Source organism: Amycolatopsis mongoliensis (genome assembly GCF_030285665.1).
GTDB classification, from domain to species: Bacteria; Actinomycetota; Actinomycetes; order Mycobacteriales; family Pseudonocardiaceae; genus Amycolatopsis; species Amycolatopsis mongoliensis.
Genome location: NZ_CP127295.1, coordinates 508608 through 563077 on the forward strand (window position 1 = coordinate 508608; position 54470 = coordinate 563077).

58 protein-coding genes (2 of these 58 cut by a window edge) are annotated in these 54470 nt (G+C 71.1%); 30 read left to right on the forward strand and 28 right to left on the reverse strand.

Annotated elements, in window-relative coordinates; all coding sequences use genetic code 11:
- Together QRX60_RS02400 and QRX60_RS02405 are read right to left on the reverse strand one after the other, a co-directional pair.
- Window positions 1-157 carry the 5' end (the start) of an electron transfer flavoprotein subunit alpha/FixB family protein gene (locus QRX60_RS02400; protein ID WP_285999155.1) on the reverse strand. It extends 806 nt beyond the left edge of the window, so the window shows 157 of its 963 coding nt (coding positions 1-157); its start codon is at window positions 155-157; its stop codon lies off the left edge, out of view.
- 28 nt (window positions 158-185) lie between these two features.
- Window positions 186-971, reverse strand: coding sequence for an electron transfer flavoprotein subunit beta/FixA family protein (locus QRX60_RS02405; RefSeq protein WP_285999156.1), 786 nt, complete (start codon window positions 969-971; stop codon window positions 186-188).
- Window positions 972-1213: 242 nt separating this feature from the next.
- Between QRX60_RS02405 and QRX60_RS02410 the strand changes: the two genes are divergently transcribed.
- Entirely contained in the window at window positions 1214-2059 is an 846-nt protein-coding gene (locus tag QRX60_RS02410) for a DegV family protein (protein ID WP_285999157.1), read from the forward strand.
- Here the strand turns inward: QRX60_RS02410 and QRX60_RS02415 are convergent.
- Window positions 2037-2462, reverse strand: coding sequence for a hypothetical protein (locus QRX60_RS02415; RefSeq protein ID WP_285999158.1), 426 nt, complete (start codon window positions 2460-2462; stop codon window positions 2037-2039). The genes QRX60_RS02410 and QRX60_RS02415 overlap by 23 nt on opposite strands.
- A gap of 53 nt (window positions 2463-2515) precedes the next feature.
- Between QRX60_RS02415 and QRX60_RS02420 the strand changes: the two genes are divergently transcribed.
- From QRX60_RS02420 to QRX60_RS02430, 3 genes are read left to right on the forward strand one after another with little or no spacing between them, the layout of a single operon-like run.
- A complete protein-coding gene (locus QRX60_RS02420) occupies window positions 2516-3289 on the forward strand; it encodes a class I SAM-dependent methyltransferase (RefSeq protein ID WP_285999159.1) in 774 nt (257 codons plus the stop codon).
- Window positions 3286-4791 (forward strand): glycoside hydrolase family 57 protein, encoded by a 1506-nt coding sequence (locus QRX60_RS02425; RefSeq protein ID WP_285999160.1) that lies wholly within the window; start codon window positions 3286-3288, stop codon window positions 4789-4791. Before QRX60_RS02420 ends, QRX60_RS02425 begins: the two co-directional genes overlap by 4 nt.
- Before the next feature lie 9 nt (window positions 4792-4800).
- Window positions 4801-5289 (forward strand): glutathione peroxidase, encoded by a 489-nt coding sequence (locus tag QRX60_RS02430; RefSeq protein WP_285999161.1) that lies wholly within the window; start codon window positions 4801-4803, stop codon window positions 5287-5289.
- A 42-nt stretch (window positions 5290-5331) separates the two neighbouring features.
- On the opposite strand, the gene QRX60_RS02435 is transcribed toward QRX60_RS02430, so the two are convergent.
- Window positions 5332-6561, reverse strand: a complete 1230-nt coding sequence (locus tag QRX60_RS02435; RefSeq protein WP_285999162.1) for a YbiU family protein — start codon at window positions 6559-6561, stop codon at window positions 5332-5334.
- A 137-nt stretch (window positions 6562-6698) separates the two neighbouring features.
- Here QRX60_RS02435 and QRX60_RS02440 point away from each other — a divergent pair, with 137 nt between their 5' ends.
- Window positions 6699-7766 (forward strand): ROK family transcriptional regulator, encoded by a 1068-nt coding sequence (locus QRX60_RS02440; RefSeq protein ID WP_285999163.1) that lies wholly within the window; start codon window positions 6699-6701, stop codon window positions 7764-7766.
- Between the two features lie 62 nt (window positions 7767-7828).
- Here QRX60_RS02440 and QRX60_RS02445 read toward each other — a convergent pair whose 3' ends face one another.
- Complete coding sequence (locus QRX60_RS02445) at window positions 7829-9592, reverse strand: glycoside hydrolase family 2 protein (protein WP_285999164.1); 1764 nt, start codon at window positions 9590-9592, stop codon at window positions 7829-7831.
- Between the two features lie 125 nt (window positions 9593-9717).
- Between QRX60_RS02445 and QRX60_RS02450 the strand changes: the two genes are divergently transcribed.
- Window positions 9718-10995: a glycosyltransferase family 4 protein gene (locus QRX60_RS02450; protein ID WP_285999165.1), complete on the forward strand. Its 1278-nt coding sequence runs from the start codon at window positions 9718-9720 to the stop codon at window positions 10993-10995.
- Between the two features lie 121 nt (window positions 10996-11116).
- Here the strand turns inward: QRX60_RS02450 and QRX60_RS02455 are convergent, their stop codons facing one another.
- The 3 genes from QRX60_RS02455 to QRX60_RS02465 all read right to left on the reverse strand — a co-directional run bounded on the left by QRX60_RS02455 (window position 11117) and on the right by QRX60_RS02465 (window position 12659).
- Window positions 11117-11245, reverse strand: coding sequence for a hypothetical protein (locus QRX60_RS02455; RefSeq protein ID WP_285999166.1), 129 nt, complete (start codon window positions 11243-11245; stop codon window positions 11117-11119).
- Window positions 11246-11364: 119 nt separating this feature from the next.
- Window positions 11365-12144 (reverse strand): class I SAM-dependent methyltransferase, encoded by a 780-nt coding sequence (locus QRX60_RS02460; RefSeq protein ID WP_285999167.1) that lies wholly within the window; start codon window positions 12142-12144, stop codon window positions 11365-11367.
- A 56-nt stretch (window positions 12145-12200) separates the two neighbouring features.
- A complete protein-coding gene (locus tag QRX60_RS02465) occupies window positions 12201-12659 on the reverse strand; it encodes a nuclear transport factor 2 family protein (RefSeq protein WP_285999168.1) in 459 nt (152 codons plus the stop codon).
- A 90-nt stretch (window positions 12660-12749) separates the two neighbouring features.
- On the opposite strand from QRX60_RS02465, the gene QRX60_RS02470 reads away from it, so the two are divergent.
- Window positions 12750-13283: a TetR/AcrR family transcriptional regulator gene (locus QRX60_RS02470; RefSeq protein WP_285999169.1), complete on the forward strand. Its 534-nt coding sequence runs from the start codon at window positions 12750-12752 to the stop codon at window positions 13281-13283.
- On the opposite strand, the gene QRX60_RS02475 is transcribed toward QRX60_RS02470, so the two are convergent.
- Together QRX60_RS02475 and QRX60_RS02480 are read right to left on the reverse strand one after the other, a co-directional pair.
- The gene (locus tag QRX60_RS02475) at window positions 13274-14152 is read right to left on the reverse strand and encodes a hypothetical protein (RefSeq protein WP_285999170.1); all 879 of its coding nucleotides are present in this window, start codon (window positions 14150-14152) and stop codon (window positions 13274-13276) included. The two genes, QRX60_RS02470 and QRX60_RS02475, sit on opposite strands and share 10 nt — an antisense overlap.
- A gap of 10 nt (window positions 14153-14162) precedes the next feature.
- On the reverse strand, window positions 14163-14654 hold the full coding sequence (locus QRX60_RS02480; RefSeq protein WP_285999171.1) for a SigE family RNA polymerase sigma factor: 492 nt from the start codon (window positions 14652-14654) through the stop codon (window positions 14163-14165).
- Between the two features lie 141 nt (window positions 14655-14795).
- Here QRX60_RS02480 and QRX60_RS02485 point away from each other — a divergent pair, with 141 nt between their 5' ends.
- A complete protein-coding gene (locus tag QRX60_RS02485; protein ID WP_285999172.1) occupies window positions 14796-18404 on the forward strand; it encodes a S8 family peptidase in 3609 nt (1202 codons plus the stop codon).
- A 121-nt stretch (window positions 18405-18525) separates the two neighbouring features.
- Here QRX60_RS02485 and aceB read toward each other — a convergent pair whose 3' ends face one another.
- Both aceB and aceA read right to left on the reverse strand, forming a co-directional pair.
- On the reverse strand, window positions 18526-20133 hold the full coding sequence (aceB, locus tag QRX60_RS02490) for a malate synthase A (protein ID WP_285999173.1): 1608 nt from the start codon (window positions 20131-20133) through the stop codon (window positions 18526-18528).
- 91 nt (window positions 20134-20224) lie between these two features.
- Window positions 20225-21505, reverse strand: coding sequence for an isocitrate lyase (aceA, locus tag QRX60_RS02495; RefSeq protein ID WP_285999174.1), 1281 nt, complete (start codon window positions 21503-21505; stop codon window positions 20225-20227).
- Between the two features lie 228 nt (window positions 21506-21733).
- Between aceA and QRX60_RS02500 the strand changes: the two genes are divergently transcribed.
- On the forward strand, window positions 21734-23158 hold the full coding sequence (locus tag QRX60_RS02500) for a short-chain fatty acyl-CoA regulator family protein (RefSeq protein WP_285999175.1): 1425 nt from the start codon (window positions 21734-21736) through the stop codon (window positions 23156-23158).
- Here the strand turns inward: QRX60_RS02500 and QRX60_RS02505 are convergent, their stop codons facing one another.
- A complete protein-coding gene (locus QRX60_RS02505; protein ID WP_285999176.1) occupies window positions 23159-24142 on the reverse strand; it encodes a hypothetical protein in 984 nt (327 codons plus the stop codon).
- Entirely contained in the window at window positions 24139-24630 is a 492-nt protein-coding gene (locus QRX60_RS02510; protein ID WP_285999177.1) for a SigE family RNA polymerase sigma factor, read from the reverse strand. Before QRX60_RS02510 ends, QRX60_RS02505 begins: the two co-directional genes overlap by 4 nt.
- 88 nt (window positions 24631-24718) lie before the next feature.
- On the opposite strand from QRX60_RS02510, the gene ilvA reads away from it, so the two are divergent.
- Together ilvA and QRX60_RS02520 are read left to right on the forward strand one after the other, a co-directional pair.
- Entirely contained in the window at window positions 24719-25975 is a 1257-nt protein-coding gene (gene ilvA, locus QRX60_RS02515; RefSeq protein ID WP_285999178.1) for a threonine ammonia-lyase IlvA, read from the forward strand.
- Window positions 25976-25995: 20 nt separating this feature from the next.
- Window positions 25996-26562 carry an NADAR family protein gene (locus QRX60_RS02520; protein WP_285999179.1) on the forward strand — a complete coding sequence of 189 codons (567 nt, stop codon included), beginning with the start codon at window positions 25996-25998 and terminating at the stop codon, window positions 26560-26562.
- 1 nt (window position 26563) lies between these two features.
- Here QRX60_RS02520 and QRX60_RS02525 read toward each other — a convergent pair whose 3' ends face one another.
- Together QRX60_RS02525 and QRX60_RS02530 are read right to left on the reverse strand one after the other, a co-directional pair.
- Window positions 26564-27967 (reverse strand): alpha/beta fold hydrolase, encoded by a 1404-nt coding sequence (locus QRX60_RS02525; RefSeq protein ID WP_285999180.1) that lies wholly within the window; start codon window positions 27965-27967, stop codon window positions 26564-26566.
- A gap of 375 nt (window positions 27968-28342) precedes the next feature.
- Window positions 28343-29074 carry a FadR/GntR family transcriptional regulator gene (locus QRX60_RS02530; RefSeq protein WP_285999181.1) on the reverse strand — a complete coding sequence of 244 codons (732 nt, stop codon included), beginning with the start codon at window positions 29072-29074 and terminating at the stop codon, window positions 28343-28345.
- A 75-nt stretch (window positions 29075-29149) separates the two neighbouring features.
- On the opposite strand from QRX60_RS02530, the gene QRX60_RS02535 reads away from it, so the two are divergent.
- Entirely contained in the window at window positions 29150-30025 is an 876-nt protein-coding gene (locus QRX60_RS02535) for a carbon-nitrogen hydrolase family protein (RefSeq protein ID WP_285999182.1), read from the forward strand.
- The gene (locus QRX60_RS02540) at window positions 30022-31350 is read left to right on the forward strand and encodes an APC family permease (protein WP_285999183.1); all 1329 of its coding nucleotides are present in this window, start codon (window positions 30022-30024) and stop codon (window positions 31348-31350) included. Before QRX60_RS02535 ends, QRX60_RS02540 begins: the two co-directional genes overlap by 4 nt.
- A 1-nt stretch (window position 31351) precedes the next feature.
- On the opposite strand, the gene QRX60_RS02545 is transcribed toward QRX60_RS02540, so the two are convergent.
- Both QRX60_RS02545 and QRX60_RS02550 read right to left on the reverse strand, forming a co-directional pair.
- Window positions 31352-31729, reverse strand: a complete 378-nt coding sequence (locus tag QRX60_RS02545) for a DUF6234 family protein (RefSeq protein ID WP_285999184.1) — start codon at window positions 31727-31729, stop codon at window positions 31352-31354.
- A 43-nt stretch (window positions 31730-31772) separates the two neighbouring features.
- Complete coding sequence (locus QRX60_RS02550) at window positions 31773-32528, reverse strand: acyltransferase (protein WP_285999185.1); 756 nt, start codon at window positions 32526-32528, stop codon at window positions 31773-31775.
- Between the two features lie 52 nt (window positions 32529-32580).
- On the opposite strand from QRX60_RS02550, the gene QRX60_RS02555 reads away from it, so the two are divergent.
- The 4 genes from QRX60_RS02555 (at window position 32581) to QRX60_RS02570 (ending at window position 35727) form a co-directional block, all read left to right on the forward strand.
- Window positions 32581-33543, forward strand: a complete 963-nt coding sequence (locus QRX60_RS02555; RefSeq protein ID WP_286003477.1) for a nucleoside hydrolase — start codon at window positions 32581-32583, stop codon at window positions 33541-33543.
- An 86-nt stretch (window positions 33544-33629) separates the two neighbouring features.
- Window positions 33630-34703, forward strand: coding sequence for a C40 family peptidase (locus tag QRX60_RS02560; protein ID WP_286003478.1), 1074 nt, complete (start codon window positions 33630-33632; stop codon window positions 34701-34703).
- 37 nt (window positions 34704-34740) lie between these two features.
- Window positions 34741-35142 (forward strand): YciI family protein, encoded by a 402-nt coding sequence (locus QRX60_RS02565; RefSeq protein ID WP_285999186.1) that lies wholly within the window; start codon window positions 34741-34743, stop codon window positions 35140-35142.
- An 87-nt stretch (window positions 35143-35229) separates the two neighbouring features.
- Window positions 35230-35727, forward strand: coding sequence for a pyridoxamine 5'-phosphate oxidase family protein (locus tag QRX60_RS02570; protein ID WP_285999187.1), 498 nt, complete (start codon window positions 35230-35232; stop codon window positions 35725-35727).
- Between the two features lie 18 nt (window positions 35728-35745).
- On the opposite strand, the gene QRX60_RS02575 is transcribed toward QRX60_RS02570, so the two are convergent.
- Window positions 35746-36954 carry an IS110 family RNA-guided transposase gene (locus tag QRX60_RS02575; RefSeq protein ID WP_285995415.1) on the reverse strand — a complete coding sequence of 403 codons (1209 nt, stop codon included), beginning with the start codon at window positions 36952-36954 and terminating at the stop codon, window positions 35746-35748.
- 229 nt (window positions 36955-37183) lie between these two features.
- Between QRX60_RS02575 and QRX60_RS02580 the strand changes: the two genes are divergently transcribed.
- On the forward strand, window positions 37184-37633 hold the full coding sequence (locus QRX60_RS02580) for a VOC family protein (RefSeq protein WP_285999188.1): 450 nt from the start codon (window positions 37184-37186) through the stop codon (window positions 37631-37633).
- A 3-nt stretch (window positions 37634-37636) separates the two neighbouring features.
- Window positions 37637-38782 (forward strand): RNA polymerase sigma factor, encoded by a 1146-nt coding sequence (locus QRX60_RS02585; RefSeq protein ID WP_285999189.1) that lies wholly within the window; start codon window positions 37637-37639, stop codon window positions 38780-38782.
- Window positions 38783-38962: 180 nt separating this feature from the next.
- Here QRX60_RS02585 and QRX60_RS02590 read toward each other — a convergent pair whose 3' ends face one another.
- Complete coding sequence (locus QRX60_RS02590) at window positions 38963-39784, reverse strand: MBL fold metallo-hydrolase (protein WP_285999190.1); 822 nt, start codon at window positions 39782-39784, stop codon at window positions 38963-38965.
- Window positions 39785-39854: 70 nt separating this feature from the next.
- Between QRX60_RS02590 and QRX60_RS02595 the strand changes: the two genes are divergently transcribed.
- Entirely contained in the window at window positions 39855-40388 is a 534-nt protein-coding gene (locus QRX60_RS02595; protein ID WP_285999191.1) for a hypothetical protein, read from the forward strand.
- Here QRX60_RS02595 and QRX60_RS02600 read toward each other — a convergent pair whose 3' ends face one another.
- The gene (locus QRX60_RS02600) at window positions 40389-40757 is read right to left on the reverse strand and encodes a VOC family protein (RefSeq protein WP_285999192.1); all 369 of its coding nucleotides are present in this window, start codon (window positions 40755-40757) and stop codon (window positions 40389-40391) included.
- Between the two features lie 60 nt (window positions 40758-40817).
- Between QRX60_RS02600 and QRX60_RS02605 the strand changes: the two genes are divergently transcribed.
- Window positions 40818-41447 carry a winged helix-turn-helix transcriptional regulator gene (locus QRX60_RS02605; protein ID WP_285999193.1) on the forward strand — a complete coding sequence of 210 codons (630 nt, stop codon included), beginning with the start codon at window positions 40818-40820 and terminating at the stop codon, window positions 41445-41447.
- 1 nt (window position 41448) lies between these two features.
- On the opposite strand, the gene QRX60_RS02610 is transcribed toward QRX60_RS02605, so the two are convergent.
- Complete coding sequence (locus QRX60_RS02610; protein WP_285999194.1) at window positions 41449-42297, reverse strand: NAD(P)H-binding protein; 849 nt, start codon at window positions 42295-42297, stop codon at window positions 41449-41451.
- Window positions 42298-42375: 78 nt separating this feature from the next.
- On the opposite strand from QRX60_RS02610, the gene QRX60_RS02615 reads away from it, so the two are divergent.
- Window positions 42376-43167 (forward strand): helix-turn-helix transcriptional regulator, encoded by a 792-nt coding sequence (locus QRX60_RS02615; RefSeq protein WP_285999195.1) that lies wholly within the window; start codon window positions 42376-42378, stop codon window positions 43165-43167.
- Here QRX60_RS02615 and QRX60_RS02620 read toward each other — a convergent pair.
- The gene (locus tag QRX60_RS02620) at window positions 43157-44308 is read right to left on the reverse strand and encodes an MFS transporter (protein WP_285999196.1); all 1152 of its coding nucleotides are present in this window, start codon (window positions 44306-44308) and stop codon (window positions 43157-43159) included. The two genes, QRX60_RS02615 and QRX60_RS02620, sit on opposite strands and share 11 nt — an antisense overlap.
- Before the next feature lie 23 nt (window positions 44309-44331).
- Here QRX60_RS02620 and QRX60_RS02625 point away from each other — a divergent pair, with 23 nt between their 5' ends.
- The 4 genes from QRX60_RS02625 (at window position 44332) to QRX60_RS02640 (ending at window position 47231) form a co-directional block, all read left to right on the forward strand.
- Complete coding sequence (locus tag QRX60_RS02625; protein ID WP_285999197.1) at window positions 44332-44727, forward strand: MmcQ/YjbR family DNA-binding protein; 396 nt, start codon at window positions 44332-44334, stop codon at window positions 44725-44727.
- 65 nt (window positions 44728-44792) lie between these two features.
- Window positions 44793-45188, forward strand: coding sequence for a YciI family protein (locus QRX60_RS02630; protein ID WP_285999198.1), 396 nt, complete (start codon window positions 44793-44795; stop codon window positions 45186-45188).
- Window positions 45188-46420 carry an RNA polymerase sigma factor gene (locus tag QRX60_RS02635; protein WP_285999199.1) on the forward strand — a complete coding sequence of 411 codons (1233 nt, stop codon included), beginning with the start codon at window positions 45188-45190 and terminating at the stop codon, window positions 46418-46420. The genes QRX60_RS02630 and QRX60_RS02635 overlap by 1 nt, the downstream gene beginning before the upstream one ends.
- A gap of 40 nt (window positions 46421-46460) precedes the next feature.
- Complete coding sequence (locus tag QRX60_RS02640; protein ID WP_285999200.1) at window positions 46461-47231, forward strand: maleylpyruvate isomerase family mycothiol-dependent enzyme; 771 nt, start codon at window positions 46461-46463, stop codon at window positions 47229-47231.
- Window positions 47232-47238: 7 nt separating this feature from the next.
- On the opposite strand, the gene QRX60_RS02645 is transcribed toward QRX60_RS02640, so the two are convergent.
- A complete protein-coding gene (locus QRX60_RS02645; RefSeq protein ID WP_285999201.1) occupies window positions 47239-47532 on the reverse strand; it encodes an antibiotic biosynthesis monooxygenase family protein in 294 nt (97 codons plus the stop codon).
- Between the two features lie 27 nt (window positions 47533-47559).
- On the opposite strand from QRX60_RS02645, the gene QRX60_RS02650 reads away from it, so the two are divergent.
- From QRX60_RS02650 to QRX60_RS02660, 3 genes are read left to right on the forward strand one after another with little or no spacing between them, the layout of a single operon-like run.
- Window positions 47560-47988, forward strand: a complete 429-nt coding sequence (locus QRX60_RS02650; RefSeq protein WP_285999202.1) for a MarR family winged helix-turn-helix transcriptional regulator — start codon at window positions 47560-47562, stop codon at window positions 47986-47988.
- Window positions 47989-48029: 41 nt separating this feature from the next.
- Window positions 48030-48605, forward strand: coding sequence for a PadR family transcriptional regulator (locus QRX60_RS02655; protein ID WP_285999203.1), 576 nt, complete (start codon window positions 48030-48032; stop codon window positions 48603-48605).
- Window positions 48606-48615: 10 nt separating this feature from the next.
- Window positions 48616-50094 carry an FAD-dependent monooxygenase gene (locus QRX60_RS02660; RefSeq protein WP_285999204.1) on the forward strand — a complete coding sequence of 493 codons (1479 nt, stop codon included), beginning with the start codon at window positions 48616-48618 and terminating at the stop codon, window positions 50092-50094.
- Between the two features lie 67 nt (window positions 50095-50161).
- Here the strand turns inward: QRX60_RS02660 and QRX60_RS02665 are convergent, their stop codons facing one another.
- Window positions 50162-50680, reverse strand: a complete 519-nt coding sequence (locus tag QRX60_RS02665) for a GNAT family N-acetyltransferase (protein ID WP_285999205.1) — start codon at window positions 50678-50680, stop codon at window positions 50162-50164.
- A 155-nt stretch (window positions 50681-50835) separates the two neighbouring features.
- Here QRX60_RS02665 and QRX60_RS02670 point away from each other — a divergent pair, with 155 nt between their 5' ends.
- Window positions 50836-51627 (forward strand): chitinase, encoded by a 792-nt coding sequence (locus tag QRX60_RS02670; RefSeq protein WP_285999206.1) that lies wholly within the window; start codon window positions 50836-50838, stop codon window positions 51625-51627.
- A gap of 76 nt (window positions 51628-51703) precedes the next feature.
- Here QRX60_RS02670 and QRX60_RS02675 read toward each other — a convergent pair whose 3' ends face one another.
- The 3 genes in view from QRX60_RS02675 to QRX60_RS02685 are tightly spaced (at most 45 nt apart) and all read right to left on the reverse strand, a layout consistent with a single transcriptional unit that may run on beyond the window.
- Window positions 51704-52969: a tyrosine-type recombinase/integrase gene (locus QRX60_RS02675; protein ID WP_285999207.1), complete on the reverse strand. Its 1266-nt coding sequence runs from the start codon at window positions 52967-52969 to the stop codon at window positions 51704-51706.
- 45 nt (window positions 52970-53014) lie between these two features.
- A complete protein-coding gene (locus tag QRX60_RS02680; protein WP_285999208.1) occupies window positions 53015-53215 on the reverse strand; it encodes a helix-turn-helix transcriptional regulator in 201 nt (66 codons plus the stop codon).
- A gap of 26 nt (window positions 53216-53241) precedes the next feature.
- On the reverse strand, window positions 53242-54470 hold the 3' portion of the coding sequence (locus tag QRX60_RS02685; RefSeq protein WP_285999209.1) for a replication initiator. Its footprint extends 418 nt past the window's final position; 1229 of the gene's 1647 nt are visible here — the last part of the coding sequence; the start codon falls outside the window, past its right edge; it ends in the stop codon at window positions 53242-53244.

Below are 54470 nucleotides of genomic sequence, written 5' to 3' on the forward strand. Positions count from 1 at the left end.
GGGAAGCCAGCGCCTGCTTCGCCTTGGCGGCGGTCCCGGTCGGGCCGACGACGACGGCCGACGGCTCTCCGAGCGCACGGGCCGCGGTCAGCAGCTCGAGCGTGACCTTCTTGACCTCACCGTCGACGTGGTCGACGAGGACGAGTACTTCAGCCATGTTCTTGTTCCTCCTCGAAGAGCCGTTGTCAGATGAGCTTCTGGCCGACCAGGTACTCGGCGACCTTGGTGCCGCCGTCACCCTCGTCCTCGACCTTCTCACCGGCGGTGCGCGGCGGCTTCGGCGAGGATTCGATCACGGCGGACCACGCGTTGCCGAGGCCGACCTCGCCCGCGTCGACGCCCAGGTCGGCGATGGTGAACGTCTCGACCGGCTTCTTCTTCGCGGCCATGATGCCCTTGAACGACGGGTAGCGCGGCTCGTTGATCTTCTCGCCGACGCTGACCACGGCGGGCAGGGTCGCCTCGAGGCGGGCGAGGCCGTCCTCGGTCTCGCGGACCGCCTTGATGGTCTTGCCGTCGACCGTCACCTCACGCGCGTAGGTGACCTGCGGCAGCCCGAGCAGCTCGGCGAGGATCGCGGGGACGGCGCCACCGCGGCCGTCGGAGGACTCGTTGCCGGCGATGATCAGGTCGTAGCCTTCGACCTTCGAGATCGCGGCGGCGAGCACCTTGGCGGTGGCGATCGCGTCGGAACCGTGCAGCGCCTCGTCGGAGACGTGGATGGCCTTGTCGGCGCCCATGGACAGCGCCTTGCGGATGGCGTCGGTCGCGCGGTCCGGGCCCACCGAGATCACGGTGACCTCGCCCTCGCCGGCCTCCTTGATCTTCAACGCCTCTTCGACGGCCTTCTCGTTGATCTCGTCGAGCACGGCGTCGGCGGATTCACGGTCAAGGGTGTGGTCGGTCCCGTTGAGCTTCCGCTCCGAGTAGGTGTCCGGTACCTGCTTGACCAGGACAACGATGTTCGTCATGGGTCTGCTTCGACCTCCCGGTTGTGCCCCGCGGACGACCACGGGTCAGTGCTCTACTGGCCGGTAGATTAGGCCCAATCGGCGCGCCGGACCCGTCGAGGTGACGCCATTCACCTGGATGCGCAATCTAATGGGACCATCGTCCCGGTAGTCGACCGGTTACCCCTCCTGAACTGCCGTTCGTCCAATCGGACCAACCACGGCCTACTCGCAGTGGGTGTCAGCGGTTAACCTCCCCCACCATGCCCGCGCGCATCGCCGTCATCACCGACTCGAGCTCCTGCCTGCCCGACCTCGTCGCCGCCCGCTGGGCCATCGGAGTCGTCCAGATCCAGCTGAACCTGGGTGGTCACTTCGACGACGAAAACCGCTTCGAGCGCGGCGAGGTGATCGACGCCATGAGAGAAGGGCACGTCATCACCACTTCGCCCCCGGATCCGGGGGCGTTCTTCTGGACCTACCAGGAAGCGGCCGCCTCGGGCGCGACCGCCATCGTCAGCATCCACATCTCCGGCCGCATGTCCGACACCGTCCGCGCGGCCCGGGAGGCCGCCCAGCAGGTCCGCATCCCGGTGCACGTCCTGGACAGCCGCACCACCGGGATGAGCCTCGGCTTCGCCGCGGTGTCGGCGGCCCGCGCCGCCGCGGCGGGCGCGGACGCCGGCCGCGTCATCGAAGCCGCCGAACGCCGGTGCTTCACCAGCACCGAGTTCATCTACGTCGACACGCTGGAGTACCTCCGCCGGGGCGGGCGGATCGGCGCCGCGCAGGCGATGCTCGGGACCGCGTTCTCGATCAAGCCGCTGCTCACGGTCAAGAACGGCGAGGTCGCGCCGCTGGCCCGCGTCCCCGGCACGCGCCGGGCGCTGGCCAAGATGGTCGACCTCGCGGTCAAGAAGTCCGGCGGCTTCCGCGCCGACATCGCTGTGACCCGGTTCGGCGCGAGCGACCACGAACTCGAGATCGGCCGGCAGATCGAACGCCGGGTGCCGGCGATGGCCGAGAGCATGGTCGTCGAAGCGAGCACGGTCATCGGCGCGCACCTCGGCCCGGGCGCGCTCGGCATCACGGTGTCACCGGTGTACTGACCCGGCGGCCGGGGATCGCCAGCAGCACGAGCGGCACCAGCACGGTGAGTCCCGTCAACGCGATGATGAGCACCTGGTCGATCGTCTCGAAATGCGACACGTGCCCGAGGTGGTAGGCGAAGTGCGGAACGCTGTAGAGCAGCGCCGCCACCGAGGCCAGCCGGGCCACGGCTGTGGTGCCGATCACGGCGGCGCCGATCAGCATCGCCGCGAGCGCCAGGTTGAGGCCGCCGAAGTCGCGCAGGAGGTGCTCGTTGAAGGGGCCGTCCATCGAGACCCAGCCCGTGCGGACGCCGGGAAAGTCCTGGTAGAAGCCGGTTGGCGTGATCAGTGGCCACAGTCCGATCGGGACCTCGACCAGGCCGAAGAGGACGAGCAGTATGCGGGTCGTTGTTCGTTGCATGACCACGGAACGAGACGGCCGGGCCGGACGTGACACCCGCTAGGGTCGCGGAGGTGACCACCCCAGCCACCCGGGCCGAGGCGCTGCACCTGACCGGCGAACGGACCGTCCCCGGCATCGCCGAGGAGAACTACTGGTTCCGCCGCCACGAGGCCGCCTACCTCGCCCTGCTCCCCCACTGCGCGGACGCGACGGTCCTCGAAGCCGGCTGCGGCGAGGGCTACGGCGCGAGTCTCCTCGCGACCACGGCCCGCCGGGTGCTCGCGCTGGACTACGACGTGCCGACGACCGAGCACGTCGCCCGCCGCTACCCCGAACTCGCCGTCGCGCGGGCGAACCTGGCGTTCCTGCCGGTACGCGACGGCGCTGTCGACGTCGTGGCCAATTTTCAGGTCATCGAGCACCTGTGGGACCAGTCAGGGTTCCTCGCCGAGTGTCGCAGGGTGTTGTCGCCGGGAGGAAAACTACTGGTCACGACCCCGAACCGACTGACCTTCACCCCGGACAGCGACACGCCGCTGAATCCGTTCCACACCCGTGAGCTGGCGCCGGCCGAGCTGGCCGGGCTGCTCGCCGACGCCGGTTTCGAGGTCGAGACGGTGCACGGCCTGCACCACGGCGAGGCCGTGCGGGCGCTCGACGAGCGGTACGGCGGGTCGATCATCGACGCCCAGCTCGGCGTCGTCATGGGCTCGCTCCCCGGCCAGGCCGTCTGGCCGTCGGCGCTGCTGGCCGACGTCGCCGCGATCGAGGCCACGGGCTTCGAAATCCACGGCGACGACCTCGACGCGAGCCTCGACCTGGTCGCTGTGGCGGTGCGCCGATGAACGAAGGCACTTTTTGCCTCGTCTTGCACAGCCACCTGCCGTGGCTGCCGCACCACGGGAGCTGGCCGGTCGGCGAGGAATGGCTCTACCAGGCGTGGGCGCACTCGTACCTGCCGATGGTCGACCTGCTGGAGCGGCTCGCCGACGAAGGCCGCCGCGACGTGCTCACGCTCGGCGTGACGCCGGTGCTCGCCGCGCAGCTCGACGACCCGTACAGCATCCGCGCGTTCCACGACTGGCTCGGCCACTGGCAGCTGAGCGCCCAGCACGCGTCGACGTTGTGGCGGGGCGACCCGGTCCTGCGCGAGCTCGCGGCGGCCGAACACCGGACCGCGGTCCGCGCGGCCGAGGAGCTGGGCACCCGCTGGCGGCACGGCTTCTCCCCCATCCTTCGTTCCTTGGTCGACAACTCGACGATCGAGCTGCTCGGCGGGCCACTGGCCCACCCGTTCCAGCCGCTGCTGGACCCGCGGGTGCGCGAGTTCGCGCTGAACGCCGGCCTCGACGACACGGCGCTGCGGCTCGGGTCGCGGCCCGAGGGGATTTGGGCGCCGGAGTGCGGCTACGCGCCTGGTATGGAAAACGACTACGCGGCCGCCGGCGTGCGGCGGTTCATGGTCGACGGGCCGTCGCTGCGCGGTGACACCTGGGCCGCGCGGCCGGTCGGCGACAGCGACGTCGTCGCCTTCGGGCGGGACCTCGAGGTCACCTACCGCGTGTGGTCGCCGAAGGCCGGCTACCCCGGCCACGCCGCTTACCGCGACTTCCATACCTGGGCGCACGAGGTCGGCCTCAAGGCGTCGCGTGTCACCGGGAAGACGGTCGAGCCGCCGGACAAGGCGCCGTACGACCCGTCGCTGGCCGCGGACGTGCTGGGACTGCACGTCAAGGACTTCGTCGACACCGTGGTGACGCGGCTGCGTTCATTGAAGAAGCACCACGGGCGTGAGGCGCTCGTGGTCGCCGCTTACGACACGGAGCTGTTCGGACACTGGTGGCACGAAGGGCCGGCCTGGCTGGAGGGCGTGCTGCGCGCGCTGCCCGAGGCGGGCGTCCGGGTGACGACGTTGAAGGGCGCCCTCGACGCCGGGCTCGTCGGCGAACCGATCGCGCTGCCCGCGTCATCGTGGGGCTCGGGCAAGGACTGGCGCGTCTGGGACGGCGAGCAGGTCAAGGACATGGTCGACGCCAACACGGCACTGCAGGAACGGCTCCTGTCGCTCGTTGCCGGATTACCGACCACGGCCCGGGACACCGTCGCCGACCAGGCCGCGGCCGAGGCGATGCTGGCGCTGGAGAGCGACTGGGCGTTCATGGTCACCAAGGACTCCGCCGCGGACTACGCGCGTCGCCGCGCGGCGGTACACACCGAGCGCTTCGACGCCTTGGCCGGCTTGCTGCGACGCGGCGACCGCGCTCGGGCCGAGGAGCTGGCGGCCGCCTATCGCGCCGACGACGGACCGTTCGGGCACCTCGACGCCCGGACGCTGAAGCACGACTGAAAGGGACTCATGGGGATCCACGAAATTCCGGTCAAGACGCTCGACGGACAGGAGAGCTCGCTGGGCTCGCTCGCGGGCAAAGCACTGCTCGTGGTCAACGTCGCGTCGAAGTGCGGCCTGACCCCGCAGTACTCGGGCCTCGAGCGGCTGCAGGAGCGCTTCGGCGGCCAGGGCTTCTCCGTCGTCGGTTTTCCGTGCAACCAGTTCGCGGGGCAGGAGCCGGGCAGCGCTGAAGAGATCCAGACGTTCTGCTCGACGACCTACGGCGTCACCTTCCCGCTGTTCGAGAAGATCGACGTCAACGGCGATGGCCGGCACCCGCTGTACGCGGAGTTGACCAAGACGGCCGACACCGACGGTGACTCCGGCGACGTCCAGTGGAACTTCGAGAAGTTCCTGGTTGGCGCTGACGGCGAGGTCCTGGCGCGGTTCCGGCCGCGGACCGAGCCCGAGGACGACCAGGTCGTCAAGGCGATCGAGGCCGCCCTGCCGGCGTGAGACGACCGGTGTCGCGCCGGGTCTCGGCCCGGCGCGGCGCGGTCACAGGCCGAGCTGCTCGCGCCCGACCGCGTTGAGGTCGTCGATCGTGGCCCGGCCGGTCCAGTTCACTTCGTAGTCTTCGGGCGCGAAGTCGCCAGGACTCGCACCGGTCAGGAAGGCGCGGCCGCACTTCTCGGCGTAGGCCGCGTTCTTCGGGCAATGCGGGCTCGCCGGGATGTACATGACGTTGCCCCAGCGGTCCGGGTTGGTGCCGTCGGCGACCGCGTGGACGACGTCGCCGTGCCACCAGACCGTGTCGCCCGGCTCGATCGCGGGGATCGAGGTCAGCGCGGGCAGCAGGTCGTCGTGGTACTTGTCGCTGACCGGCAGGGCCTGGCCGTTGGCGGCGCCGCAGAGGTCGTCGTCGGGGATGTCGTCCTGCAGCGCGCGGAGCAGCACATACGTGATCGCCGACGGGATCGGCACGACGTGCAGCACGCCGTCGCCCTGGTGCATTTCCGACAATGCCGTCCAGCCTTGGAAGGTGCGGAAGGCCGAGCACATGACCGTCGACGGGTATTCGTCGACTTCGGTGCGGTAGGCGCCGTCCCACGGGTCGTACTGTTGCCAGTTTCCGGCGAAAACGTGGCGGAAGACCTGCTGGTAGACGGGCAGCAGCCAGCGTTCGACCGAGCCGGAGTCGGTGTGGGCGGACAGGCCGAGCGACGCCGAGCCGGGCGGGCGCCGGCGGATGCGGTCGGGGTAGGCCGTGTCGCGATCGGGGTCGAACCAGACGCGGCCCTCGGACTCTTGCCGCCAGAAGGAGTTGAGGAACCGCCGGACGGCGACCATGTGCTCGTGCTGCCGGGCCTGGATCTGCGGCTTCGACCAGTACACCGGGTAGATCTGCGGCTGGCTCGACGCGAGGCCGGCGAAGACGTCGTCGGCCGGGCCCTGGTACGTCCCGGCGAAGTCGTTGTCGGCGAGGTACGCGGCCAACTCGGCGTCCCAGGCTTCGGCCGTTTCGCGCGCGAAGGTGCCCTTGACGACGGCGCAGCCGCGGCGCCGGACAGCGTCGAGCGTGCGCTGCGGCACGGTCCCGGCGGCGATGTCGCGGTAGCGGACCACGGGGAAGGCGTCCGGGTCGGCGGCGACGGCGTCGACCTCCCGGCGCATTGCATCGCGGACCTCGGCGAACGCGCCGGCGACGTCGCCGATCCGGGCGCGCAGTTCGCGTTTGGTCCCCGAGATGGCTTCGGACATGTTCGCGGGCAGCTCTGTGGTCGTCATCGGTGTCCTCGCGATCTTTTGATTAGGACTCCTTACTAGAATGTCCCGGCTACGGTAACCCCTGTCCGTTCCCCGCCACAAGAGGTGCGATGTCCGACCCCGACCGGCCGCTTCCGCGCCTGGCGATGCTGCGGGCCATGACTGACCGCGCGGTGCTCGACCACGTTTTCGTCCACGGCCGGATCACGCGCGCGGAGCTCGCCGCGACCACCGGGATCTCGAAGCCGACGATCTCCGAATCAGTCCGGCGGCTGGAGACCGCGAGCGCGTTGCGGGCCACCGGCACCGACCAGACCGGCCGCCGCGGCCGGATCGCCACGTTCTACGAACTGGCCACCGACGCCGGCCGCGTGGTCGCCGCGGAGGTCAACCAGCAGGGCATCCGCACGATCACCACCGACCTGACCGGGACGGTCCTGGCCGCCGAGCGGCACCAGCCCGGCGACCGGCCGATGACGACCGCGGTCCGGGACGCCGTCGCCGCGGCGGGCGGGGTGGGGCCGGGTCCGGTGCGGGCGACCGCTATCTCGGTGGCCAACCCGGTCGACCCGGTCACGCACGAGGTCGTCGCGCTGCCGGGGTCGCCCTTTCCCGAGGGGCGGCTCCGGGCCGGGGAGATCGGGCGTGAGGTTCTGCTCGACAACGACGTCAACTTTTCTGCGCTCGCCGAACGACGAGAGGGCGCCGGGCGGGAGGCGAAGAGCTTTGCCTACGTCTACGTCGGCGCCGGGCTCGGCGTCAGTCTTTATGTCGGCGATCAGCTCGTGCGCGGGACGCACGGGCTGGCGGGTGAGATCGGGTTCCTGGACAGTTCGGGCTCGACGCTCGCCTCGACGCTCGCCGACCAAGGTTTTGGCAGGTCCGACGCGCCTTCGCTGGACGTCGACGCAATCTTGACCACGCTCGACCAGGCCGACGGTGACGCCGTGGCCGCCGAACGGCTACGGCTGCTCGGCGCGACGCTCGGGCGGGCCGTCGCCGCGATCTGCACGATCGTCGATCCGGACCTGGTGCTGCTGGGCGGCCCGGCGGGGAGCCGGCCGGGCCTCGTGGCCGAAATCCGGCGAACGGTCCACGCGGCCGCGCCGGGGCCGGTCCGGGTGGAGGCAGGAGCGGTGACGGACTCGGCGGCCCTGCGCGGCGCGCTGTTGTCGGCGCTCGACCACGGGCGGGATGGCCTGATCAAGGCCGTTGCCGAAAGCTGACCACGCTGCGACGCCGTGGGCGCGAGGTCCCGCGGTGTCGTCCAAAAAACGACCAAGCCGGCTCAGGCCGAGCCGGCGTCGATCACCGCTCGTGCGCACTTCGCGACCACTTCCGGGTCCACCTTGACCACGCGACGGTCATACGTCAGCAGGCCGTTGACTTCGTTCTCGACATCGGTCGTCTGGGTGTAGACCGCACCGGACAGGCCTCGCTCGAGCACCACTTGCTCCAGAGCGGCGCTCACCTCCGCGTAGCGCTCGGTGAGCCGTTCCCGGGTCGGCACCATTTCGTACGCGCTCGGCGGGCCCGGCCAGCGGTGGTCGTCCAGCACCAGACCGAGGCCGCCGTACTCGCCGTCGACGATCGCCCGGCCATCGGTGACCGTCGGCGTGCCGGGGCCCACGTAGGTGTGGTCGTCGTAGACGTCGCCCGCGCCCGTGTCCGGGCGGGAGAAGCAGCAGTTGACGCCGCTGTTCGCGATCACCAGCCGGGTCGGGTCGAGCGCTTTGACCAACCCCGCGACACGAGCCGTCTCGAACTCGCCCCAGCCCTCGTTGAACGGCACCCAGCCGACGATCGACGGGACCGCTCGCAGCTGAGTGATCATTTCGATCAGTTCCGCTTCGAACCGCTCGCGCGCCCGCGGAACCGGGTCGGGGGCGATGCCGGGCGGGCCGTCGAACGAGACCGTCAGCGACGGCATGTCCTGCCAGACGACCAGGCCCAGCGTGTCGGCCCAGAAGTACCAGCGCGCCGGCTCGACCTTGACGTGTTTGCGGACGAAGTTGAAGCCCAGCTCCTTCGTCTTCTCGAGGTCGAAGCGCAGGGCCTCGTCGGTGGGCGCGGTCGAGATGCCGTCCGGCCAGTAGCCCTGGTCGAGCGGGCCGTGGAGGAACAGGGGCCGGTCGTTGAGCGCGATCCGCGGGCGGCCCTCGGAATCCGGGCGCAGGCCGATCGTCCGGAGACCGGCGTAGCTGCCGACTTCGTCCGAAACCGCGCCATGCCGGTCGAGCAGCTGGACGCGCAGTGTGTAGAGGTGCGGGTCGTCGGGGGTCCAGAGGCGTGGTTCGGGGACGTCCACGCGCACCGACGTCCCCGCCGCGCCCGAGCCGCGCGCGACTTCGCCGTCCGTTGCCGAAACGACGACCACGACCTCGGAGCCACCGGTGACCTGCGGGAACACCGTCACGCCGGTGAGGTCCGGGGTCAGGTCCAGGCGTTCGACGCGGGTCTCGGGCACCGGCTCGAGCCACACCGTCTGCCAGATTCCGGACGACGCCGTGTAGCAGATCCCGCCGGGTGCGTTGCGCTGCTTGCCGACCGGGAAGGGCTCGATGTCGGTGCGGTCCTCGGCCCGCACGGTCAGCTCCTGCGGCCCCGATGCCCGTAGGACGTCGGTGATGTCCGCACTGAACGCCGTGTAGCCGCCTTCGTGCGTCGCGACGAGCTGGTTGTTGACCCACACCTTCGCCGTCTGGTCGACCGCGCCGAAGTGCAGCAGGACGCGCCGGCCCAGCCAGTCGACCGGGATCTCGACCAGGCGCCGGTACCAGAGGACCTCGTCGCGCCGGCCGATTCCGGACAACGCCGACTCCGGCGGGAACGGGACCAGGATCCGCTCGGCGTAGCCGGACGGCCGTGGTTCGTCCGGCGACGACGGCCAGCCCGCGTACTCCCAGACACCGTTGAGGTTCAGCCAGCTCGGCCGGGTCAGCTGCGGCCGCGGGTACTCGGGCAGGGCGTTGTCCGGGCCGACCTCGGCGGACCACGGGGTGGACAGGGGCGGGTCGAGCCGGCGGCGGCCGGTGTCCTCAGGGCAAGTCATCCCGGCCGATGGTGGCAGAGATCGCCGGGCTCGCCAGTGAGTCGGGCCACATTCGGCGACGGATCTGGCCGGTCGGCTGGCACGGGCGCCGCCGGGCCGTCCCGACTCGCGAGTAACCTCTGCCCATGCGTGTGCTGATGCTGTCCTGGGAGTACCCGCCAGTGGCCATCGGTGGCCTGGCCCGGCACGTGCACGCGCTCGCCTGCCACCTGGCCCGCCAGGGTCACGAGGTCGTCGTCCTCTGCCGGCACGCCGCGGGCACCGACGCCGGGACGCACCCGCGTACCGACCGCGTCGCCGAGGGCGTGCGGATCATCCGGGTCGCCGAAGACCCGATGCACGTGACGTTCGAACGCGACCTCGTCGCCTGGACGCTGGCCATGGGACACGCCATGATCCGCGCCGCGCAGGACCTGCTGCGCAGCTGGCAGCCGGACGTCGTGCACGCGCACGACTGGCTGGTCGCGCACCCGGCCATCGCGATCGCCGAGGCCGCGCGGGTGCCGCTGGTCGGCACGATCCACGCGACCGAGGCCGGCCGGCACTCCGGCTGGCTGTCGCACCCGCTGAACCAGCAGGTTCACTCGGTCGAGTGGTGGCTGGCGAACCGCGCGGACGCGCTGATCACCTGCTCGCAGGCCATGCGCCGCGAGGTCGCGCACCTCTTCGAGATCGAGGCCGGCGACGTCACGGTGATCCACAACGGCATCGAGGAACGCGGCTGGCAGGTGCCGGCGAAGGAGATCGCCCGCGCCCGCGAGGTCTACAGCCCGGCCGGGGCGCCGCTGTTGCTCTATTTCGGACGACTCGAGTGGGAGAAGGGCGTGCAGGACCTGCTGGCCGCGCTCCCCCGGATCCGGCGCCGCCACCCCGGCACGCGGGTGGTCGTCGCCGGAAAAGGACGACACTTCGACGAGCTGGTCGAGCAGTCGCGGAAGCTGCGGGTGCGGCGCGCGGTCGACTTCGTCGGGCACCTGTCCGACCGCGACCTGCGCGCGGCGCTGGCCGCGGCCGACGCCGTGGTGCTGCCCAGCCGGTACGAACCGTTCGGCATCGTCGCGCTGGAGGCCGCGGCCGCGAAGGCGCCGCTGGTCGCGTCCACCGCCGGCGGGCTCGGCGAGGTCGTGGTGCACGGCGAGACCGGGCTGGCGTTCAGCCCCGGCGATGTCGCGGCACTGGCCGACGCGGTGACGGCCGTGCTCGGCGACGCACCTGCCGCGGCGAAGCGGGCGAAGGCCGCGCAGTCACGGTTGGCCGCCGACTTCGACTGGGGCCGGATCGCCGAGGCGACCGCCGCGGTCTACAAACGGACCAAGCCGGGCGAGCCGGTCGAGCTGCCGCGGCCGAAGATCGCCACCGGCAACGCGTTCGAGCCGGTCGCGGCCGGGATCCCGGAACTGTAGGTAGCGGTCGCCGGCGCGGTGACGACGAGTGCTCGACGACGCGACGCCGCAGTCGACCGAACGCCGGCTTCGGAGCGGCGAAGCTCGCAACCCGGAGGCCGAACTGTAGGTGGCGGCCCGCTCAGAAGCGGCAGGGCCGGACGCAGTCGGTGTGCGCCGAGGTCGGCGCGGTCACCGTTACGACGGCGCCGAACGAGAACGAAAACACGACGAAGACGGTGGCGACGACGGCTCTCAACCTGCTGGTCATGGGGACTCCTCGGGACGACCGGCGCAAGGACGCGCCTCGCAGCGAGCATCCGCACCGGGTCCTGGGGAAACAATCAGCGGAACACTACGGGCCGGTACCCATTCGCCTCCCGTGACCGGTCAGCGGGTTCCGGTCAGGATGCGCACCCGGACCCGCTCCCGCAGTGGTCCGTGCGGGGTCACCGCCTCCCGGACGCGCTCGGTGAACGCCGGCCGCTCCTCGGCCGCCGGCAGCTGCGACGGGCTCATGGCCGAAAAAACGCCACCGGCGATCTCCTCGACGCTCAGCGGCGCGTCGTACGAGACGACCTGGGAATCGACGACGTACCCGGCTTCCGAGAGGGCGTCCGCGTAACGCGACTGGCTCGTTTCGTCCGTGCCGCACGTCCGGTGCAGCGGTGTCCCCAAATACGACGACACGACTTCGCGCAGCGCCGCCGACCACGCCGTGTCCTGGAGCCACAGCGGCTCGCCGTTGGTCACCACCGCGACACCACCGCCCGGACGCAGCAGCGGGCGCGTCACCGCGAACAGCCGCGCGGGGTCCATCCAGTGCAACGCCTGCGCCACCGTCACCGCGCCCAGCCGGCGCGGGCCGAGAGCCGGCGTCAGCGCGCCGATGTCGGAGTCCGCGCCCAGGAGCCAGCTCACGTTCGCCGGCGAACCCGCCTTGCGGGCTTGGTCGAGCATCGCCGGTTCCGGGTCCATGCCCAGCACCGCGCCCACCCTGGGCGCCAGAACCCGGGTGAGCTGGCCGGTGCCGCAGCCGAGGTCGAGCACGACGTCGTCGCGCGTCGGCCCGAACGCGGCTGTCAGCGCGTCGCCCACCGCGGGCGGGTAGCCGCGCCGGAACCGCTGGTAGTACTCGCTCACTTCGCCGCCGAAGGCCGGTGCCGTCATGGTTCGAGCATGCCCACGGCCGGCCGCGAACGGGCACGGTTACGCCCGCAGCGGACTCAGAAGACCGGCAGCAGCAGGCCGTGCTCGGACTCCGGGCGCGGCCCGAAGATCCGGCGATCCGACGAATCGATCGGCACGTCGTTGATGCTGGCCTCCCGCCGGCGCATCAGGCCTTCGTCGCTGAACTCCCACAGCTCGTTGCCGTAGCTGCGGAACCACTGGCCTCCGGCGGTGCGAGACTCGTACTGGAACCGGACGGCGATGCGGTTGCCGCGGAAGCCCCACAGCTCCTTCCGCAACGCGTAGTCCAGCTCGCGCTCCCACTTCGCCGTCAGGAACCTGACGATCTCCGCGCGGCCCACGACGTGCTGGTCGCGATTGCGCCACACCGAATCCTCCGTGTAGGCCAGCGAGACCCGCTCCGGGTCGCGGGTGTTCCACGCGTCCTCGGCGGCTTGGACCTTCTGGCGGGCGGTGTCTTCGTCGAACGGCGGGAACGGCGGACGCGGGGTCATGGGGGCTCCTTGCCAACGGGGAGAACGTACGTTCTCCGACTACCCCGCTAGACTAGAGAACGCTCATTCTCCACACCAGAGGCAGGTGACATGACTCCCACGGAGGCGACCGACCGGCTGCTGGAAGCCGCCGAGGAGCTCTTCTACGCCCACGGCGTCCAGGCAGTCGGGATGGACGCCGTCCGCACGCGCTCGGGTGTCTCGCTCAAGCGGCTCTACCAGACCTTCCCGGCGAAGAACGACCTGGTCGAGGCCTACCTCCGACGTCGCGACGAGCGCTGGCGGAGGTCGTTGCGCGAATTCGTCCACGCCCGCGGCGACGCCCCGCTCGCCGTGTTCGACTGGCTGCGGAACTGGTTCTCCGAACCCGGCTTCCGCGGCTGCGCGTTCATCAACTCGTTCGGCGAGTTCGGCGAGCCGGCGCCGGGCGTCGCCGCCGCGATCCGCGAGCACAAGGACCAGCTCCGCGCCTACGTGCGTGGTCTCGTTCCCGACAACACCACCGCCGACCAGCTGTTTTCCCTCATGGAAGGCGCGACCGTGCTCGCCGCGATCACCGGTGACCCGGGTGAAGCGAGCACAGCCCGCGAAGCCGCGAAGGTCCTCCTGGCCGCTCAGGGATAGAGCGTCAGCCCCGGATCGAGCGCGACCTCCCGCAACTGGTCGAGGCTCAGCGGCGGCGACGGCATGTCCGGCGGCAGCGGCTGCTTCGCGCTGCCGGCGATGTTCTCCGCCTCGACGATGATGCCCGTGCCGTCGGGTTTGCCGACGTTCACCTGGTTGACCGTCGCCTGCCCGGGATAGGTGAACGTGAGCGCGACGACGGTCTCGCCGTGCGGCCCGGTCGTCCGGTCGCACGAGCCCTGCGCGCCCTCGGGCGGATCGGCGCACTCGGTGGCCGGGGTGGCGTTGCCGCCGAGCCGGGTGACGATCGCCCAGACGTTGCCCTTGCGCGCCCCGTCGACCGTCGTCGCAGCAGCCATGAAGTAGTCCTCGCCGCCGCTGCACGCGCCCTCGCGCGGCACCCGCGCGGAAAACACGTGGTAGAAGGTCAACGGCCCGTGCTGCTTGCCCTTCGGGTACTCGCCCTGGGCGTGCGGCTGCAGCTTCGTCCCGGCGGCGACCCGCTGCCGGACGGCGGCGGTCAGCACACCGCTGAGCCGGTTCGCCGCGACGTCGGCGGTCTCCGGGATCGGCGGCCCCGTCTGCGGTGGGTACGGGCTGATGGCGCACGGATCGTCCGAGGGCGGCGCCGACGGCGTGCCGGCCGCCCCGGGCACCACCGCCGTCCCGCCGGAACCGCCGGAACCGCCGGGCACGAGGACCAGCGCCGCACCGGCGGCCACCGCCGCCACGCCCGCCCCCGCGGTCGTCCACGGGTTGACGAACCGGCGCACCCGCGCCCGGCCGCGTTCCCGCGCCAGCACGGCATCGACATCCACTGTGGACGGTGGCACGGCGCCGATCGCCGCGTCGAACTGTTCCCTGCTCATGGCGCCTCCTTCAGCTCTGGCCCGCGGCGACGAGCGCGCGCAGCGCGTCGAGCCCGCGCGCGGTCTGGCTCTTCACGGTTCCGGGCGAACACTCGAGGACCTCGGCGGTCTCCTCGACGGAAAGGTCGCAGTAGTACCGCAGCACCACCGCCGCCCGGCGCCGCGGCGGCAGCGCGTCGAGCAGCTCGAGCAGGCCGAGCCGTTCGACGACGTCGTCGCCGGGCAGTACCGCCGGCTCCGGCAGCGTCGCGGCCGGCTCCTCCCGCCGCCACGCCCGGCCCTTCTCGTCCAGCCACGTCCGCACCAGGATCCGGCGCACGTAGGCGTCGAGGTGATCCATGCGCCGGGCCCGCGGCCAGTGCCGGTACAGCTTGCCGATGGTGATCGACACCAGGTCGTCGGCGAGGTACCAGTCCCGGCACAGCAGGTAGGCCGTCCGGCGCAGGACGTCCATCCGGGCCGTGACGTAATCGCGGTACCCCGCCTCTTCCGACCGTTTCACCTGTTCCTCCTCGTCGCCCCCACACCGTGTCCAACGGGGTCCGCGGCCGCCGGGGTTGCCCGGAGATCGAAATCCGGGCAACCCGCCGGCGCGCGGGAGCCGTTCCACGACCCGAGGGACTTCGACAGGGAGGAACCATCCATGAGGAAACCGATCACCGCGGTCCTCGCGGTGACCTTGGCCGCGGCCGTGCTCACCGCCCCCGCCGCCGCGGCCGCCCCGGCGGACGCGCCTTCGGTGGCACCCGACCGGATCACGCTCGTCACCGGCGACCGGGTGCTGGTCAGCGGCACGAATGTCCGGGTGCTGCCCGCCCGCCGGGATCGCCCGGTGCCGATCCAGCAGTACACGCGCCGCGGCGACCAGTACGTCCTGCCCGGCGACGCCGCCGGGCTGGTCCGAGCCGGACGGCTCGACGAGCAGCTGTTCAACGTCACCGGTCTGCTGCGCCAGGGCTATGACGACGCACGCACGCCGCACGTGCCGCTGCTGGTCCGTCAGGCGGGCGCGACCGTCTCCGCGCGGACCGGCGTGGCCGGCAGGCCGACCGCGCTCGGCTACACCGCGCTCGACGAACCGAAAGCCGACGCCGCCGGGTTCTGGAACAAGCTCACCGCGGCACCGGCCACGCTCGCGGCGGGCACCGCGAAGGTGTGGCTGAACGGGAAGTTGCACGCGAGTCTCGACCAGAGCGTGCCGCAGATCGGCGCGCCCGCGGCGTGGCAGGCGGGCCTGACCGGCCGCGACGTCGGGGTCGCGGTGCTCGACACCGGGATCGCCCCCGGGCACCCGGACCTGGCTGGGCGCGTGACGACGAGCAAGGACTTCAGCGGCAAGGGCAGCGTCGAGGACGGCCACGGGCACGGCACGCACGTCGCCTCGACGATCGCCGGCTCCGGCGCGGCTTCCGGCGGGAAGTACAAGGGCGTGGCGCCCGACGCCGCGCTGGCCGTCGGCAAGGTCCTCGACGACTCCGGCGACGGCACCTTCGACGAGATCCTGGCCGGCATGCAGTGGGCGGTGACCGAAGCGCACGCCCGAGTCGTGAACATGAGCCTCGGCGGCGGGCCGTCCGACGGGACCGACCCGGTGTCCGAGGCCGTGAACACCCTCACGCGCCAGTACGGCACGCTCTTCGTCATCGCCGCGGGCAACTTCGGGCAGGACGAGTCCGTCTCGACCCCGGCGGCGGCCGACGCCGCGCTCGCCGTGGCCAGTGTGTCCAAAAAGGACGTCCTGAGCCCGTTCTCCAGCCGCGGCCCGCGGATCGGGGACGGCGCCGCCAAGCCGGACGTCGCGGCGCCCGGCGAGTCCATCACCGCGGCGCGACCGGCCGGGATCCCGCCCATCGGCGACCCCGTCGGCGACGGCTACCAGACGCTGAGCGGCACGTCGATGGCGGCGCCGCACGTGGCGGGCTCGGCGGCGATCCTCGCCCAGCAGCACCCGGACTGGACCGCCGACCGGCTCAAGGCCGCTCTCACCAGCACCGCCACCCCGGTCGACGCCGGGGCGGCCGCGGTCGGCACCGGCCGCGTCGACGTCGCCCGCGCGACGACGACAGCGGTCACGGCGACCGGCAGCGCCTCGGTCTTCCTGCCGTGGCCCACGCACGGGACGACCGGGAAGGCCACGGTGACCTGGTACAACTCGGGCACCGTCCCGGTGACGCTGACGCTGGGGTCGTCCGTCGAGGGGGTGACCTTCCCGGCGACCGTGACCGTGCCCGCGGGCGGCAGCACCCCCGTCGAACTGAGCTTCTCCGCGCGGGACGGGCACCCCGGCACCTTCTCCGGCATCCTCACCGCGAGCGGCGACGGCGTCAGCACGCGCACGGCGTTGTCGCTGCGGCAGGAAGACGAGATGTACGACCTCACCGTCGGGCTCGTGAACCGCGAGGGCAAACCGTGGGCACCGACCGGGTACCCGCCGGTGACGATCGTCGACCTCGACACCGGCACGCTCACCCAGGGCGAGCCGGGCACCTTCCGGCTGCCGCGCGGTCGTTACGTCGTGAACAGCGTCATCGAGACGCCGCGGCCGGGCCAGGAACCGTCGTACAGCTTCATCACCCACCCGGAACTGGCCCTCGACCACGCCGTCACGCAGACCCTGGACGCGCGCGACGGCCAGGCGGTGTCGCTCGAGCCGGACAACCCGGCCGCGCGCGGCGGCACGCACCGCATCGAACGGCTGAGCCGGATCACGGCCTGCGCGTGCGTCTTCGCCAACGGGTTCGATCTCGACCCCCGCTTCCACGAGGCGTTCGCCGCGACCGTGCCGGGGACCTCGTCGGCGACCTTCGCCTTCAGCCAGGACCGGCGCGCCACCGAACCGGATCTGGAGCTGACCGCGGACGACGGGCAACCGTTCGCCGTCCGGGGCCTCTGGCTCGGATCGACCGCCCCGGCCGGGCGCAGCACGCTCCCGGTGGCGTTCGGCGGCGCCGGCACGCCCGAAGACCTGGCGAAGATCGACGCGCACGGCAAGCTCGTGGTCGTCCGGCTGCCGATCGGCATCGCGGTCGACGAGGCGTACCGGCGGCTGGTGGACGTCGAGCGGGCCGGGGCGAAGCTGGGCATGGTCGACCTGTCCGGCGACACGGCCGGGACCACGGTCCTCGGCGGCGGCCTGCCGGACCTGACCCTGCCGACGATCTGGAGCGGGCAGAGCGTGACCGCGCAGCGGTTCACGGAACTGGCGAAGACGGGCGTGGCGTCGGCGACGGTGGTCAGCCGTCCGTCACCGAACTTCCGCTACGAGCTCGCGGACGACGTCGAGAAGCAGGTGACGGCTCCCCGCGTGCAGCGGCCGAAGACCCGTGACCTCGCCGAGGTGCGCACGGCGTATCACGACAACGCACCCGGCGAAGTCCGGTATGTCGCCGCGCACGAGTTCTTCGGCCGGATGGTCGGCTACGGCTACACCGAACCCGTCGCCGCGCAACAGGAACGGTCCGAGTACTACTCCCCCGGCAAGTGGGAGACGGTGTGGACGTCCGGCCTGCGCGGTGAGCTGACCGGCGACCTCGCACTGGCGGCGGGGCGGAACTACCGGCTGGCCTGGAACAAGGCGGTCTCCGGGCCTTCGCTGCGCGGGCTGACGGTGACGCACTCCGGGGAACAGCCGCGGCCGTGGGCGTGGCGCAAGGACGGCGTCTTCGACCTGTGGCTGCCGATGTTCGGCGACGCCGCAGGGCGGCCGCGCAAGCCCGAATCCTTCGCCGGTGACACGGGCTCGGTGAGCCTTTCGAAGGACGGTGCCGCGATTCCCGTGCCACCGTCGGGCGAACCCACGCTGGCGACGATCCCGGTGCCGGACGCGGACGGCGCCTACCGGCTCGGCGCCGAGGCCCACCGGCACGCCGGCTGGTGGCCACTGTGGACGGATGTTTCGGCGGAGTGGACGTTCCGGTCGTCGTCCGCCGCGGACGGCCGAGCGCTGCCCTTGCTGACGGCCCGCTTCGACCCGGCGGTCGACCTCCGCAACCGCGCGCCGGGTGACCGGGTCTTCACGTTCCCGGCGTATCTGGAGCGGCAAGGCGGCGGAGCGGGGAGCGAACTGGCCGTCGAGACGTCCACGGATGACGGACGCACCTGGCGGCCCGCACCGACGATCCGGACCGGGGACCACTGGACGGTCGTGGTCTGGAACCCGGCCAGTGGGTTCGTTTCGCTGCGGGCGAGCGCGTCGGACGACGACGGGAACACCGTGCGGCAGACGGTGATCCGGGCGTACGCGGTGGGCTGACGCGGAAATGAACCGGTCCGGTGGCGGGGAGCCGCCGCCACCGGACCGGTTCGGACCACACCATCCCAACCAGTGTGGTTTCCTGCCACCCCTCGTCAGGTAGGGGTGACAGGAGCCCCTGCTACCGGGCGTCCGTGAGGTACCGCGCGTAGGCACCCGTGGTGAGGAAGCTCGGCAGCTTCTCGCCCAGCGCGGTTTCGGTGAAGATCTCGTAGGCGTCGTCGAGGCGGTTGCCGGCACCGAGTTCGGCGCGCACCGACGCGAGTTCCTCGTCCAGGTACTCGACCGCCAGCTCGCGGGTCAGCGCTGTGCCGTCCTCGAGCTTCGTGCCGTTGCGGATCCACTGCCAGACCTGGCAGCGCGCGATCTCGGCCGTGGCCGCGTCCTCCATCAGGTTGTGGATCGCCGCCGCGCCGGTGCCGCGCAGCCACGCGTCGACGTAGCGCAGCGCGACGTTGATGTTCGCGCGCACGCCCGCTTCGGTGACCTCGCCGCCGGCGCTGGCCACGTCGAGGAGGTCCTCGGCGGTGACGTGGACGTCGTCACGCAGCTTGCCGAGCTGGTTGGGCCAGCCGCCGAGCACGCCGTCGAAGACCTCGCGGCAGATCGGGACCAGGCCCGGGTGCGCGACCCAGGAGCCGTCGAAACCGTCGTCGGCCTCGCGTTCCTTGTCGGCACGGACCTTCTCGGCCGCGGTCGCGTTCACCTCCGGGTCCTTGCTCGGGATGAACGCGGCCATGCCGCCGATGGCGTGCGCGCCGCGCTTGTGACAGGTGCTCACCAGCAGCTCGGTGTAGGCACGCATGAACGGCACGGTCATCGTGACCTGCGCGCGGTCCGGCAGCACGAAGTCGGCGCCGTGCGCGGCGAAGTTCTTGATCAGGCTGAAGATGTAGTCCCAGCGGCCGGCGTTGAGACCCGCCGCGTGCTCGCGCAGCTCGTAGAGGATCTCGTCCATTTCGAACGCGGCGGTGATCGTCTCGATCAGCACGGTGGCGCGGATCGTGCCGCGCGGGATGCCGAGTTCGCGCTGCGCCAGCAGGAAGACGTCGTTCCACAGCCGCGCTTCGAGGTGGTTCTCCAGCTTCGGCAGGTAGAAGTACGGGCCGACGCCGCGCGCGACGAGCTGGCGCGCGTTGTGGAAGAAGTACAGCCCGAAGTCGACCAGGCTCGCCGAGACCGGGCGTCCGTCGATGCGGATGTGCTTCTCCACCAGGTGCCAGCCGCGGGGACGCGCGACGATCGTCGCCGGGTCGTCGCCGATCGTGTAGCGCTTGCCGGCCTCGGTGGTGAAGTCGATGTTGCGGCGGATCGCGTCGTAGAGGTTGATCTGGCCGTCGATGACGTTGTGCCAGGTCGGCGACGTCGCGTCCTCGAAGTCCGCCAGCCACACCTTCGCGCCGGAGTTCAGCGCGTTGACCGTCATCTTGCGGTCGGTCGGGCCGGTGATCTCGACGCGGCGGTCCTCCAGGCCGGGCGCGGTCGGGGCGACCTGCCACGACTGGTCGTCACGGACTCGGCGCGTCTCGGGCAGGAAGCCGAGCGGCTTCTCGCCGGACTGCAGTTCCTCGCGCCGCACGCGGCGGGCGTCGAGCAGCTCGCGCCGGCGGCCGGCGAACGTGTTGTCCAGCTTGGCCAGGAAGTCGAGTGCCGCCGGGGTCAGGATTTCGGCGAAGCGGCCTTCGACCTCGCCGGTGACCTCGATGCGGTAGTTCAGCCGGTCAACCATGGGGTGCCTCCGCGAGCTGTGGGCAGGGAAGGAAAGGAGGGAGGGTCGCGGCCTGACGACGGAGGGGGGCGCCGTCAGGCCGCGGCCGGGATCAGTGGAACTGGGCTTCCTCGGTGGAGCCCTTGAGCGCCGTGGTCGAGCTCTCCGGGTTCAGCGCCGTCGCGACGTTGTCGAAGTAGCCGGTGCCGACCTCGCGCTGGTGCTTGGTGGCGGTGTAGCCGCGGCTCTCCGAAGCGAACTCGCGCTCCTGCAGGTCGACGTAGGCGGTCATGCCCTCGCGGGCGTAGCCGTGCGCCAGGTCGAACATCGAGTAGTTCAGCGCGTGGAAGCCGGCCAGCGTGATGAACTGGAACTTGTAGCCCATGTGGCCGAGCTCGCGCTGGAACTTCGCGATCGTCGCGTCGTCCAGGTGCTTCTTCCAGTTGAACGACGGCGAGCAGTTGTAGGCCAGCATCTGGTCCGGGAACTTCGCCTTGATGGCCTCGGCGTACTTGCGCGCCACCTCGAGGTCGGGCTCCGAGGTCTCCATCCAGAGCAGGTCGGCGTACTGGGCGTAGGCCAGGCCGCGCTCGATGCAGGGCTCGATGCCGTTGCGGACCTCGTAGAAGCCCTCGGCGGTGCGGCCGCCGGTGAGGAACTGCTGGTCGCGCTCGTCGACGTCGCTGGTCAGCAGCGTCGCGGCCTGCGCGTCGGTGCGGGCGACGACCAGCGTCGGCACGTTCAGCACGTCGGACGCGAGACGCGCGGCGTTCAGCGTGCGCTCGTGCTGCTTGGTCGGGATGAGGACCTTGCCGCCGAGGTGGCCGCACTTCTTTTCGGACGCGAGCTGATCTTCCCAGTGCACGCCCGCGGCGCCGGCCGCGATCATGCCCTTCATCAGCTCGAACGCGTTGAGCGGGCCACCGAAGCCTGCCTCGGCGTCGGCGACGATCGGGGCGAACCAGTCGATGTCGGTGTTGCCCTCGGCCCAGGTGATCTGGTCGGCGCGGCCGAGCGCGTTGTTGATGCGGCGGACCACGGCCGGGACCGAGTTGGCCGGGTAGAGGCTCTGGTCCGGGTAGGTCTGGCCGGACAGGTTGGCGTCGGCGGCGACCTGCCAGCCCGACAGGTAGATGGCCTGCAGGCCCGCGCGGACCTGCTGGACGGCCTGGTTGCCGGTCAGGGCGCCGAGCGCGTGGATGTAGTCCTCGGTGTGCAGGAGGTTCCACAGCTTCTCGGCACCGCGGCGGGCCAGCGTGTGCTCCTCGACCACGCTGCCGCGCAGCTTGACGACGTCCTCAGCCGAGTAGGAGCGCTGCACGCCCGCCCAGCGCGGGTCGTTCGCCCACTGCGCCGCCAGCTCCGCGGCCGCCTGCTTGGCCTGTTCCGTCATCGGATCTCCCGGTGTTGCGAAGTTTGCGATTGCTCGCCTTGCCCGATCCGACCCTTGCACGGCTGGGAAAATCGGGTCCAGCTGTCCAAGTTGCCAATTTGTGCGAAGGGTCCGTAGGCTCCTTGCAAAGGTTGCGAATCGCCGTTTCGCAACTTCACCGAAAATCCGCGTTCTTGACCGTTCACGTAACCGTTCAGGACCGGAAACCTTCCGGAGAGGGGGGCTCGAATGGAGAAGACTTTCGCCGGAGCGAGGTTGCGCCACTTGCGCGAAAGCCGGTCGATGAGCCAGGCCGACCTCGCTCGTGTGCTGGAGATCTCACCCAGCTACCTCAACCAGATCGAGCACAACTCGCGTCCGTTGACCGTCCCGGTGCTGCTGCGGATCACGCAGGCGTTCGGGGTGGACACCGAGTTCTTCGCGAACAACGACACGTCGCGGCTGGTCGCCGACGTCAAGGAAGCCCTGCTCGACGAGGTCCTCGGCGTCGACGTCACCACCGGCGAGCTCAACGAGCTGGCCACGAACCTGCCGGCGATCGCGCAGGCGCTGGTCAAGCTGCACCGCAGCTACCGCAACGCCGTCGAGAGCACCGCCGCGCTGACCACGGAAAACGGCCTGGGCCTGCACGGCAGCGCGGCGGCGGCGCTGCCGCACGAGGAGGTGCGGGACTTCTTCTACGAGCGCGAAAACTACGTCGCCGAGCTGGACGAACGCGCCGAGAAGATGGCGGCCGACATCCCGCTCCAGCGTGGTCAGGTGCTCGGCGCGCTGAAGGAACGGCTTTCGCAGCGCTACGGCGTCGAAGTGACCAATGACGGGATCGACGAATCCGCCGGTCAGCAGCACCGCTACGAGCCGCACACGCGGGTGCTGCGGCTGGCGCCGAGCCTGCGGGTCGGCCAGCAGGCGTTTCGGATGGCTTCGCAGATCGCACTGCTCGAGTACGACGACCTGATCACCGAGCTGGCCGACTCGTGGGCGTTCTCCGGGCCGGCCGCGCGTTCGCTGGCGCGGGTCGGCCTGGCGAACTACTTCGCGGGGGCGCTGATCCTCCCGTATGGACCGTTCCTGGCCGCGGCCGAGCGGTTCCGCTACGACATCGAGCGGCTGTGCGACCACTACGGCGTCGGCTTCGAGACCGTGTGCCACCGGCTGTCCACTTTGCAGCGTCCGAAGCAGCGCGGGGTGCCGTTCTCGTTCGTGCGCGTGGACCGGGCCGGGAACATGTCGAAGCGGCAGTCCGCGGCCGGGTTCCACTTCTCCCGCGTGGGCGGCGCCTGTCCCTTGTGGAACATCTACGAGGCGTTCACCCAGCCGGGCAAGATCCTCACCCAGATCGCGACCCTGCCCGACGGGAAGAGCTACTTCTGGGTCGCGCGGACGGTGTCGCGCAACATCGGCGGGTACGGCAGTCCCGGCAAGACGTTCACGGTGGGTCTGGGCTGCGAACTGCGGCACGCCGGGCGGCTCGTCTATTCGACCGGTCTCGATCTGGACGAGCCGGCCGCCGCGACACCCATCGGGATGGGCTGCAAAGTCTGCGAACGGCCGGCGTGTTCCCAGCGCGCGTTCCCGACGATCGGCAAGCAGCTCACCGTGGACGAGAACACCAGCACCTTCGTCCCCTACCCGGCGGTGCCGAAGGGGTGATCACCCGATCACGTGCGTGGTCCACTTCGCCTCGTCCGCGCCGAGCAGCGTGATGCGGTCGAGCAGGCCCTGCCCGTCGATGCCCGCGGCCTGCGGGTGGTCGACCCGGACGCACGCGGTGAGCCCGGACTTCTTCGCGCAGACCGGTTCGCCGAGGCCGTCCGGCTGGCCGCCCGGCGGCGAAACGGTGATCGTCACGAGAGCGCCGTTCGACGAGTACTGCAGCACCACCCGCCACGGGACGAGATCGGTGTCCGGACGGCGCCACAGGTTGACGTCGGCGACCCGGAAGGAGTCCGGCAGGCTCGAGATGTGCAGCGGCAGCGGCACCGGCCGGTTCGCGAACGTCACGTCCCCGGCGACGCGCAGCAAGACCTGCTGCAGGTCGGGAAGGGCGAGGTAGTAAGCATTCAGCTCGGCCCAGCGGCCGTCCGCGGTCGGCCAGCGCAGGTAGCTGTTGCCCTGGTTCAGCGGGTCCCCCGCGTCGGTCGTGACCCAATAGCCGTCGCGGTCACCGACCCGGACCGGAACGCGCACCGCCCGCCCGCCCATGTCGTGCTTGCGGTCCAACGGCGGTTCCTGGTCGTACACCGCGAGCCAGATCATGGGTGCCAGGTCGCCGCGGCCGATGGCCAGCGCGTAGTCGCCGTGGCCGCCGACGCCGTACTCGATGCCCTTGATCGGCTCCGGCAGCCAGCCGAAGCTCGCCTTCGCCACCAGCGGGTTGTCGGCGGGCGCCGGCGCCACGGGTGCGGGCTGGGGCAGGACGGCCGCCGGCGCGGGCGGTGGCGTGGGCTGGAACACCGACACGGCCGCCAGGGCCCCGGCCGTCACCACCGCGGCGCAGCCGACGACCAGCGACGTGGTCCGCGTGCGCCGACGACGTCCGCCGGCCCGGCGCGCGCGGTCGATGTCGATCCGGGGCGGCGGAGCGGGCGTCTCGGCCAGGTCCTTCAGCATCGTGGACAGGTCCGTGTCGGTCATGCTCGTCCCTCCGCAATCGGCTCGCCCAGCAGCTCGCGGAGCGTCTCCACGGCTTTCGCGGTCTGGCTCTTGACGGTGCCTTCGGAGCACCCGAGTGCCCGGGCGGTGTCGGCGACCGGCAGGTCGCCGAAGTAGCGCAGGACGACGGTGGCGCGCTGGCGGGCGGGCAGCCGGTCCAGCGCGGCCCGCAGGTCGAGCGCCGAGTCGAGGTCCGGGCCGGGCGCCGGCGGCGGGTCGTGGTCGGCGCCGCGCAGGTCCACCCGCTTCCACCACGACGTCCGCTGTTCGGCGAGGTACGCGTTGACGAGCGTGCGGCGCGCGTAGCCGTCGAGGTTGTCCGCCCTGACGGCCCGCGGCCAGTTCGCGTAGAGCCGGGTGATCGCCGTCTGGACCAGGTCGTCCGCCCGGTGCCAGTCGCCGCAGAGCAGGTACGCGACCTTGCGCAGCCAGCCGGCTCGTGCCGTCACGTACTCGGTGAAGTCGTTCACCGGTGCCCCCTGTCCTGTTCGTCACCCCTTTGATGCGCGCGGAGGGCCGCGCGGTTGCCCGGGACGCGCGAGTCGTAGATTCATCGGGGTGCACGACATCGACACGGTGACCGCGGCGACCATCGAAAAGGCCGCCGAGCGGCTGGCCGGGGTGGTGACCCGCACGCCGCTGGAACCGAGCGCGCGGCTGTCGTCCCGGGTGGACGCCCAGGTCTGGGTGAAGCGCGAAGACCTGCAGACCGTCCGGTCGTACAAGATCCGCGGCGCCTACAACTTCATCGTCCAGCTCGACGAGGACGTCCGCGCGCGTGGCGTCGTCTGCGCCAGTGCGGGAAACCACGCGCAGGGCGTCGCGTACGCGTGCCGACGGCTCGGCGCCGACGGCCGCGTGTACGTCCCGGGCACCACGCCGCGGCAGAAGCGGGAACGCATCGCGACGCTCGGCGGCGCGCACATCGAGGTCATCGTCGTCGGTGAGACGTACGAAGACGCCTTCGCCGCGGCCAACGAGGACGCGCAGCGGACCGGCGCGACGCTGGTGCCTGCGTTCGACGACGTCCGCACGGTCGCGGGCCAGGGCACGGTCGCGTTGGAAGTCGTCGAGCAGCTCGGCTTCGTCCCCGACGTCGTGGTCGTCCCGGTCGGTGGCGGCGGGCTGCTCGCCGGCGTCGGCAGCTGGCTGCGCGAACGGCACCCCGACGTCCGGATCGTCGGCGTCGAACCCGCGGGCGCGGCGTGCATGGCCGCGGCGCTGGACGCCGGGCAGCCGGTGCGGCTGACCGCGCTCGACACGTTCGTCGACGGCGCCGCCGTGCGCGAGGCCGGCGCGGTCACCTACCCGCTGATCCGCGAGAGCGGCGCCGAACTGACCGCGGTCGCCGAGGGCGCGATCTGCACCGAGATGCTCGCGATGTACCAGTCCGACGGCATCATCGCCGAACCCGCGGGCGCGCTCGCCCCGGCGTCGCTCGGCTCGGTGGTCCAGGTCGAGCCGGGGCAGACCGTCGTCGTGGTGGTCTCCGGCGGCAACAACGACGTCAGCCGCTACAGCGAGATCCTCGAACGCTCGTTGATGCACGAAGGGCTGAAGCACTACTTCCTCGTCGGGTTCCCGCAGGAGCCGGGCGCGCTGCGGCGGTTCCTCGAGCAGGTGCTCGGGCCCGAGGACGACATCACCCGCTTCGAGTACGTCAAACGCACGAACCGCGAGATGGGCCCGGCGCTGGTCGGCGTGGAAATCGCCCGGTCATCGGACCTGCCGGGCCTGCTGGCGCGGATGGACGCGAGCCCGCTCCAGGTGGAGCGGATCGAGCCGGGCAGCCCCCTGTTCCACTTCCTGCTCTGAGCGCGTGGTCCACTAGGCGGATGGTGAAGGTCGACGGGGTCCGCAGTGTCGAGGCGTTGCGCGAAAAGGTCCACGAGGGTGCGGAGCCCGAATACCTGCTGTTCTACGGGCACACGCCCACGAAGTCCGGGCGGGTGACGGCGAGCTGCCTGAGCCAGTGGTGGGTCGACCCGTTCGAGGCGGACGGCGTCGTCTACCCGACCGCCGAGCACTACATGATGGCCGGCAAGGCCGAGCTGTTCGGCGACCACGAGAAGGCTGCGCTGATCCGGGAGACGCCCGACGCGAAGACGGCGAAGGTGCTCGGCCGCGAGGTCGCCGGGTTCGACGCCGCCGTCTGGGAGCGGCACCGGTTCGACATCGCCGTCGACGGCAACCTGGCCAAGTTCCGGGCCCACCGTGACCTGCGCCGGTTTCTGGTCGCCACCGGCGAGGCCGTGCTCGTCGAGGCGTCGAAGAAGGACCTCGTGTGGGGCACCGGGCTCGCGCGCGAGGAGAAGAACGCGACGAAGCCGGACTACTGGCGCGGGCTGAATCTGCTCGGCTTCGCGCTGATGGAGGTCCGCGAGCAGTTGCGGGCCCGCTGAGTCACGGCGTCGGGGTCGGCGCCCCCGAGCACGACTTCGACGTCGTCCGGCCCGTGTCGAAGAAAGTGACAGCGGCTTCGGCGCAGGGCAGCGAGGACAGCGAGCCGTGGGCGTCGTCCTCGACGGTCATGAGCGCGCCGCCGATCTTCTGCTGCATCTCGAGCGCCCAGCCGATGGGCGTGACCGGCTCGTAGGCGTGGCCGACGAGCTGCAGCGGGCTTCGGCCTTTCGCGAACGACCACGGCCGCGCGTCCAGCGGCCAGCCGACGCAGAGCTGTTCGTAGAGGCCGTAGCCGCCGGCGATCGGCAGGCGCTTCATCCGGTCGAGACGGTGCTGCCAGACGGTGTCGAAGTCGCGGGGGCTCGGCGACTCGTTGCAGAGCAGGGCCGTCTGCTGGAAGTGGTTGAACGCTTGGGGCTCGCCGTCCCAGCCGAAGCCCGTGGTCTTCGTGTCGGCGACAGGCTCGCCGCCGTCTCGGATGGCCGCGAGCTGCCGCGCCAGGCCGGGCCACTCGCGGCGCGGATTGGCGAGCATGCCGTTAACGGTCGCGCCGAACTTCGCCCGCAGCTCGAGGAGGGCTTTCGCGACCGCGGGCTCGGTGGTCCCGAAGTGGTAGACGGCGTCGTAGCGGGCGATCCAGGCCGCGAACTCGTGGAAGGTGTTCTCGCCGGCGGTCGCCTGGTCGTCGTCCATTTCGGTGACATTCAGGTCGGGCGCCATGACGGAGTCGAGCAGCATCTTGCCGACGTGGTCGTCGAAGAGCGACCGGTACTGAGCGCCGAGCGCGGTGCCCCAGGAGACGCCGTAGTAGCCGATCTTGTCCTCGCCGAGGGCCTGCCGGATCCGGTCCAGGTCGCGGGCGATGGTCGGCGTGGTCAGATTCCGGACGAAGGCGGGGTGCGCGGCGACGCACTCGCGGTTCGCGGCGGCTGCGCGCTCCACGCCTTCGCGGGTCTTCTCCTTGTCGGGGACGCCGGGGTCGGGCTCCGGGAAGTCGACCACGCACGGCAGGTCGGCGCTGTAGCCGACACCCCGCGGGTCGAACCCGACGAGGTCGTGATGGACGCCGATCCCCCCGGCCCGGCTGCCGGCGATGCTGCGCGGCATGGCCAAGCCGGACTGACCGGGCCCACCGGGATTCAGCAGGACGGCGCCGGTGCGCGCACCGGTCGCCCGGATCCGGCTGACGGCGATGTCGATTTTCGGGCCACCGGGGTCGGCATAGTCGAGCGGGACCGGGACGAGGGTGCATTCGCTGCGCTGGTCACCGGAGTCCCAGCCTTTCGCGACGGCGGAGCAGAGCTGCCAGGAAAGGCCCTCAGCGGCGGCCGCGGAGACAGCCGGGACGGCGGAGACGAGCGCCACGGCGGCGAGCAGCGGGACGGCGAACCGGGTGATCGACATGGGCTCAGGCTGCCGGGAGTGCGGACCGCGGGAGATCGGCCGATCAGCCGATGATCATGGCCGAACGGCCGGGACCGAGACGTGGTCGCCTTTCGGACCACAGCGGCGGACCCGACTCATCCCTCGCCGGCGGTTGTCCTCGGGTCTCGGCCATCGCCGGGCCGGGCCCCGCCGGCTAAGCGGTCGTCAGTTTCCGGCCATCACCGGGCCGAGCCCGACCGGCCAAGCGGTCGTCAGTTGTTGGCCGTCGCCGGACCGAGCCCGACCAGTCAAGCCATCGTCAGTTTCTGACCATCGCCAGGCCTGAGCCCAGCCAGCCAAGCCGCCGTCAGTTGCCGACCGTCGCCGGACCGGGCCTGGCCAGCCAAGCCATCGTCAGTTTTCGACCGTTGTCGGTTCTCCTCCGCCGAGGCCGACGAACATCGTCTGGTGCAGGCCGCGTACGTGCTTCCTCGTCACCCGCGCCGCCGCGTCCGGGTCGCCCGCCGACAGCGCCTTCACCAGCCGGGCGTGGTCGCGGTTCGATTCTCGGAGCTTTGCCATCGGGTACGGCAGGTAGAACCGGTACAGCTCGGCCAGCACCGTCTCGTACTGCGCCACCGCCGCGGCCGGGCCTGGACCGACCACCGTTCGGTGGAACTCCGCGTCGAGCTCGTGGAACTCCGCCCAGCCCGCCGCCGTGTCCATGCGGGCGACCAACGTCCGCAAGCGCGGTAGGTCCGGCGACCGCTTGGCCACCAGCTGGACCATGCCCGCCTCCAGGACCAGGCGGTGGTCGATCAGCTCGCGGACCTCGTCCGCCGACTCGCGGTAGGCGCCCACCTCGCGGACTCGCTCCGCCGGCGGATCCGCGGCCACGAGCGTCCCGCCGCCTCGGCCGCGACGACGCTCGATCAGGCCGTCGCCGACCAGGGACTCCAAGGCCCTTCGCACGGTGATCTCCGCGACGCCGAGAGCCCGCGCGATTTCGGCGTTCGCCGGCAGGCGCTCCCCCGGCTTCAGCAGGCCCAGCTCCACGGCGAGCGCGATGCGGGCGCGGACGGTGTCCAGTGCGGACAGCCGCCGGATGCCGGTCAGCGCCGGCGCGCTCAGGTCTGCCGTCGCCATGAACCGACCGTACCGCACAAACTGCTCATCTTGAGCAGTCTTGTTTAAGTGTTCAAGATGGACTATTTTTCGTCCATGCCGCGACCACTGCCGATCGCCCTCGTGCAAGCGCCGCCCCGGCCCGTCGGAGACGCCGGGTTCGCGGGCGAGGTCGAGGCGGTCCTTCGCCGGTTCCCCGCCACGCGTCTGGCCGCCTTCCCCGAGCTGCACCTCTGCGGCGTCGACGGCGAAGGCGACGAACGCACCGAGCAGCTCCGAGCCGCCTCGCAGCCGTTGGCCGGAAAACGGACCGAGGAGCTCGCCGAGCTGGCCGGCGACCTGGGGATCTGGCTCGCACCCGGCACCGTTTGCGAAGAAGGCGACCAAGGCGAGCTGTTCAACACCGCCCTGGTCTTTTCCCCGCGAGGCGAGCTGGCCGGCTGGTACCGCAAGGTCTTCCCCTGGCGGCCGCACGAGCCGTACGACCCCGGCGACCGGTTCGTCGTCGCCGATCTGGCCGACGCCGGACGCGTCGGCTTTTCCATCTGTTACGACGCCTGGTTCCCCGAAGTGACTCGGCACCTCGCGTGGATGGGCGCCGAGATCGTGCTCAACCCCGTCCAGACCACGACCCCCGACCGCGCTCAGGAGCTCGTCCTGGCCCGGGCGAACGCCATCGTCAACCAGGTCTTCGTCGCCAGCGTGAACACGGCCGGGCCGTTCGGGATGGGCGACAGCCTGCTCGTCGGGCCCGAGGGCGACGTGCTCGGCGCGCTGCCCGGCCCCCGAGACGGCGTTCTCGCCCACACGATCGACCTCGACGAGGTGGCGCGCGTTCGCCGGGACGGCACCGCGGGCACCAACCGCATGTGGGCGCAGTTCACCTCTGCCGACGCGCCCCTCGACCTGCCGCTCTACCAGGGCCGGATCGACCCGGACCGCTGGCGTCCACGAGAAGGAGACGACCGATGACCTCCACGGCCGCGGCCCCGGCAGCCGCCCTGCAGCGCCGGCTCGGCCTGCCCGGCGTCGTCCTGTTCGGGCTCGCCTACATGGCTCCGCTGATCGTGCTCGGCACCTTCGGCATCGTCGCGACGACGACCGAGGGCACCGTGCCCTCGGCCTACCTGCTCGCCCTGGTCGCGATGCTGTTCACCGCGGCGAGCTACGGGAAGATGGCCGCCACCCACCCCGTCGCCGGGTCGGCCTACACCTATGTCCGGAAAGCGGTCGACGCGCGCGCCGGGTTCCTCGTCGGCTGGGCCGTGCTGCTCGACTACTTCTTCCTGCCGATGGTCATCTGGCTGATCGGCGGCGCCTACCTCTCGGCCGAGTTCCCCGCGGTGCCCGATTGGCTCTGGTTGATCACTTTTATTCTGCTGACGACCATCCTCAACGTCCTGGGCATCAAGATCGCCGAGAAGGCGAACTTCGTGCTGATGGCCTTCCAGATCCTGGTGATCGGGTTCTTCGTCGTTCTTTCGGTCAAGCAGGTCCTGCACGTCGGCGGCTCGCTGGCGAGCACGCAGCCGTTCTTCCACCCGGGCAGCACGCTGGGGACGATCTCCGGCGGCGCCGCGCTCGCGACGTACTCCTTCCTCGGCTTCGACGCCGTGACGACGTTGACCGAGGAGACGACCGAGCCGCGCCGGACGATCCCCCGGGCCATCCTGCTGACCGCGCTGATCGGCGGCGGCATCTTCGTCGTGCTCGCCTACTTCACCCAGCTCGCGCACCCGGGCAGCGCGTTCACCGACGAGTCGTCCGCCGCGTTCGAAATCGCGACGACGATCGGCGGCAACCTCTTCGCGTCGTTCTTCCTCGCCGGCCTGGTCGTGGCGCAGTTCGCGTCGGGGATCGCCGCGCAGGCGAGCGCGTCGCGGCTGATGTTCGCCATGGGCCGCGACGGCGTGCTGCCGCGGGTCTTCGGCAAGCTCCAGCCGAAGTTCGCGACGCCGGTGTTCGGCATCGTCCTGACCGGGCTCGTCGGGCTGGTCGCGCTGGCGCTCGACGTCAGCACGTCGACGTCGTTCATCAACTTCGGGGCGTTCACGGCGTTCACGTTCGTCAACGTCAGCGTCCTGGCGACGTGGCTGCGCGACCGGACTGGCAAACGCGTGCTGACCTGGGTGGTCTTCCCGGTGGTCGGGGCCGTGGTCGACTTGTGGCTACTGGTCAACCTGGACGGCATCGCGCTGGTGTTCGGCCTGGTCTGGCTGGCGATCGGCGTCGTCGTCCTGGCGGCCATCACCCGTGGCTTCCGGCGGCCGCCGCCGGAGATGACGTTCGAGGATTAGGTCAGCCGCCCGGGCACTCGTTGCCGCCGCCGCTGTGCTCGACGCAGTGACGCGGCTCCGGCGGAGGCGGCGGCGCGTGCCGGGCGTGGTCGGCCCAGTTCATCCCGGCGACCGCGACGGCCAGGACGAGGCAGATCCCGAAGAACCACGTCCAGCCCCGACGGCGCGTGGTCGCCGCGACGACCACGCCCACCAGCGGCAGCCCGGCGCCGAGCCAGGCCGCCCAGGTCAGGTAGCCGCCGGCGCGGTCGCCGGCCTCGCCGAACACCGGGACGCTCGCCAGGAACCCCTGCAGCACCAGGAACGGGACGACGAGCAGCAGGCCCACGGCGCAGAGCGCCAGCACGAGCGAGGACCACCCGGCCCGCAGTTCCCCCACACGGCCATCATGCCCGGGCGGACGAGAGAAAACCTGAGTAGATCTACTGCTCGCCGAGGGTCTTCTGCAGCGCCTTGTTCGCCTTCCGCGCCATGTCGGCGACGGCTTCACGGCGAGCCGCGTCGGCCGCGTAGTCCTCTTCGCGGTTGCGGACCACGCGCGCCGGCGCGCCGACCGCGATCGAGTAGTCCGGAATGTCACCACGGACGACCGCGTGCGCGCCCAGCACCGAGCCGCGGCCGATGCGGGTGCCCTTCAACACGCTGACCTTCGTGCCGAGCCACGTGTCCGGCCCGATGCGCACCGGGGACTTCACGATGCCCTGGTCCTTGATCGGCACGTGGATGTCGGCGATGACGTGGTCGAAGTCACAGATGTACACCCAGTCGGCGACCAGCGTGGCCGCGCCGAGCTCGATGTCGAGGTAGCAGTTGATCACGTTCTGGCGGCCGAACACGGACTTGTCGCCGATCCGCAGCGAACCCTCGTGGCAGCGGATCGCGTTGCCGTCCCCGATGTGGACCCAGCGGCCGATCTCCAGCCGCCCGTAGCCGGGCCGGCAGTGGATCTCGACGTCCTTCCCGAGGAAGAGCATCCCGCGCAGGATGATGTGCGGGTTGGCGATCCGGAACTTGAGCAGCCGGTAGTACCGGACCAGGTACCAAGGCGTGTACGCACGGTTGCGCAGCACCCACCGCAGCGAGTCGGCGGTCAGGAACTTCGCCTGTCGCGGATCGCGCCGCGCGCGCCGCCAGGCCCGCACCCGCGACAGCGCGGGCGCACCCCACATCGACGTCATGCCCGTGACCGTAACCTGTGTGCGGGACGGGTTCACGGGCAAGGGGAGCTGGATGGGCACGAAGCTGATCATCGACACCGACCCGGGCGTCGACGACGCGCTGGCGATCGCGCTGGCGGCGCTGTCCCCGGACGTCGAGCTGCTGGGTGTGACGTCGGTGTTCGGCAACGTGCCGCTGGACCGCACGACCTCGAACGCGCGCCGGCTGCTGGAGCTGTTCGGCCGCACCGACGTGCCCGTGGCCGCCGGGGCCGCCCGGCCGCTGGTGTATTCGAAGCCGCGCGACGCCAAGGAGGTCCACGGCGGCGACGGCCTGTCGGGCCACTCCTACACGCTGCCGGAGGCGAGCCGCCCCCTCGAAGAGCGCGACGCCGTCCGCCTGATGCTGGACCTCCTGGAGTCGTCGGACGAGCCGGTGACCATCGCCCCGATCGGACCGCTGACCAACATCGCCGCGCTGTTCGCGGCCCACCCGGGCGCGGCGGCGAAGATCGCGCGGCTCGTGATCATGGGCGGCGGGGTGACGTTCGGCAACAGCACCACCGCCGCCGAGTTCAACATCTGGAGCGACCCCGAATCGGCCCGCCGGGTACTGGTCGAGGAGGACGTCCCGGTAGTGCTCGTGCCGCTCGACCTCACGCACCGCTGCGCGGTCGACGCCGACTGGCTGGCGAAGCTCGCGGCGTCGGGCCCGGTCGGCGCCACCCTCGAAGGCCTCACCTCCACCTACCGTCAGCACTACACGCGGGTGTTCGGCGAAGACCGGATGGTCATGCACGACGCCGTCGCGGTCGCGGAGGCGATCTCGCCGGGGATCCTGCACACCGAGACCTACCGCGTCGACGTCGACTGCGGGCTGGGCCCGGCGCGCGGGCAGACCCTGGTCGACCGGCGAAGGCTCGGTGAAGAGGATCCGCAGTTCACGCCCGGCCGGCCGATCGAGGTCGCGATGGACACCGACCTCGACGGCCTGCGCGGTTTCGTCCTCGACCGGCTGACCGGAGCCGCGCAGTGAGCGAAGAGCCCGAGGTCGTGCCGGCCGAAGAGCCCGAGGCCGCGCCGGAGGAGAAGCCCGAGCCCCGCCGCCGGAAGGCCGCCGTCGTGGTGGCCGCGGTGGTCGTGGTCGCCGCCGCGCTCGTCGTCGGCGTCCAGTTCGCGCCGAAGCAGCAGGAGGCGACGAACACCGCCGCGACGGTCGCGCAGTCGTCTTCCGTCCCGAAAACGACCACGCCCCCGCAGACGTCGGCGCCGCCGAAGGTGCCCGAGGCGAGCGAGTTCGACGCCTGGGCGTCCAAGACCAGCCAGTGGCTCGACATCCCGCTGCGCGCGATGGTCGGCTACGCGAAGGCGACGACGAAGCTGGCCAAGGACGTCCCCGGCTGCCACCTGTCGTGGGTGACGCTGGCCGCGGTCGGGAAAGTGACCACGGACCACGGCCGGGCCCGAGGCGGGCAGATCGGCACCACCGGCGTCCTCGACAAGCCGCTCTCCACGATCGAGGTGCGCGACTTCTACGACAAGGTCGTCTCGACGGCGAACGCCGCCGGGCCGATGCAGATCTCCCCCGCGATCTGGGCCAAGTACCAGGCGAGCTACGCCGGCGGGAAGCCCGATGTCCAAAACATCGACGATGCCGCGCTGACCACCGGCCGCGCGCTGTGCGACGGCGGCACCGACCTGTCCCAGGGCCAGCCGTGGTGGGACTCGGTCGCGAAGCTGCAGTCGGCGCCGCTGTTCCTGCACCGGACGCTGGCCACGGTCAACGTCTACGGCACGGTCGGCCAGGGCTCGGCCGCGCCGAACCCGGCGGTGCTGAGCGCGGTGAACTTCGCCATCGACAAGATCGGCCTCCCCTACATCTGGGGCGGCAACGGCACCGGCGGCAACGACCCGGGCTTCGACTGCTCCGGCCTGACGACGGCGGCGTACGCGAGCGCCGGCGTCAAGCTGATGCGCACGGCCGACACGCAGTTCCGGAGCGTCCAGCACGTGACCGACCCGCAGCTGGGCGACCTGATCTTCTACGGCGAGCCGGCGACGAAGATCCACCACGTCGGGCTCTACATCGGCAACCAGCAGATGATCGACGCGCCGCAGACCGGCCAGGCGGTGCAGGTGCACTCCTACCGCAAGAACGGCGACGACTACGCCGGAGCGGGCCGCCCGACGGCCTGACCGTCACCGGCGGGACCCTGTACCGAGGGGAACCACGATGCCCAAGTACCTGATGCTCAAGCACTACCGCGGGGCCCCGGCGTCGGGCAACGACGTACCCATGGACCAGTGGACGCCCGAAGAGCGCTCGGCGCACCTGAAGTACATGGCGGACTTCGCGGCGCGGCTCGAGGAGACCGGCGAGTTCGTCGACCACCAGGCGCTCGCCCCCGAAGGGACGTTCGTCCGGTTCGACGGCGAAGGACGCCCGCCGGTCACCGACGGCCCGTTCGCCGAGACCAAGGACCTCATCGCCGGCTGGATGGTGATCGACGTCGACAGCTACGAGCGCGCCCTCGAGCTGGCCGGGGAGCTGTCGGCCGCTCCCGGAGCGGGTGGGAAGCCGGTCGCGGAGTGGCTCGAGTTGCGTCCGTTCTACGGCAGCACCCTCAAAGAGTGACCCGGGTCACATAACGGCGGTGTCGAGAAGCCGTCCAGGGCTCCGTCCCCGGCACGAACCACAGCCGACCCGACGAGGAGACCCGCCATGCAGCAGAGCACCATCGACGAGGTCCTGAACCGCCCGCTCAGCCGCGAGCTGCTGGCCAGGGACCTGACCCGGCTGGCCTACACCGCCCTCGACGGCACTCCCCGCTCGATCCCGATCGGGTTCACCTGGAACGGCTCGCAAATCGTCCTGTGCACGGCGACGAACGCGCCGAAGCTGCCGGCGCTGCGCCGGAACCCGGCGGTCGCCCTGACGATCGACACCGAGGTGCACCCGCCGAAGATCCTGCTGATCCGCGGCACGGTCGAGCTGGACGTCGTCGACGGCATCCCGGACGAGTACCTGCAGTTCAACGGCACCTACGAGATGACGCCGGAGCAGCGGGCGGAGTGGGAGGTGGGCGTGCGGTCGCTCTACGACGGCATGGTCCGGATCGTGGTCACACCGACCTGGGCGAAGCTGATCGACTTCGAGACGACCTTGCCCAGCGCCGTCGAGGAGCTCATGCAGCGGCAGAAGGACCGTCAGCACGCCTGAGGAGTTTCAATGATCGTGTCAAGCAGCAGCCGTGACCGGCGGTGAATGATGGAACTCACGACCATCGCGCAGCAACGCCCACATGACGTCGACCAGGCGGCGGGCCAGTGCGATCAACGCCTGGGTGTGCCGTTTCCCCTCACCACGTTTGCGCAGGTAGAAAGCCCGGGAGGGACCGTCGGGACGTTTGATCGCCGACAACGCAGCCAGGTAGAACACCCGGCGCAGCCCACGGTGATAGCGCTTCGGCCGGTGCAGGTTGCCCCGCACCCGCCCGGAATCACGCGGCACCGGCGCCAGCCCGGCATAGGCCGCCAGATGCGCGGAACTGCCGAACGCAGCCCGCAGATCACCGCCGGTCCCGGCCAGCAGCGAAGCACCCAGGATCGGACCGAACCCGTCGAGACTGGTGATGCGCCCCGCGTCGGGATGCTCACCAAATCGGTCAGCGAGCTGCTTGCCCAGATCCTTGATCTCCCGATCCAGCTCCAAAAGCTGCCGCGCCAGCCGCGCGATCAGCGGCGCGGTCACCGATTCCTGCGGCAACGCAACGGTTTGCTCGGCAGCGGCAGCAAGGGCCTTGTCCACCATGGACGGAATACCCCTGGCCCACGCACCGTGCTCGTCCAGGTAGGCCGACACACCGGCCGCCCCGGCAGCGCGGATCCCGGCCGGGGTCTGGAAACCGGTCAGCAGCACCAGCGCCGAGCGGGTGGAGTAATCGAACGCCCGCTCCAGCGCAGGAAAAATACTCGCCAGCAGCTCACGGATCCGGTTGACCCCGCGCACCCAGTCAGCCATCAGGTCCTCCCGCCGCGCGGTGAGCACCTGCAGATCGGTCACCACCGCATCCGGGCTGGTGATCGGGGTCAGATCACCGCGCAGACGCGCGGTTTCGGCGATCGTGCGGGCGTCTTTGGCGTCGGTCTTGCCCTCACCGACGAACGCACCGGCCATCCGGTTGACCAGCCGGCCCGGCACCGACACCACCGGCTGTCCGGTGGCCAGCAACAGGGTGATCAGCAAACCGGCCGCACCGGAAGTCATGTCCACTGCCCACACCACCTCGGACGCTTTCGCGGTGGTGCGGGCGATCAGCTGCTCGATCGGGGCCTGCCCGTTGGCCACCTTCCGAGAGAACACGATCTTGCCGGTCTCATCCACCGCGCACGCGTGGTGGAAACCTTTGCCGACGTCGATCCCGACCCACACCTTGCCCACGGCCACCCGGCCTGTCCTCCCGTCTTCCCAGCTCACCCCGTGGACGACCCGCCGGCATCTCCATAAACAGCGCCCGAGCGCAGATCTCAATCAGCGGCCAGGGCGTCCAGAACGACAGAGCGGCCACTCCTCAGAAGCCACCTCACGAGGCAAGACATCATCAGCCACACCCCATCGCCCTGGGCATCCAGAACATCCCGTCCTGAACACCAACAATCTTATGGAGGAGATCATCATGGGAGACAGCAGCGTGCCGGCGCGGCTCGAGCACATCGGCATCGTCGTCGACGACCTCGCGGCCGCCAAGGCCTTCTTCACCGAGCTCGGGCTGGAACCGGAGGGCGAGATGACGGTCGAGGGCCGTGTCGTCGACCTCATCAACGGGCTGGACGGCGTCCGCTCGGACGTCGCGATGATGCGGACCCCCGACGGCCACGGACGTCTCGAACTGATCAAGTACCGGACGCCCGCGGGGCCGGCAGTCGACCCGGCCGCGCCGGCGAACACGCCCGGCCTCCGGCACATCCTGTTCGAGGTGGCGGACATCGACGACGTCGTCGCCCGCCTGCGGCAGCACGGCGCCGAGCTCGTCGGCGAGGTGGCGCAGTACGAGGACAGCTACCGGCTCTGCTACCTGCGCGGTCCCGCGGGCATCATCGTCGAACTGGCCGAAAAGATCGGGTGAACCGTGGACGAGGTCCTGCTGCGGAGCCTGACGCCGACGGTGCTCGCGATCCTCGTGCGGCGCGGAGCCGACTTCGCGTCGGCCGAGGACGCCGTGCAGGACGCGCTGCTCGAGGCACTCCGCGTCTGGCCGGCCGAGCCACCGCGCGACCCGAAGGGCTGGCTGGTCACGGTCGCCTGGCGCAAGTTCCTCGACGCGACCCGCTCGGAGAACGCCCGGCGGCGGCGTGAGGACCTCGTCGACGTCGAGCCGGAGCCCGGGCCGGCGGTCGCCACGGACGACACGCTCCAGCTCTACTTCCTGTGCGCGCACCCGTCGCTGCCGCCGTCTTCGGCGGTCGCGCTCACCCTGCGGGCCGTCGGCGGCCTGACGACCCGCCAGATCGCGCAGGCGTACCTGGTCCCCGAATCGACCATGGCGCAGCGCATCAGCCGGGCCAAGCGCACGGTCGGGCAGGTGCGGTTCGACCAGCCCGGCGACGTCGCGACCGTGCTGCGCGTCCTCTACCTGGTCTTCAACGAGGGCTACTCGGGCGATGTCGACCTGGCCGCGGAGGCGATCCGGCTGACCCGGCAGCTCGCGGCGGCGTTCGACCACCCCGAGGTTGCGGGGCTGCTGGCGCTCATGCTGCTCCACCACGCCCGGCGCGCCGGGCGGACCGCGGCCGACGGCAGCCTGGTGCCGCTCGCCGAGCAGGACCGCGGCCGCTGGGACACCGTCGCGATCGCCGAGGGCGTCGGGATCCTGCAGACGGCGCTCGCCCGCGACCGGCCGGGCGAGTTCCAGGCCCAGGCGGCCATCGCGGCCCTGCACGCCGACGCGCCGACCGCCGAGGAGACCGACTGGGTGCAGATCGTCGAGTGGTACGACGAGCTCGCGCGCCTGACCGACAGCCCGGTCGTCCGGCTCAACCGCGCGGTGGCGGTGGGCGAGGCCGACGGGCCGCGCGCCGGGCTGGCGGCCCTCGCCGAGCTGGACGACGCGCTGCCCCGCCACACGGCGGTGGCGGCGTACCTCCACGAGCGCGACGGCGACCTGGCGACGGCGGCGCGGCTCTACGCCGAAGCGGCCGAGAAGGCACCCAATCTCGCGGAGCGCAATCATCTGACCCGCCAGGCCGCGCGGCTCAACACCCGCCGGCGGGACTGACAGCGATACCCGCGTTTCGGCGACCCCAGTGGGCTCGCCGGTCCCGGCCCGCTCGACGACCGTCGGCGTGGCGAACGGATTCGCCGGTGTCGGAACCGGCCGCCGGCGGCGCGCCCCGGATCCCGAGCCGCCCGCCGGCGTCGTCGACCGGCCTGGATCGCGTCATCGCCGGCGAACCCTTCAACCGAGGTGGTCGTTCGCCCCGCTGACCCACTCGATGTAGCGCTCGGCCGACCGGCGGACCGCGCCCTTGGCGTCGCCCAGGATTTTTCCGCCCAGGAGGCCGTAGAGGCGGTCGAACTCGTACGGCTCGAGCCGGTCCACGATCCGCCGCACCAGCCCGGCCGAGAGCGGGATCTTGTTGGGGTAGCTGCGCATGAACGTCACCCAGCCCGCCGCCGCCACCGGCAGCATCGTGTCGCCGACCAGCAGCGAACCGCCGGTCTCGTTTTCGACGTGGGCCACCGCGGCGCCCGGGAAGTGGCCGCCCGCCTCGACGAGCGTCACGCCGGGCAGAACCCGCTCGGTGCCGGACCACTCCCGGATCACCGGGTCCTCGCGCCGCACCCACTGCCGGTCCGCGGCGTGCACCAGCACGGGGACGCGGCCGAGCCGGTGGCTCCAGCTGACCTGGGAGCCGTACATGTGCGGGTGGCTGGCCACGATCACGGCGGCGCCGCCGAGCTCCTCGATCTCGGTGGCCAGCGCCGCGTCGAGGTGGTTCGGCGGGTCCCACAGGAGGTTGCCCTCGGCGGTCCGGACCAGGTGCGTCCACTGGCCGATGCCGAACGGCGGTTCGCGGTTGAACCGGTGCAGCCCCGGTTCCAGCTCCTCGTGCACCACTTCGTGGCTGTCGGCCGAGAGCTTGTCGAGCGTCGTCCACACCTGCCCGGAGGCAGGCACCCACTGGCGGTCGTCGGCGCAGATGGCGCAGGTGCCGGCCGGGGGCCGGTCGGTGTCGGGGTGTTCGACCCCGCAGGTTCCGCAGATCCAGATCGTCATGACCCCAAGTCTTGAAGCTCCAGCAAGGTCGAGGTCAACCTCCGTCCGGGCGTCCTGGGAGAATCCCGCCATGGACTCGGGGACGACCACGCAGCTGATCACCGTGGGAGCGACGCTCGGCGGCGTCGTGCTCACGTTGCTGACCACCACGCTCGTGGAGAGCCGCAAGCTGAAGGCGACCCGACGTGCCGAGGCGGAGAAGCGCGCGGCCGAGCACGCCGCCTGGCTGCGTGACGAACGGGTCAAGGCCTACGCGGGCCTGTCGAACGCGAGCGAGGAGGCCTTCCAGCTGATCCGGTCCGAGTTCTTCCGGCTGCCGGAGAACCGCGCCGAGATCGAGGCCCGGTGGCGGGAACGGCGCAACGAGCTGCGCAAGGCGCACAACCAGGTGGCCCTGTTCGGCACCGAAGAACCGCGCCGGCGCGGCAAGGAACTGTGGAAGGTGGCCCGCAACGGGGCCAACGACGTCCTCGCCGAACCGGACTCCGGGGAAGCGAAGGTGCGGCGGGCCGGGATCGACCGCGTGCTGACCGGGATCAGCGAAGCCGGCGACCGGTTCCTCGAAGCCTGCCGCGCCGACGTCCAGGGCACGACGACGGACTAGTCACGCGGGACCGGCGAGCCCGATCAGGTTGCCTTCGGGGTCGGTGAAGTGGGCGACCACCAGGTCCCGCCCCGGCGCGCGGTCCGGGCCCATCCGGCGCGTCCCGCCGAGGCGTTCGGCCTCCGCCAGCGCCGCCGCGACGTCCGGGACGCCCACGTAGAACACCGTGTGCTTCTCGTACCCCGCGCCCCCGCCGACGCCGCCTGGGATGCCACCTGTTTCCACGAAGCCGTAGCTGCCCGCTTCCGACACCTGGTCCGACACCGGCCCCGAGGTGTCGAACTCCCAGCCGAACAGCTCGCCGTAGTACCCGCGCAGCCCTGCCGGGTCGGTGCCGATGATCTCGAAGTGCACGACCGGATTGCCCATGACGGCCACGGTACGCCGCCCTAGTTGTTAAAAACAACCTCAAAGTTGTAAATTGGCACCATGCCGACGAGCCGAAGCTACGGGGACGCCTGCGCCACCGCCCGCGCGCTGGACGTCGTCGGGGAACGCTGGGCCCTGCTCGTCGTGCGCGAGCTGCTGCTCGGGCCGCAGCGGTTCTCCGACGTCCGCCGCGCGCTGCCGGGCGCCAGCTCGAACCTCGTCACCGACCGGCTCCGCGAGCTCGAGGGCCACGGCGTGGTCACCCGCCGGAAGCTGCCGCCCCCGGCGGCTTCGACGGTCTACGACCTGACCGAGTGGGGTCGCGAGCTGGAGCCGATCGTGCTGGCACTGGGCGCGTGGGCCGCCCGCGTCCCGCTCCCCCGGCCCGCGACGCTCGGCGCGACGTCGATGCTGCTGTTCCTCCGCGGCTCCGCCCGCCCGCGCGCGACGGCCTGCTACCGCGTCGAACTGGACAGTCGCGTGTGGACGGTCCGCACCGAGCCGGGCCGGATGACGGTCGAGCCGGGTGAGCCCGCCGCCCCGGACGCGACGATCCGGACGGATCCCCCGACGTTGAACGCCCTGCTCGAGAAGCCGTCGGACCTGGACGCGGCGATCGCCGACGGCCGGATGACGGTCGACGGCGACCGGAAGGCCGTCCGCCGGCTGCTTCGCGAACACGAAGGTTGACTCAGGCGAAGTCCCCGGCGTGGTCCCCGGCCCATTCCGCGAAGCTCCGCGCCGGGCGGCCGGTGACCGCCAGGACCGTCTCCGTCGTCGCCTGCGGCCGGCCGACCAGGGCGGCCAGGCGCCGGATCCGGGCCTCGATCACCTCGGCCGAACCCACGCGGCCGAGCCCGCGGGCTTCGAACGCCGCGGTGAGCTCGCGACGGTAGTCGTCGAGGTCCTGGGGCTCGACGACTACCGGGCGCCCGGTCACGCGGCCGAGGACCGAGGCCTGGTCCCGCACCGTGAGCGATTCGGGCCCGGTCAGAGTGTGCACCGCACCGAGGTGGCCGGACGACGTCAAAGCGCACACGGCGACGGCGGCGATGTCCGCTTCGTGGATCAACGCCGCGTGCGAGTCCGGGAACGGGTCGCGCACGACGCCGGCGCGGACGGAGTCCGCCCACAGCAGCCGGTTGGCCGCGAACCCGCCGGGCCGCAGGAACGTCCACGGGATCCCCGAATCGCGCACCGCCTGCTCGGCTTCGCCGTGGGCGCGGGTGATGGCGTCCGCGGACGCGGGGTCCGCGCCCAGTGCGGACAGCAGCACGACCTGCGCCAGGCCGCCCGCCCGGGCGAGGAACCCGCCGAGCCCGGCCGTGCCCGCGTAGAGGAACGCCTTCGTGACGCCGTCCAGAGCCGCGTCCCAGTTCTCGGGCCGGGCCAGGTCCGCGGCGACCACCTCGACCCCGCCGGGGAGCCGGGTCCGGCCCGGGTCGCGGCCCGCCGCGCGCACTTCGTGTCCGTCTTCGAGCAGTCGTCCCACCAGCGCGCGGGCGACGTTCCCGCGGGCTCCGGTCACCAGAATCGTCATGTCCGCAGGCTCGTCCCCCGTGGACGGAACGGGGTAGGCACTGGCGGTACCACCCCGGTGCGGGGTGATGATGGAAGCGTGGACAGGGTGGAACTGGGCGGGTTCCTGCGCAGCCGGCGGGCCCGGCTGCATCCCGCCGACGTCGGCCTCGCGCCCGGCGGGCGGCGGCAGACGCCGGGGTTGCGGCGCACCGAGGTGGCGCTGCTGGCCGGGATCTCCGTCGACTACTACGTGCGGCTCGAACAGGGCCGCGGGCCGCAGCCGTCGGACCAGGTCCTCACCGCGCTCGGCCGTGCGCTGCGGTTGACGGACGACGAACACGCGTACCTGCTGCGGCTGGCGCGTCCGGCTCCCGCGCCGTCGCCGCGGCCGGTGCCCGCGAACGTCCTGCGGCTGCTCGACCGCCTCGGCGACGTGCCGGCGATGGTGATCGACGCGGGCTACGACGTCGTGGCCTGGAACCGGATGCTGGTCGCACTGATCGGCGACCCGGCCGGGTGGCCGCCGCGGCGGCGCAACCGTTTGCGACGGCTGTTCGACACCGGCGACACCACCACCGGCAACCGCCTGGACCTGGCCCGGCTGTGCGTCGCGGACCTGCGGGCGAGCGGGCGGTACCCGGCAGATCCCGCCGTTCGTGCACTCGTCGACGAACTCCTGGAAGAGAGTCCCGAGTTCGCCCGGCTGTGGGCCGAGCGCGAGGTCGTCGTGCAGCGGACGCTGACCAAGCGGACCGTCCACCCGGTCGCGGGCCCGCTGGAGCTCGACTGCGAGATCCTCGCCGTCCCGGGCCACGAGCACCGGCTCCTCGTCTACACGGCGGCGCCGGGCACGCCGTCCGCCGAAGGGCTCAAACGACTCATCGCGTGAGCGCCCCTTCGCGCACGCGCAGCGACGGCGCGAGGAACACGATCCCGAACGTCACCACGACCGCCGACGACAACGCCCAGTGCAGCCCGATCCGCGTGGCCAGCGCCCCCACCAGCACCGGCTCCACCAGGAACCCCAGGTACCCGCACGCGGCAACGGCGGCCACCGCGCGACCCGGCGCGTCCGCCTGCTTGCGGCTCGCCACGCTCCACGCGATCGGCACGATCCCGGCCACGCCCAGGCCGACCACCGCGAAGCCGGCCACCCCCGCGACCGGCCACGGCGCCGCGAGGACCACCGCGAAGCCCAGCACCGCGACCGTGGTCGCCACGCGGACGAACCGCACCGCGCCAGTGCGCGCCACGACCCGGTCGGCGACCAGGCGGACCGCGATCATCGTCCCGGAGAACGCGAAGTAGCCCAGTGAGGCGAGCGCGGGCGTCGCGCCGGTGACGTCCGCGAGGTACACCGCGCTCCAGCTGTTGACCGCGCCCTCGGCGACGAACCCGCAGAACGCGATCACGCCCAGCGGCACCAGCGCGCGGCTCGGCCACGCGAACGCCGCGTCGCCCTGGCGGCGGTCGGCTCCGGCCAGGAACAGCGCCCGGCCCCACAGCGCCAGTGCGAGCAGCACCGCACCCGCGATCGGGAAGTGCACCGAGACCGGGACGTGCAGGGCCTCCATCAGCGCGTCGACGCCGGAACCCGCGAGGCCGCCGATGTTCCAGAACGCGTGGAAGCCGGCGAAGATCGGCCGCCCGTAGCCCTCCTCGACGCGCGCCGCGTGGGCGTTCATCGCGACGTCGAGCAGGCTGTTGCCCACGCCGAGCACGGCGAGCGCGGCGACGAACACCGGCGCGGACCCGGCGAACGCCACCAGCGGCAGCCCGCCGCACAGCACGGCCGCGCCGAGCACGACGGCCGCGCGGCTGCCGATCCGGGTGAGCAGGGCCCCCGCGCCCAGCAGCGCGACCACCGATCCGAAGGCGAGGCCGAACAGGCCCGTGGCCAGCTGTCCCGTGGTCAGACCCACTTGCTCCTGCACCGCCGGTACCCTCGCCAGCCACGTCGCGAACGCCGCGCCGCAGACGGCGAAGACGACGGAGACTCCCAGGCGTGCGCGTTTCAGTTCCCCAGCCACGCTTCGCGATTATCCTGATCTCCGTGGCCAGCTGGGACGACGTCGGCCGGATCGCGCGCGGGCTGCCCGAGGTGGCCGAGGACAGCTCGCGCGGGCACCTGGTCTGGCAGGTCGGCAAGAAGGGCTTCGCCTGGGAGCGCCCGCTGCGCAAGGGCGACGTCGAGGCGCTCGGCGCGCGGGCGCCCGCCGGGCCGGTGCTGTGCGCCTATGTGCCGGACGTCGGCGTCAAGGACGCCTTGGTCGCCGACGAACCGGCTGCCTTCTTCACGACCCCGCACTTCCGCGGCTTCCCCGCGATCCTCGTCGAGCTCGACCGGATCGACCTCCCGACCCTCGAAGAAGTGCTGGTCGAGGCCTGGTTGTGCCGGGCGCCGAAGCGGCTCGCGAAGACGTGGCTCGAAAATCGGCGAACCATGTAGAGAACGCGGGCCGGACTCCGTCCTTTCCCGTGAACGCGCCACCGGGGCGCGGAGAGGAGCCGATCATGGCGAGGTACATGCTGCTGATGAGCTACACCGGGGGCACCGCGTGCGATCTCCCGATGGGCGAATGGCCGCCGGAGGACATCCGCGCGCACATCGACTTCCAGCACGCGCTCGACGCCGAACTGCGGGACAAGGGCGAGCTCGTCGACGCGCAGGGCCTGGCCGGTCCCGACCTGGCGAAGACGGTGGTCTCCGACGGCCGGACCAGCCCGGTGGTCACCGACGGGCCGTACCCGGAGGGCAAGGAGCTGCTGGCCGGCTACTGGATCGTCGACGTCGAAAGCGAGGAGCGCGCACTGGAGATCGCGGCGAAGGCCTCGGCCGCGCCCGGGCCGGCCGGGGTGCCGATCCAGCAGCCGATCGAGGTGCGCCAGGTGATGAGCGCGCCCGCCTGATGGCCGGCGACCGGGTCGAGGACCTGCTGCGCACGCTCGCGCCGCAGGTCCTCGGCGTCGTCGCGCGGCGGTTCCGCGACTTCGACGCCGCGGAGGACGCCGTGCAGGAGGCGCTGCTCGCGGCCGCGCGGCACTGGCCGTCCGGCGGGGTGCCGGACAACCCCCGCGGGTGGCTGATCCAGGCCGCTGTCAACCGGCTGACCGACCGGCTCCGCAGCGACGAGGCCCGTCGCCGCCGGGAAGACGCGGCAGCGCTCGAACCGCCGCCGCCGGACGTCCCGGACACCGACGACACCCTCGTCCTGCTGTTCCTCTGCTGCCACCCGGCGCTCACGCCCGCGTCGGCGATCGCGCTGACGCTGCGCGCGGTCGGCGGCCTGACCACGGCCGAGATCGCGGCGGCGTTCCTGGTCCCGGAAGCGACGATGGCGCAGCGGATCACCCGGGCCAAGGCGCGCATCAAGGCGTCGGACGTGCCTTTCCGGCTGCCGGACGACGACGAGCGCGAAGCCCGGCTGCGGTCCGTGCTGCACGTGCTCTACCTGGTGTTCAACGAGGGCTACACGAGCAGCGGGGGCGGCCGCCTGCACCGCACCGAGCTGTCCGGCGAAGCGGTCCGGCTGACCCGGCTGCTGCACGCGATGCTGCCCTCCGACGGCGAGGTCACCGGCCTGCTGGCCCTGATGCTGCTCACCGACGCGCGGCGCCCGGCCCGCACCGGGCCGTCCGGCGAGTTGGTGCCGCTGGCCGAGCAGGACCGGGCGAAGTGGAACCGCGCGCAGATCCGGGAGGGCGTCGCACTGGTCACCGAGGCGCTGGCGTGGGGCGACGCGGGCGAGTACCGGCTGCAGGCCGCGATCGCCGCCACGCACGACATCGCGCCGCGCGTCGAAGACACCGACTGGGAGCGGATCCTGCGGACCTACCGGCTGCTGGAACGGCTGACGGACAACCCGGTGGTGACACTCAACCGCGCGATCGCGACGGCGATGGTGCACGGGCCCGCCGCCGGGCTCGCGCTGCTGGAGACCCTCGAGCTGGGCGGGCACCGACCCGACGCCGTCCGCGCGCACCTGCTGGAGCTGGCCGGAGACGTCACCGGCGCCGTCCGGCACTACGACGCCGCGGCCGCGCGGACCACGAACACCCCGGAGCAGCGGTACCTCCTGACCCGCGCCGCGCGGCTGCGGGAGTCGGGCCGGGTCCCCGGAGGCGAGCTCCGAGGTAGCTGATCACCCCCACGGCCACCCCGATCGGGTCTATCTTGGCCGGGTGAAATCCCTGAGCCACGACCGGCTGGCCGAGGCGCTCGTCGCCGAAGCGGAGGAATTCGGCATGGTGATCGCGGGCGCCGCACCGGACGTGCGGGTCCCGACGTGTCCCGAGTGGACCCTGCGCGACCTGGCCTGCCACGTCGGGCTGGCCTACCACAAGTCCGCCGCCATCATCGCGAGCCGGCCCACGGGGTACGTCCCGTTCGACGCCGTCACCGTCGACGACCCGCCCGGCTTCGACGCTCTCGGCGGCTGGCTCGTCGACGGTGCGGAACGGCTCGTCGAGACCGTCGCCGACATCGGTCCCGAAACGCCGACATCGACGTGGACACCGGATCGCCGCGCCGGGTTCTGGACACGCCGGCTCACCCACGAGACCGTCGTCCACCGCGCGGACGCCGCCCTCGCGACCGGTGCGCCGTACGACGTCGACGGCGACCTGGCCGCGGACGGGATCGCCGAAGGCCTCGACCTGGTGGCCGTCTTCTCGCGGCTGGAGCACCCGGCGCTGGACCGGACGTCGTTGCGGGGCACCGGCGAGACCCTGCTGTTCCGGGCCACCGAACCGGACCTCCGCTGGCTGGCTCGCCGGACGCCGTCGGGCGTCGAGGTGAGTCGCGAGCAGGCCGAGGCCGACGTCGTCGTCACCGGCCGCGCGGCCGACCTGCTCCTCGCGCTGACCGGGCGCATCGCCACCGACGACCCGCGGCTGACGGTTTCGGGTGACGCGGAGCTGTTCCGGCACTGGCGGGAGCACACGAAGTTCTGAGCGCCGCTCAGACGTGGTGCACCGACTCGACGGTGTAGAGCTGGGGGTCGGCCGTCGCGATCGCCAGCGCGGCCCGCAGGTGCTCCTGGCACGCCGGGTCGGTGAGCATCGCGCGGAACGCGTCCGCGTTCTCCCACTGGGCGTAGTTGACGACGCGGGTGCCCTCGGCACCGGCGTGGATGGTGGCCGCGACGAAGCCGGGACGGTGCCGCATCACCTCTTCGGTCGCCGTGACCAGCACGTCGACCAGCTCGCGCTGCCTCGCGGGCTCGACGGTGAAGACGTTGATCAGGGTCGCCACGGGCGCGTTATGTGTAAGGTTCCTGTCATGAGTCAACCCCCGACCGGCGACCGGCCCGGTTACCTGCTCAAACGCGCCCAGCAGGCACTGAACCAGGCCTGCACCGACCGCCTGCGACCCCTGGGGCTGTCGATGTCGCAGTACGCCGTGCTGCGCGCGCTCGACGACCACCCCGGCGCGTCGTCGGCCGAGCTCGCGCGGATCACGTTCGTCACCCGGCAGTCGCTGCGGGACGTCTTGGGCGGCCTGAGGTCGGCCGGACTGGTCACCGTGGCCGAGCAGGCGAGCACCGGCCGGGCACGGCCGGTGGCCCTGACGCCGTCCGGCCACGAGAAGCTGCGCGCCGCCGAAGACCTGGTCACGCGGGTCGAACTGGAGATGCTCGGCGACCTGTCGGCCGACCAGCAGCACTACCTGGCGAGCTTGCTGCGCACTTGCGTCGAAAACCTGACTTGACGGTGGTCGTATAGTCGGTTCCGACTAATAGGGAGCGACTAGTGCCACCACGCAAGATCCGCAACACCCTCGCGCTGGCCCTGCTCGGCCTGCTGCTGGAACGCCCGATGCACCCGTACGAAATGGCGTCCACGCTGCGCGAGCGCTTCAAGGACAGCACTTTCAAGATCAACCCCGGCTCGCTCTACGACACCGTGGAGTCCCTGGCGAAGCACCGGTGGATCGAACCCGTCGAGACGGTCCGGGAAGGCAACCGGCCGGAGCGGACCGTCTACGCGCACACCGAGCTCGGCCGCCAGGAGTTCGTCGCGTGGCTCGACGAACTGGTCCGCGAGCCGGTCGCGGAGTACCCGAAGTTCGTCGCGGCGGTGAGCTACCTGGGCGCGCTCGGCCCGGAGCGCGCGGCCGACGCGCTGGAGGAACGCGCTCGGCACCTCGCCGACCGCATCGACGGCGCGAACACCGCCCTGGACGAGACCGTCGGCAAGGGGGCACCGCGGCTGTTCATGATCGAGGTCGAGTTCGTCCGGCACGCGTGGCAGGCGGAGCTCGACTGGGCCCGCGCCACCGCCGCCGAAATCCGCTCCGGCTCCCTGCCCTGGCCCGACCATTCCTGAGGGGAAACTCGTGCTCGAAACCGATGTCCTCGTCGCCGGCGCCGGTCCCGCCGGCCTGCTGCTCGCCGCCGAGCTCGCGCTGGCGGGCGTCCGCACGACGATCGTCGAACGCCACCCTTCGCGGCCACCGTACTGCCGTGGCTTCACCCTCAACTCGCGTTCACTCGACCTGCTGGCCCGGCGCGGACTGGCCGAGGGCCTGATCGCCGAAGGCCATCGGGTGCCGCACGCGCCGGTCACCGGGCTGCCCGGCCCGCTGCCGCTCACGGACGCGGCGACCGACCACCCGTTCTCGCTGGGGATCCCGCAGACCCGCGTCGAAGAGGTCCTGGAGAGGTGGGCCGCCGACCTCGGCGTCGAGATCCTGCGGGGTCACGAGCTGCGTTCGTTCACGCAGTCCCCCGAAAGCGTCTCCTCCGTCGTCCACAACGGACAATTCGGCCGAACGGTTTCCGCTCGCTTCCTGGTGGGCTGTGACGGCGGCCGCAGCACGGTGCGCAAGCAGGCCGGGATCGGCTTCCCGGGCGTCGACGCGCGCTGGTACGCGCTGCTCGGCGACGTCGAATGCGAGCTGCCGTACGGCGTTTCGACCGGACCGGACGGCCGCACGGTGTTCGCCATCCCGCGGCCGGGCTACGTCCGGATCGTGGTGCACGAGGACGACCCGCCGGCCGACAAGTACGCGCCCGTGCCGCTCGAACGGCTCCAAGCGCAGGTGGACGCCGTGCTGGGCCAGCACGTCGAGCTGCGCGAACCCCGCTGGCTGACCCGGTTCGGCGACGCGGCGCGCTTGGCCGCGCACTACCGCGAAGGCCGGGTCCTGCTGGCGGGCGACGCGGCGCACATCCACCCGCCGGCCGGGGCGATCGGGGTGAACGTGGCCCTCGACGACGCGTTCAACCTCGGCTGGAAGCTCGCGGCGACCGTGCACGGGACGGCCCCGGAGGGGCTTTTGGACACCTACCACGCCGAGCGGCACGCGGCGGGGGCGCGGATCCTGGCGAACACGCAGGCGCAGGTGGCACTCGAAGAGGCCGGCGACGCGCCGTGGGCCGACCTGATGCGCCGGATCGCCGCGCATCCGGCGGGGAACCGGGCGCTGGCGGAGATCATCACGGGACTGGACGCGTGTTACGAGCCGGGCGGGCACCCGTGGCTGGGGCGGCTGGCGCCGGACGTGCCGCTGGTGGTCTCTTCGACCGAGACGCACCTGGCCGCGCTGCTGCACCCGGGACGGCCGGTGCTGCTGGATTTGACCGGGTCGTTCGCCGCTTGGTCGGCGGCGGTCGAGGTGGTCACGGCGTCGAGTCCGTCCACTTCGGACATCGACGCGGTGCTGCTGCGGCCGGACGGGCACGTGGCCTGGGTCGGTACGCCCGGCTCGGGTGACGACGGACTGGCGGAGGCGGTGCACCGCTGGATCGGCGACGCGGGGCCCCCCGCCCTTCCCTTGGGGGGCGTCCCCGAGTCCAGTCTATCGGCGGGGTAGGTCAAACCCGGCCGGATCGCCCGGTGAGCACCCGAGTTGTCCACATCCGGGCCGGGCTGGGGAAAGGTCAGCGCGGGCGGTCCAGGACCGCCCGCTGCTCGACTCGCCCATCGAGCGTGAACCGGCTGTGCGGCGTGAACCCCAGCTTCTCCACCACCCGTGCCGACGCCTTGTTCACCGGCTCGTACACCGCCAGCAGGCGGTCCGCGAACCCGGACTCGAAGACGTGGTCGCGCACCGCCGTCGTTGCTTCGGTCGCGTAACCCCGGCCCCAGCCCGACGGTGCGATCCACCAGCCCATCTCCACCGCCGGCATGCCCAAGCCCGACTCCTGCGGGCTGCGGCTGACCAGCGACACCACGCCGTCGAACGAGCCCGGCGCGGTGGAGACCGCGAACCAGCCGAAGCCGTGGGCAGCCCAGTGCGCGAGCGTCGCCCGGTGCTTGGTGAGGGTGTACTCGCGGGTCCACGGCTCGCCCGTGCCGACGTACCGGACCGTGTCCGGAATCTGGGCCAGCGCGAACAAGTCGTCGAAGTACTCGTCGGCCCACTGGTGGAGCGTGAGCCGTTCCGTGGTGATCAGCACCACCGACAGTCTAGGCACGCGCGAGGTTTCCGCCATCGATTACTTCGGGTCACCGGGGTAGCCCGATCGGTCTATGGTCCGGACCACATTAATGGTCTATACCAATCATGTCCGGAAATCCCCGCCGCCGCGCTCGTCGTCGTGGAGGTTCCACCATGCGTCTCCGTTCCCTGCTGGCCGGGCTGGCCGGCCTCGCGCTCGTGAGCACCGGCCTCGGCGCTCCCGCCGAAGCCGCCGCCGGGTCGCCGATCCCCGTCGGGCCCTACGTCGACATGGGCGCCTGGCCCACGCCGAGCCTGTCCGCGATGTCCGCCGCGAGCGGCGTCAAGGGCTTCACGCTCGCCTTCGTCAACTCCTACGGCTGCAAGGCCAGCTGGTTCGGCGCCTACGACCCGCGCACGGCCTGGCAGAAGGACGAGATCACCAAGATCCGCAACGCCGGCGGCGACGTCAAGATCTCCTTCGGCGGCGCGTCCGGCATCGAGCTGGCCCAGGCGTGCAGCACGTCCGCGCAGGTCGCGGCCGAGTACGACGCCGTCGTCAAGGCGTACGGCCTCAAGTACGCCGACTTCGACATCGAGGGCGCGGCCGTCGCGGATCCGACGTCGATCGCTCGCCGCTCGCAGGCCCTGAAGACGCTCCAGAACAACAACCCGGGCCTGAAGATCTCGCTCACGCTGCCCGTGCTGCCGACCGGCCTCGACGCGAACGGGCTGAACGTCGTCAAGGCGGCCAAGGACGCCGGCGTCACCCTGGACCTGGTCAACATCATGGCGATGGACTACTACCAGGGCGCGGGCGACCAGGGCGCGAAAGCGATTTCCGCGGCCAAGGCGACGCAGGCACAGCTCAAGTCGCTCTACGGGCTGAGCGACGCGGCGGCGTGGAAGAAGGTCGGCGTGACCCCGATGATCGGCGTCAACGACTCGCAGAACGAGATCGTCTGACAGCGAAATGCGCTCTGACCTGGGGATCAGCACCCCGATTCATGGGGTACCAGTAGCCCAGGCCGTCACCAGGCCGTCAGGCCGTCTCTTCAGCTTCTCCGGCCGCCGTGCGCGGCTTGAACATCTCATCCGCAGCGGCCCGCGCCCGCTCATGGCTTGACGGCATCAAGTGCGTGTAGACCTTGAGCGTGAAACCCTCGTTGGTGTGCCCGAGATAGGCCGCCAGCTCCTTGACGCTCACACCGCGCGCCAGCATCGATGACGCGAACAAGTGCCGCAGCGCGTGCATCCCGTCGTCCCGGTCCTCGTAGGACAGGCCAGCAGCCTTGAACGCCGGTTGCCAGATGACGTAGTTGAACGCCGTCCGCTTGTACAGCTCGCCATGCTTGTTGACCATGAGCACGTTGATCGTCTCGAACGCACGCCCGTCTCGTTCCGCCCACGGCAAAGTGATTCGCGTGGGCGGGAACAGCTCAGCGTACGCATCGAGCGCGTCCAGTACTCCCCTTCCGATCGGGATAGTGCGCGTCTTGTGCCCCTTCGGGAGCTTGAACTTTCGTTCGCTGCCAACGGTCACCATCTGCCGCGTGCAGTGGTAGACCATCTCGCGCCGGTCCACGTTGTCGAGACTGAACGCGAACATCTCACCTTGCCGCAGTCCGAGCCCGGCACCCAGCGGAACGCATGGCTTGAAGCGCGCGGGAAGAGCCAGCTCTATCCGCCGCAGACGAGAGTCCGGCCACGGAACCACCTTCCGCTGAATCCTCTTCGGAGCCTGGATCGAAGCGTCACGGCATGGGTTCTTTTTGATCTTCCCGTCAGCCACCGCAGCATCCAGGATCGACGACACAAGGTCGAAGAGCGTTCGCTGATAGGTTGCCGAAGTTTCCTTATCTTGCTTGCGAAGCCACGCCAGCCACTCACGAATCGGCTCGGGAGTCTTGAACGACGAGAGAAGCTTGCCACCAAGGAACGGATAGACCTGATTCTCAAGCCGCGACTTTTCAATGTAGACCGTTGATTCATCCTGCGATCGGCTGGCCATCACGGTCTCCGCATACACGCGGAACTTTACCTTTCCAGCAGTAGGATCGGCATAAGTTCCCGCATATACGTCATTTTCCATCTTGGTCAAGAACTCACGCGCAGCAGTAAGCTTCCCGTCCGGGAACGACCGCGATCGCTCCACCTTGTCCGGGTCCAGGTAGCGAACCTTGTACCGCAAGCCCTTCCCGTACAGCGAGGTTCGCTCCTGGACCGGCTTGCCCTTGGCGTTGAGCACCGGCTTCCCGGTTTCGGGGTCTTCCTTGTCCCGGAACCACCGATCTTGAATATGGCCCATCCCACTCTCCTTTCTTCGCAACCGATTGACGAAACATTGAGCCCGTTACGCGGCACCCAGCTCCGCAACCCAGGCACGCACCGCCACCGGGTCATAGCGGACATGCTTGCCCAGCTTGAGGAACGGCGGCCCGTAGTTCTTCAGCCGCCAGTCCCGCAGCGTCTTCTCCGGTATCCGGAGGAACGCTCCAAGTTCCTCCGGACCCCAGAGCCCTTCCAGCTCGACCACCCGAATACGCACCGTCATCCCCGTGTCCTCCCCTCCACGTTGGGTCAAGCAGCCTCCGGGACCGCAGTTGCCGAAGTTTCTTGCCCTGGTGGTCCGGCAGCGGCGAGCATCGCGGCCGAGTACTCCGCCTGCCACGTGATCCGCTCGGAGATCGCCCGCATGACGAGCTGGTCCCTCGGCGGACAGTGAGTGTCGCCGGGCTCGACCTTGCGCCACACGAACCGATCCGGAGCCGGTTCCGGCTTGCTGATCCCGACCGCCGCCAACGCCGACAGCACGAACCCGCGACGATCGGCCTTGTGATCGGCCACCGTCTTGCCGGACCACTTGCGCGACACCAGAACCCGCCGCCCCGGAAGCCCGAGTGTGGACCTCCGGTGGGCGCGTCCCTTGCAGTGTCCCGGGGTCGTTTTCCCGTTGGCTCCCTTCGGGTTGATCCCGTACAGCAGCCAGACCGCGCAGCGCGGCGAGCACGGCGTCACGGCCAGGTGGGCGTGAAGCATGTCGTGGTGATCCCGCTGGCCGGTGGTGTCGGCCTCCACCACTTCACCCGTGGACTTCGTCAGGTACTTCGTCAGATAGCCGATGTGACGCCCGGCTTCCTCCGTCCCACCAAGCAGGCCCTTCGAGTGCACCTGCGCACCGAAGGTCACAACATGCGCCGGAGTCTCGACGGCCTCCACCGCGTCATCCCAGGCCGTCAGCGGCTCCCGGGTCTCCGGGTCCACAAAGGAACGCGAATCGGGATCCCACAACGGTTTCCGATCCGTGTAGACCATCTCGTCATGCGCAGGCCACCACACCTGGTGATAGGTCGCCTCCGTGACCAGGCGAATGGTGTCGTGCGAGATCGCACCCCGCAACGCCGCGTGCAGATGCGGAGCCGCCCGCTTCTGCGGCTCGACCGTGGCGAAGTACTGCACATCCCAGCCGACGACCCGCCGCAGGTTCTGCCACCACCGATCCACCAGCGCCGCGAAGTGCACCGCATCCCGAGCCGCCCGCCGGTAGTCATACGACGCCGGGTCGACCGGGGACCCATCGGACCGGACCCGGCCGTAGGTGTCACAGGTCAGCGTCACGAACATCGACGGCCGGAACTTCCCCGCGAACTCCCGCCCCACAGTCGTCTTGCTCACCTTCCGCCGAGGCAGGTTCGGAGCGTCCTGCCGCCGCTTGGTCGAGCGCTTCACGGCCTTGCGCTCCACCTCATCCAGCGAGGGCAGGCGACCGGTCATCCCGGAGGCCCGCAACTCAGTATCCACGGTCGCGA

What these genes read in the sequence shown, in the direction of transcription:
- QRX60_RS02485 (WP_285999172.1), top strand. Translation starts at nt 14,796, where the DNA reads ATGAGGAAACCGATCACCGCGGTCCTCGCGGTGACCTTGGCCGCGGCC.
- QRX60_RS02605 (WP_285999193.1), top strand. Translation starts at nt 40,818, where the DNA reads ATGCCGACGAGCCGAAGCTACGGGGACGCCTGCGCCACCGCCCGCGCG.
- QRX60_RS02430 (WP_285999161.1), top strand. Translation starts at nt 4,801, where the DNA reads ATGGGGATCCACGAAATTCCGGTCAAGACGCTCGACGGACAGGAGAGC.
- QRX60_RS02435 (WP_285999162.1), bottom strand. Translation starts at nt 6,561, where the DNA reads ATGACGACCACAGAGCTGCCCGCGAACATGTCCGAAGCCATCTCGGGG.
- QRX60_RS02570 (WP_285999187.1), top strand. Translation starts at nt 35,230, where the DNA reads ATGCAGCAGAGCACCATCGACGAGGTCCTGAACCGCCCGCTCAGCCGC.
- QRX60_RS02670 (WP_285999206.1), top strand. Translation starts at nt 50,836, where the DNA reads ATGCGTCTCCGTTCCCTGCTGGCCGGGCTGGCCGGCCTCGCGCTCGTG.
- QRX60_RS02465 (WP_285999168.1), bottom strand. Translation starts at nt 12,659, where the DNA reads ATGACCCCGCGTCCGCCGTTCCCGCCGTTCGACGAAGACACCGCCCGC.
- aceA (WP_285999174.1), bottom strand. Translation starts at nt 21,505, where the DNA reads ATGACGGAACAGGCCAAGCAGGCGGCCGCGGAGCTGGCGGCGCAGTGG.
- QRX60_RS02555 (WP_286003477.1), top strand. Translation starts at nt 32,581, where the DNA reads ATGGGCACGAAGCTGATCATCGACACCGACCCGGGCGTCGACGACGCG.
- QRX60_RS02450 (WP_285999165.1), top strand. Translation starts at nt 9,718, where the DNA reads ATGCGTGTGCTGATGCTGTCCTGGGAGTACCCGCCAGTGGCCATCGGT.
- QRX60_RS02535 (WP_285999182.1), top strand. Translation starts at nt 29,150, where the DNA reads ATGCCGCGACCACTGCCGATCGCCCTCGTGCAAGCGCCGCCCCGGCCC.
- QRX60_RS02425 (WP_285999160.1), top strand. Translation starts at nt 3,286, where the DNA reads ATGAACGAAGGCACTTTTTGCCTCGTCTTGCACAGCCACCTGCCGTGG.
- QRX60_RS02505 (WP_285999176.1), bottom strand. Translation starts at nt 24,142, where the DNA reads ATGACCGACACGGACCTGTCCACGATGCTGAAGGACCTGGCCGAGACG.
- QRX60_RS02530 (WP_285999181.1), bottom strand. Translation starts at nt 29,074, where the DNA reads ATGGCGACGGCAGACCTGAGCGCGCCGGCGCTGACCGGCATCCGGCGG.
- QRX60_RS02410 (WP_285999157.1), top strand. Translation starts at nt 1,214, where the DNA reads ATGCCCGCGCGCATCGCCGTCATCACCGACTCGAGCTCCTGCCTGCCC.
- QRX60_RS02460 (WP_285999167.1), bottom strand. Translation starts at nt 12,144, where the DNA reads ATGACGGCACCGGCCTTCGGCGGCGAAGTGAGCGAGTACTACCAGCGG.
- QRX60_RS02590 (WP_285999190.1), bottom strand. Translation starts at nt 39,784, where the DNA reads ATGACGATCTGGATCTGCGGAACCTGCGGGGTCGAACACCCCGACACC.
- QRX60_RS02635 (WP_285999199.1), top strand. Translation starts at nt 45,188, where the DNA reads ATGGCCGGCGACCGGGTCGAGGACCTGCTGCGCACGCTCGCGCCGCAG.
- QRX60_RS02675 (WP_285999207.1), bottom strand. Translation starts at nt 52,969, where the DNA reads ATGGGCCATATTCAAGATCGGTGGTTCCGGGACAAGGAAGACCCCGAA.
- QRX60_RS02525 (WP_285999180.1), bottom strand. Translation starts at nt 27,967, where the DNA reads ATGTCGATCACCCGGTTCGCCGTCCCGCTGCTCGCCGCCGTGGCGCTC.
- QRX60_RS02550 (WP_285999185.1), bottom strand. Translation starts at nt 32,528, where the DNA reads ATGACGTCGATGTGGGGTGCGCCCGCGCTGTCGCGGGTGCGGGCCTGG.
- QRX60_RS02440 (WP_285999163.1), top strand. Translation starts at nt 6,699, where the DNA reads ATGACTGACCGCGCGGTGCTCGACCACGTTTTCGTCCACGGCCGGATC.
- QRX60_RS02470 (WP_285999169.1), top strand. Translation starts at nt 12,750, where the DNA reads ATGACTCCCACGGAGGCGACCGACCGGCTGCTGGAAGCCGCCGAGGAG.
- QRX60_RS02600 (WP_285999192.1), bottom strand. Translation starts at nt 40,757, where the DNA reads ATGGGCAATCCGGTCGTGCACTTCGAGATCATCGGCACCGACCCGGCA.
- QRX60_RS02680 (WP_285999208.1), bottom strand. Translation starts at nt 53,215, where the DNA reads ATGACGGTGCGTATTCGGGTGGTCGAGCTGGAAGGGCTCTGGGGTCCG.
- QRX60_RS02565 (WP_285999186.1), top strand. Translation starts at nt 34,741, where the DNA reads ATGCCCAAGTACCTGATGCTCAAGCACTACCGCGGGGCCCCGGCGTCG.
- QRX60_RS02630 (WP_285999198.1), top strand. Translation starts at nt 44,793, where the DNA reads ATGGCGAGGTACATGCTGCTGATGAGCTACACCGGGGGCACCGCGTGC.
- QRX60_RS02405 (WP_285999156.1), bottom strand. Translation starts at nt 971, where the DNA reads ATGACGAACATCGTTGTCCTGGTCAAGCAGGTACCGGACACCTACTCG.
- QRX60_RS02445 (WP_285999164.1), bottom strand. Translation starts at nt 9,592, where the DNA reads ATGACTTGCCCTGAGGACACCGGCCGCCGCCGGCTCGACCCGCCCCTG.
- QRX60_RS02500 (WP_285999175.1), top strand. Translation starts at nt 21,734, where the DNA reads ATGGAGAAGACTTTCGCCGGAGCGAGGTTGCGCCACTTGCGCGAAAGC.
- QRX60_RS02455 (WP_285999166.1), bottom strand. Translation starts at nt 11,245, where the DNA reads ATGACCAGCAGGTTGAGAGCCGTCGTCGCCACCGTCTTCGTCGTGTTT.
- QRX60_RS02415 (WP_285999158.1), bottom strand. Translation starts at nt 2,462, where the DNA reads ATGCAACGAACAACGACCCGCATACTGCTCGTCCTCTTCGGCCTGGTC.
- aceB (WP_285999173.1), bottom strand. Translation starts at nt 20,133, where the DNA reads ATGGTTGACCGGCTGAACTACCGCATCGAGGTCACCGGCGAGGTCGAA.
- QRX60_RS02475 (WP_285999170.1), bottom strand. Translation starts at nt 14,152, where the DNA reads ATGAGCAGGGAACAGTTCGACGCGGCGATCGGCGCCGTGCCACCGTCC.
- QRX60_RS02595 (WP_285999191.1), top strand. Translation starts at nt 39,855, where the DNA reads ATGGACTCGGGGACGACCACGCAGCTGATCACCGTGGGAGCGACGCTC.
- QRX60_RS02540 (WP_285999183.1), top strand. Translation starts at nt 30,022, where the DNA reads ATGACCTCCACGGCCGCGGCCCCGGCAGCCGCCCTGCAGCGCCGGCTC.
- QRX60_RS02520 (WP_285999179.1), top strand. Translation starts at nt 25,996, where the DNA reads ATGGTGAAGGTCGACGGGGTCCGCAGTGTCGAGGCGTTGCGCGAAAAG.
- QRX60_RS02650 (WP_285999202.1), top strand. Translation starts at nt 47,560, where the DNA reads ATGAGTCAACCCCCGACCGGCGACCGGCCCGGTTACCTGCTCAAACGC.
- QRX60_RS02610 (WP_285999194.1), bottom strand. Translation starts at nt 42,297, where the DNA reads ATGACGATTCTGGTGACCGGAGCCCGCGGGAACGTCGCCCGCGCGCTG.
- QRX60_RS02580 (WP_285999188.1), top strand. Translation starts at nt 37,184, where the DNA reads ATGGGAGACAGCAGCGTGCCGGCGCGGCTCGAGCACATCGGCATCGTC.